This is a genomic window from Flavobacterium cupreum (genome assembly GCF_003996965.1).
Classification (GTDB): domain Bacteria; phylum Bacteroidota; class Bacteroidia; order Flavobacteriales; family Flavobacteriaceae; genus Flavobacterium; species Flavobacterium cupreum.
In genome coordinates this window covers 1-57,671 of sequence record NZ_QWDM01000013.1, presented here as the reverse complement: position 1 = coordinate 57,671, position 57,671 = coordinate 1, and the positions used below count along the sequence as shown (strand labels likewise).

The window sequence follows — 57,671 nt, the reverse complement described above, 5'->3', positions numbered from 1 at the left end:
AAGATTGTTTTAAGCTACACTCAGGCAAAGAAATTAGCAGCAGATCAAAAAGCCACTTCTACGGTTTTGTACGGATCGATGTATGAAGATATCTGGTATGTTGCCAAAGGAAACAGCTGGGTAGCTCAGTTTATGAAGGATTCGCAGGCCAATTATTTATGGGCAGATCTGAAAGGAACCGGAAGCGAAGGACTGTCATTTGAAAAAGTATTGGTCAAAGCCAAGACGGCTAATTTCTGGATCGCGGCAGGATCCTTTAAAACGCTCGACGAGTTTGGGAAAATAAATCCGCATTATACACAGTTTGATGCTTTCAAAAATAAAAACGTTTATACTTTTGAAAGTCAGTTTGGGGCAACGGGAGGAATAATTTATTATGAGCTGGCACCAAGCCGCCCCGATTTAGTTTTAAAAGATTATATCAAAATTTTTCATCCTGATCTGTTACCGGGCTATGAATTAACTTTTGCATCCAAATTAAAATAATCAGCTTGATTCCTAAAAAACGCAATATAATCCTGTTTTTTATACTGGCTTTGGCACTGCTGTTCATGTTTTTTCTTGACATTAGTCTAGGGTCCGTTACCATTCCCTTCAAAGAAGTATATACCAGCCTGACGGGTGGAACAGCCAGTAAATCAACCTGGGAATACATCATCATTAACTATCGCCTGCCGAAAGCCATTACGGCTGTTTTGGTAGGTGTAGGATTGTCTGTTAGCGGTTTGCTGATGCAGACTTTATTTCGGAATCCACTGGCTGGCCCGGACGTTTTGGGTTTGAGTTCAGGAGCTATTTTAGCGGTAGCTGTAGTGATTCTGGGTGCCGGTTTTCTACCGCCATTTCTAAACACAATTTTAGTATCTGCATACGGAATTGTACTGGCCTCAACGTTAGGAAGTATCTCCGTTTTGCTGTTGGTGTTAGTAGTAGCACAAAAACTGAGAAACACAATGGCAATTTTAATCGTCGGACTTATGTTTGGCAGTTTTACCAGTGCTATTGTCGGGGTTCTGACTTCTTTTAGTTCCGCAGAGCAGTTGCAGAAATTTACTTTTTGGTCATTAGGCAGTCTTGGAAATCTTTCCTGGACCTCAATTTGCATTTTGGCAGTTTGTGTGGGTCTGGGTCTTCTTCTAAGTGCGGGCAGCATCAAACCGCTGAATGCGCTGCTTTTGGGGGAAAATTATGCTAAAAGCATGGGACTGAATTATAAGAGAGCCAGATTAATCATCATATTTGCCACCAGTATTCTGGCGGGAAGCATCACGGCTTTTGCCGGTCCGATTGCTTTTATTGGTTTGGCAGTGCCCCATATTGCAAAACTTACTTTTCAGACCAGTAATCATGTCGTTTTATATTGGAGCACGTTTTTTTATGGCGGAATTATCATGCTGTTTTGCGATATTGCTTCACAGTTACCGAGCCTCGAAACAACATTGCCTATCAATGCGATTACGTCGCTGATTGGGGCTCCTGTTGTGGTCTATTTATTACTGAAAAAAAGAAATTTCCAATAACAAAAGAATATCAGCACCTTAAAAAATAATGAAAACAATTCTATCTACTTCAGATTTAAGTATTGGCTACAAGTCCGGGAAAGCAACTGTGACTATTGCCCAAAAGCTAAATTTAAATCTCAGGGCAGGAAAACTCATTTCGCTGATAGGAGCAAACGGAATAGGGAAATCGACTTTATTAAGAACCATAACAGGGATTCAGCAGCCTTTAGCGGGAACCGTTTTTCTGAATGGTAAAAATATAAATACCTACAAACCTTTGGCTTTAGCACAAAACTTAAGCCTGGTGCTGACTGAAAAACTTCCGCCCAGTAATTTGACTGTTTTCGAATTAGTGGCCTTGGGTCGCCAGCCCTACACGAACTGGATTGGTACTTTAACGCCCGAAGATATTACAAAGGTAAATGAGGCTTTGGCACTGACGCAAATCAGCGATCTGGCGCTTAAAAAACATTTTGAGATCAGCGACGGACAATTGCAAAAAGTTTTAATCGCAAGAGCGCTGTCGCAGGATACACCGTTGATCATCCTCGATGAACCGACGACCCATCTTGATTTGCTGCATAAAGTCTCCCTTTTCAAATTATTGAAAAAGCTCACCCAGGAAACTCAAAAGTGTATTGTTTTTTCGACTCACGATATTGATCTGGCGATACAATTGAGCGATGAAATGATTATCATGACGCCTGATGTAATTGTTCAGGATGAACCTTGTAATTTAATTTCAAACGGAAGTTTTGCTACTTTGTTCAAAGACGAACATATCGTTTTTGATGCAGAGAAAGGAAAGTTTATTATTACTTAGATTTTTTTTCAGGAGCTAATCCTGCTGTCCACTATATCTTTTGTGGTGAACCCCACCACAAAAGGATGCCGTTCCCATCAGGGCTAGATAGGGGCTCAGTTTTTGTAAGAACAGTACTAGTTTAAAAGTACCTAATATTATTAAATCTCATTACCATTCAATAATTGATACCGGACTACACCTTTAATCCAATTTGTCTTTTAGCTTCACCCACCACAAAAGCAACAGAATTCGCAATATTAAAACTTCGGATTAATTTTGACATCGGAATCGTTAAATGATTTTCAAAACGGGCCAGAACTTCTTGGCTTAAACCCACACTTTCTTTTCCGAAAACCAGCCAGTCTCCATCCTGAAATTCATTATGCAGGTACGATTTCTCGGCATGCGAACTCATCAGAAAAACACGTGACGGATCCGGAATTTGCCTGATCCATTCTTCAAGATTGGCATACTCGGTAACATCAAGGTGTACCCAGTAATCCAAACCGGAACGTTTCAGGTTTTTATCATTAATTACAAATCCAAAAGGGTGAATTAAGTGCAGGCGACTTTCTGTACCGACACACAATCTTCCGATGTTTCCGGTATTATTCGGAATTTCAGGTTCTACAAGAACTACGTTCAGCATTGGTTTTTGAGTTATGAGTTATGAGTTATGAGTTATGAGTTTTGAGTTATGATTTATGGGGTATGACTTATTAGTTGTGAGTTATTGGTTATAAGTTCAGAATTCTAAAAATTATCTAATTATCTAATCGGGTAATTATCAAACTATCTAATTATCTAATTATCAAATTGTCTAATTATCAAATTATCAAATTATCAAATTATCAAATTGCCTCATGATCTAATTTAAAAAAATCCTCAACTTCCAGAACATCTCCGGCTTTTAAGTTTTGCAAATATACATTTCCTATGCGAACGCGAACCAATCGTAAAGTCGGAAAACCAACGGCAGCGGTCATTTTTCGCACCTGACGGAATTTACCTTCATTTACCGTTATGGAAGCCCATGAAGTTGGCCCATGGCGTTCGTCCCTTATTTTTTTTGCTCTTGGTCCAAAGTCCGGAATTTCCGTCACGATAAAAGCTTTGCAGGGTCTTGTGATGTATTTACCGCCATCAAAACCGATTTCGACACCTTGTTGCAGTTGTTCGATAGCTTCAGCGGTGATTACACCATCGACCTGCACGTAATATTCCTTATCGACTTTTTTGCTTCTGATCTGTTCACTTACTTTTCCGTCGGTGGTCAGTAAGAGCAAGCCCTCAGAATCTTCATCTAAACGGCCGATAGCCATTGTGCCTTCCGGGAAATTATACAATTCGCCAAGAAGCTTTTTCTTTCTTTTTAATTCATAAATAAACTGGCTGAGATAGCCATAAGGTTTAAAAAGAATGAAGTGTTGGTGCATGTCTTATTTTTCTGCAAAGATAGTTTTGTTTGATTATAATTGAAAGAAGAACGTTTTATTATGCAAAAGCTATGTTAAAGCATTTAGTTTTTTGTCATAGAATTCGTAATATTAGGATACGAATTTTAAAAAATAAAAATATGGAAACTAATGATTTAGGCTCTAAAAAAATAAACGGAGTACAAAAAACCAGCGATGAACTGAAAGGTAAAAATGTCTCCCACGATGATAAACCGGACGATACAAAACTGCAGAAAGAAGTAGTAACTGACGCAGACGGCAACAAAGAAGTGGTAGAGAGAGCAAGAAATGAAAATGAAAAGATAAATAAAGTTCCGGATCAGACTGATAGCGAAAATTCAAACCGTGGCGTTTCTACAGAAGAAGAGGCGAAAAAAACGGTTGAAAACAAAGACAGGAATTCTGATGTAACGCCAAATCGTTATCCTAATTCTGATCCCGACAATCATAAAGACAGAGGCAATATGAAATTGGATGAATAGTAAATGTTTTAATGACTTTGGCCTTTTTTTTCTTAAATAACATTTGATTGGCAAACAGCGTTAATGTTATTTTAAAGTCCTGTTTTAAACGGGTCATCCCTGCGGATCTTCGTAAATTGTAGTATTAATTAAAATACAAGATTATGGCACTTTTAGAAAACAAAGTGGCTTTTGTATCGGGAGCAGGTTCAGGAATTGGGCGTGCTGTTGCAGAAGCCTATGCTCGGGAAGGAGCAAAAGTTATTATTTCAGACATAAATACAGAACACGGTCAGGAAACCGTAAAAATTATAAAGGATAGTGGTGGAGAAGCATTTTTCATCAAAGGAGATTCTTCAAGTGCAAGTGACAATAAGAGGCTGGTAGAGGAAACGGTTGCAAAATACGGGCGATTGGACATTGCGTGTAATAATGCGGGAATGGGCGGTCCGGCCAAACCAACAGGAGAATACGAGCCGGAGTCCTGGGATCGCGTTATTGCGCTCAACCTTAGTGGTGTTTTTTACGCCTGTCGTTATCAATTAGAACAAATTGAAAAAAACGGCGGTGGAAGCATTGTTAATATTGCATCCATCCACGGTCAGGTCGCCGCTCCGAATAGTGTGGCTTACACCGCATCAAAACATGGAGTTGTCGGACTGACCAAAAATATTGCCGCAGAGTATGCTCAGAAAAATATTCGCTGCAATGCCGTTGGCCCGGGTTATATTGAAACGGCATTGTTAAAAGATAATTTAGATAGTAGTGCAATGACAGCAATTGCAGCAAAAGCACCCATGAATCGTTTGGGAACTGCCGAGGAAATTGCAGAACTGGTTTTGTTTTTAAGTTCCGAAAAATCTTCATTTACCACAGGAAGTTATATCATTGCCGACGGAGGTTATACCGCGGTTTAGTTGTATTTCCAACTATAGAATTAAAAGACCTTCTACTTTCAGAGGGTCTTTTTTTGTTTATTTTCATATAATAAAAATAATTATCTAAAGTTATTTCTTATAAATTACTATCTTGTAGGTAAATTTTTCGAATAATGTATAATGCTGTCAAAGCCTGTAATTGCTGACAATAATGGAATAGATGAGTTAATAATTTCCTTTTTGTTGCCAGATGTTTACCGGTTTGGGTACAATATGTTTAAGATTTTACAATATTCCGTTAATATTAAAGACTATAAATTTGATTTCTAAAAACCCCTATTTTCAAACGTATGAAAAACATTTACTCTTTACGTAACGTAATCGCTTTTTTTAGCTTTTTTTGTTGCTTTTCGATGAGTCTTGTGGCACAGACCATGCCAACAGCTCAAAGTTTGCCTTACACGCAGGATTTTTCTTTTGCTGCAACAGTAGTAGCCTATCCGGCAGGTTTTCAGGGCTGGACTGTGTCGACATCAAATCCATCAGGGACAAGTCAATTTGCTACAGCTGCTACTATGGTTGCCGACAGACCTTTGGTTGCGAGCAGCAATGCTTCTACCAGTAGTGGTAATTTTCATAATTACGATGGAAAGATCGGATTCCTGAATACAGGTTCTCTTGATCTGGCTATCGGATTGGCTTTCTCAACAATTGGTCAGACAGCGATTCAGATTAAATATGATGCGATGACCATTCGTAATCCGTATGATATACCGCCAGCGACCAATAATACCCGTATAAATGAAATGGTTTTGCAATATCGTATTGGAACAACTGCCGCTTTCGTTTCTTTATTGCCAACGGCTTATGTTAACAATGATGTAAAACAAATCACAGCGGTTACTACGCCGCAGAATGTAAAAACAATCAAAGTAACATTACCCGCAGAATGCGAAAACCAGCCTGTTGTGCAAATCAGATGGATTTCCAAACAAAATTCAGGCGGAGGCTCACGTCCTTCTTTTGCGATTGATAACATAGATATAAGAAGTGATAACACAGCTCCGGTAAATGTGGCAGGTTATCCACAGGCCAGTACGATATTGTCGGACAGTTTTGATTTCTCTAATAAAGTAGATGAGGCTGCCAAAACATATTATGTATTAGTGCCATCAGGAAGTGCAGAACCAACTGCTGCCCAGATAAAATCCGGTCTTGACGCCACTGGAACTGCTGCGTTACAATCCGGATTTCTGGACATTACAGATCCTTCCCAGATATATGTGAAAACTTTTAGTGGTTTGACTCTTAATACTTCGTACTCTGTTTTTTCTATTTCGGAGGATAATTACGGGAACATTCAGTCCACGGTAAATAAAGTAGATGTGACCACCTCAAGTGTTGTAATCCCGTCTTTATCCACGACAACAACTGCACTGGATCTGGGATTTTCTGAGGCAAATTATGATTCGGAAACGTTATCTTATCAGATTCAGGGAAGCAATCTTACGAATGATGTTGTAGTTACTGCGGGAGCTAATTTTTCAATTTCCAAAGACAATACCAACTTTCAATCTTCGCTAACTTATAACCTGTCTGATTTTGCGGGTAATGCAACACCAACCGTTTATGTAAAGTTCACTCCAAATGCAACAGGCATTTTTTCAGGTCAGATTACACATGAATCAACCGGTGCAGCAACTAAAACGGTTACGCTGTCAGGAAGAGGAATTAATCCGTATGTACAGGGCTTTAACGATCCCAGTGTTTTTACAAACAGTGGCTGGACTCAGTATAATGTATCGGGTCCCATTAATAAATGGTCGACTACTACCGTTGCAAGAAATGTGAATTCCGGAACCGGTGCGGTTCTTATGAATGGTTTTTCAGATACCGGAGCAAGCAAGGATTGGTTAATATCACCAAGATTACGTCTGGATAATTTTAATCAGTTTCCTTTATTGTCTTTCTACACCCGTAAGTTTTATGCGGGGCCGGGTTTGAAATTATTGGTTTCTGTTGATTATGACGGGAAAAGCAGTCCTGAAACGGCAACATGGACAGAAATAAATGGTAATTTTCCAACAGCAACAGGAACTTATGTACCCTCACAGTATATCAATTTGGGGGCTTATAAAACAAGTCATACATATCTCGCCTGGGTTTATGAAACTACCGCCGGAGGAACCAATAATGCTTCAGAATGGTCTTTTGATGATTATGCTGTTACTAATGAAACCGGGTATGTTGATTCAAATCCTGTTTTGGATTTTGGAGACGTTAGCCCTAACGCGATATCGGCCGGTAAACCGTTTGATTTTAAAGCAGATGGCTACGGGGATATTACCATTACGGCTCCTGCTGATTATCAGGTTTCGTCAGACAATATTTTATTTCAATCCGCTATTGTTGTAAGTGCTGCAGACGCCGTCGCAGGTAAAACGCTCTATGCAAGATTTACACCGTCAGTAAAAGCGCTTACTATTTCAGGTATATTAACAGTAACCGGGACGGGGCTAAACAAGCAAATAGGAGCTTTAACCGGTTCATCTTTACCAAAAGCAGATACTTTTGATGTTGTAACCTATAATCTGGAGTTTTTCGGTACCGACGTAAAAGATAAAAGCGGAACTGAATTCGGGCCAACTGATGATGCCTTACAAATAGACAATGTTGCCAAAGTAATGAATAAGCTCAATGCCGATGTATATGTCGTACAGGAAGTTTCCGATGATCCTTCTATAGATGCGCTGATCCAGAAAATAAATATAAACGGAAAAACATTCGACAAAACAATTTCCACTTCCTGGTCTTATTCTTTTAATGATCCGGAAGCTAATTTTCCACCTCAGAAACTGGTAGTGCTGTATAACACACAAACTACTACTGTAAAAAGTACGGAAGTGTTGTTTAAGGATTTATATGATGCTGTTCGTAACGGAACGACAATTTTACCGGGCTATCCCGGAACAGAAACTCCGCAGGTTAATGACGATAGTTTTTTCTCTTCAGGACGCTTGCCTTATTTGGTTAAGATTGAAACTAATATTGGAGGGATCAAAAAAGAAATTAACCTGATTGATATTCACGCGCGTGCCAACAGTGGGAGCGATATGCTTAAATACAACCAGCGTAAATACGATGCCGAATATTTAAAAGACGCTTTAGATGCCAATTATCCAAATTCGAATTTTATGATTTTGGGCGATTTTAACGATGATGTAAAAATATCAGTTGTGGGACCAACTATTCCTTCTTCTTATCAGAAAATAGTAGAAGATACAGACCGTTACAATGCATTGACCTTAGGAATCAGCCAGGCAGGAGCCTATAGTTTTTTAAGTTCCGGAGGATTTTTGGATCATATTGTGATTTCGAATGAACTGACAGACCAGTACATTCCGAACTCAATTGCAGTATACGATCCACGCGCGGATATTTCAGGTTATACCACTAACACTTCAGATCACGGACCCGTAATCGCCCGTTTCGAATTCAAAGCCGATAATTTATCTACAACAGATTTTGAAAATAAAAACGGATATTTTGTTCAGGCCTATCCGAATCCGGCATCAGATGTTGTAAACGTTACAGTGAAAACAGCGCATGATAAAAACCTGAAATTAAGAATTTACGATATATCAGGCCGTTTAGTAATGAGTCCGATTGAAATAAAAGGAACTCAGGAAAAAAGTAATTCAGTGATTCCTGTCGGTAACCTTAAAAGCGGAGTTTATCTTTATACTTTGACTGAAAATAATAAGGTGATTTACACCAGTAAAATTATTAAGAAATAAAGCTTTTTTTATTTTTAAAACAACAAAGGCAGCTCAATCGAGCTGCCTTTGTTTATTATTTTAGACTTTTAATCATGCTCCAGTAAACGTTTTACATGATTTAAATCTGTAGAGGAATTGAGCTGAATTTCATAAAAATAATCCAATTGCCACTGCTGTGTTTTCTGAGCCTGTTTGCTTTTGGTTTCATCCCAGGGCGGATAAACCCTTGTGGCTCGTATCCCTTCTTTGGCGTCAGTAGAAAATATCCCTTTCGCCAATAAAACTGATTTTGGGAAAATAAACTGCCCGAACAATTCTTGTTTTCTGACGCTTATTATAATGTAATCAATAGCATCTGAAGCATCAAAAGGTTCAATAGTCTTTGAGGATTGATTGCGTTTCCATAAGGTCACAAACTGACCTGTTTTTGTGGGTGTAATTTTGGCTTCCCGATAGCAAATATTCTTACCGTTCAATTGAAAACGATATGCGCTGTATTCCGCACTTTCTGCTTCAGGATGAGGTTGGCTACATTTCAGATCTAACAGATCATAAACCAATTCCCTGGCCAGAAGTAGGTCCGGCGGAATGTAATTTGGATTATTCAAATTGTTTTTAATGCTCATTCTTAGGAAGTTATTTTTGTTGCTGTTTTTTTGAAAATTACAACAAAAAATAGTCTAAAACGAAACATTCAATCCAAAATTCAATCCCCATTGAAACTGATTGAAAGACTGGTTGTTTAACGGATTTAAATAATAATTCATAGCCGGTTCCACAAAAACATTTGTTTTTTTATAAATGCGGTATTGCACCGTACTGCTTAATACAGAACCGTAAACAAAGTCATTGGCTTCAATATTTTGCCCAATGCTGTTACCATCCAAAGCGACATTGTTTGAAATCAATTTGCCCACAAAACCGCCTGTATTTAAGCTGATACTCGTTTTGTTTTTACTGAAAACAGCATAGGAAACCTCTAAGGGCATTTCGATATATTTTAAACTCTGATCTAAATTACCCGTCTGAAGATTGTTACTTTTCAGTACCTCCTTACTGCTGTTCGAAACAAATACATAATCACTGTTGGACGCAATTTGCGGAGTAGCCGAACTTTGAATGTAATAATCACTATAGCTTGCGAGAGAATTATTTTTTTCACTCACATTCATATACGAGACATTAGCAATACTCTGACCCAGTTCGTTGATTTTAAAACCGGAACCCACTGCCCATTTTTTATTGATTTTGTACTTTGTTTTTACACCATAGGAATTGCTTTGTTTCGAGTCATTGACATGGCCTAACGTTTTCTCATTTTTATAATTTTCAGAATTGGCAACGCCGGCAAAAACTTCAACAGCCCATTTTTCGGCATTTGATTTCGCTTTTACTTCTTTTTCTGTTTCTTTTTTAATTTCGCTGGTAACAATACCTTTTTCTAAATTCTGAAGTTCCGCTAACTGAACAGAATCCTGTTTGGTTAATACATCGCCAAATTTTGAAGTGCTTTTCTGATGCTCCGCAAAAGTTTTTTCAGTTACAGCCAATTCGTTTTTGGATTCTTTTCCGCTTTTAGCCATTTTACTTTCCGAATCATTTGAAAAGGGTTGGGAAGAATGTAAAGCGAAGCCGTTATTGCTGTTTGGACTGTTTTTAGAATACTGTTTATCTTCAAAAAGAGCATTTGAAAGCTGATTTTTTGAGGTCGCGTTAAATGGATTCTGCTTTCCCTGATTAAAGGTCTTTTCGGTAAGAATCTGATTTGCTTTTCGTTTCTCCAGATCCGCTGCTTGCGTTTTTGAGGCAGCATTAAACAGATTTTGCTTTCCATTGTTTAGTGTTTTCGCTGCTAAACTTTGATTTGTATTTCGGCTGTCGGCAGCTAACGGTTGATTTTTTGAATCAGAATTAAATAAATTTTCCTTTCCGGGATTAAATGACTTTTCAGCTGCAATTTGATTCGCATTTCTTTTATTGCTTACTATTTGATTTTTAGAAGCAGAATGTAAGGTGTTTTCTTTTTCACGAGTAAAAGTATTTTCGGCTACAGCCTGAGTTCCGTTTCTTTTTCCCGTAATTCCCACTTCCTCATTCGAAAGGTTGCGATTGGTCTTGTTATCTGCACCAGCATGCACAATAGCTGTTTCCTCGATTTCTACTTTTTCCTGATCGGAAAGTGATTTTTTCACAGGTTCTTCTAAATTTTTAACATTCAACGGTTTTTCGCCGAGTGTATTTTTATCAGCAGAAACTGTTTTATCGGGATTGGATTCTGCCGCGTTTTCGTCAAGAGCGACGCTGTTATTTTCTACGGCATTCGTATTTGCATCTTTAATTTCAGACCCTGAATTAAAATGCAATACAGAAGGGAGCATGAGACCTAATAATAAGCATGCAGCAGCCGACCACCAAAGAATAGCTCTTTTCTTCTTTTTAGGTTTGTTTAGTTTTTCTTCAATCTGTCCCCATAATTCGGGTGGCGGAACACTGGAAAAGTTTTCCATTGATGAAAAAATATCTTCTATTTTTTGCTTCTTCATGCTGTCTTAAAATTTTTTATGCTCAAAATTCTTTTTTGCAAAATTCGCTTGGCCCTGTTTAAATTTGATTTTGAGGTACCTTCTGAGATTTTCAATACTTCGGCTATTTCTTTATGTTTCATTTTTTCGAAAACATACAAGTTAAAAACGGTCCTGTACTGATCGGGTAAATCCCGGATATATTCGAGTAACTTTTCCTGTTCAATCGGAATAATGTCGAGTTCTTCCTCTTCGCTATAATCGGTATCGGGATCAAAAACATCTAAAAAGAAATTTTCCTTTTTCTTTTTGTTTAAAGTCTCGATAAGTTTATTGATAAAAATGCGTTTTAACCAGCCTTCAAAACTTCCTTCAAACTTGTATTGACTTATTTTTTGAAAAACAATTACAAATGCTTCCTGAAAGACATCTTTGGCGTCGTCTTCATTTTTCATATATTTCAAGCAGATTCCGTACAAAACAGGAGAAAACAACTGATAAATTTTCAGTTGTCCTTCTCTTTCATTTTGCATGCATTGCTTAATATATTTTTCTAAATCGTCTTTCAAAGATGTGGTTAAATTTGTTTTGGCAAAATTAGTTTTTTTTCACTCAGAAAACTATCTTTTAGAGATAGTCTGAGTAGTATTCGTAAGCGTGTTTAGGATTGCTATGTTTTGATTGTCAGTATTTTGCGTGGATAACTTTGGTTTTTAAAAATAATGACGTCATTTTCTAAATTACCTGATTCCGGATTGTCACCAGGGATCAAAACCGGAATCGATAATAAAGTGTGTTGTTTTCGTATTATTTCAGGAGTGTGATTTTATCCTGAATGGATTTTTTGAATGCTTTTATAGCTGCATTCTGATCTGCGGTATCCGTATTGTCAATGTAAATTTTGGTGGTAACCGCACCCTGACGCAATTCAAAATAAACGCCACCGTGACCTGCCGTATCAGGCGTACCGTAGGTTTTTGTTTGTCCTTTCAGGGCAGCAATCTCAGCTGGTACATTTTTTAAGAATAAAGTATACTCACTTCTCTTACCTGTTGCAGTATATTTATATTGGTTAAAATCATAACTTCCGGCCACTACATTTTGAAATTTCAGAATGTTATAATCATTCAATTGGAAAAACTTCTGACAATCGGCACCGGTACATTGATTTGCAAAACTTCCAATTACGATTTTATCTGAACTCTCATTAGTTCTGTTAAAAAGAACAGTTTTAGCAGTTTTAGGAATCAGAATAAAATCAGAAGGGTAGGTTGGCGTTTGTGTTATCGACTCACCGGCCAGCGGTGCTTTTTCGTAAAAGTTGATAATGATTTCACAGTTGTTTTCAACGATAGACGTCATTTTGATATCGTATCCGCTTGTAGGTTTCGCTCCTGAGAAAATACCCACTAAATAGTATTTTGTAAAATCGATAGCCGGATCAGTAGGGTTTGGACAGGTGTTTTCGTGTTTTGTGAAATAACTTTCAAGTCTTTCCTGCGTGTTAACGATATACGCAACTGGATTGGGAGGTAGTGTTTTTACACTGTAATTACATAAAAATGGAATTCCTGTAAAAGGGGCGTCTACATTTGATCCGCAATCAACATTCAGATCATCATTGCTTAATGAGCAAGCGCTAATTCCAAAAGCTATAAATAAGCCAAGTATTAATTTTTTCATGATTTTTTTTAATAGGTTATATTTAGAAGATGTAATTTTAGAAAATGGTTGCGTGAGAAAAAACATTTTTATTTTAGAATGTTTATTTAATTCAGAATCACCGGTTATTCGTGAAATTTCAATTTTAAAAATTAGGCACTACGTATTATTGCGTACTTTTACTTAAAATAAACTTGCTTATGTTTGACTTTCTTCCGGTTTTGTTTGCTTTTGTTATCGCCTTGTTCTTAGGAATATACTTAGGCAGATTATTGTTTGCGGCCCGTTCGGAATCCGAAAAAGTAAGTTTGAATGAACGATTAAATGCTACATTCAATCAGCTGCAATTGCAAAAAGAACAGTTCGAGAAAGAAAGAATTGCTTTTGAAAAACTGCTTTATTCAAATAATTCCGAAAAAGAAAATATCCGGACCGAAAAAGACAGTTTAGCCATTCAGCTTTCCAAAAAAGAAGTTGATTTTGAAAATTTATGGGAACGCCATAAAGAACAAAAAAACGAAATAACCGAGTTACAGGAAAAATTCACCAAAGAATTTGAGAACCTGGCCAATAAAATCCTCGAAGAAAAGACTGCTAAATTTACCGAACAAAATACGGTAAACATGAAGAATATCCTTTTGCCTTTACAGGATAAAATTCATGGATTTGAACAAAAAGTCGAGCAAACCCATAAGGAGAGTATTGATTATCACGCAGCCTTACGCCAGCAGATTGTGGGTTTAAGTGAAATGAATGCCCAAATGAGCAAAGAAACCCTCAATTTAACCAAAGCATTGAAAGGCGACAGTAAAATGCAGGGCAACTGGGGAGAACTGGTTTTAGAACGTGTGCTTGAAAAATCGGGTCTGGAAAAAGGACGCGAATACGAAGTACAGCAAAGTTTTACAAACAGTGAAGGCGCAAGGGTTTTCCCCGATGTGGTTATTAATCTGCCCGACGGTAAGAAAATGATTGTCGATTCTAAAGTTTCTCTGGTAGCCTACGAAAAGTGGATCAACGAAGAATCGGAACTCCTGAAAATTGAATTCCTGAAAGAACATGTAAATTCCATTAAAAGACACGTAGAACAACTCGGAAATAAAAATTATCACGATTTGTATCAAATAGAAAGCCCGGACTTTGTGCTGCTTTTTATTCCTATAGAACCTGCTTTTGCCATTGCTTTAAACGAAGATTCTGCCTTGTACAATAAAGCCTTTGACCGAAATATCGTAATCGTGACGCCAAGTACGCTGCTTGCTACTTTACGAACGATTGACAGTATGTGGGCCAACCAGAAGCAACAGGAAAATGCTTTCGAAATTGCCAGGCAGGCCGGTGCCTTATACGATAAATTTGAAGGTTTTGTAATGGACCTGGTTCGGATTGGGAATAAAATTAAAGATACCAAAAACGAGTACGACAGCGCCATGAACAAATTAGTTGATGGAAAAGGAAATTTGATTTCAAGTGTAGAGAAGTTAAAAAAAATGGGGGCCAAAGCCAAAAAAGCACTGCCCGAAAATATTATCGCCAGGGCAAGTGCTGACGAAAATGAACAACTAAACTAAAAATAAATACTAAAAAAATAATACCACATGACTGCCGATTTCAAACCCGTTTCTTCTTCCAAAGTAAGTATTTCCGAACTAATGCTGCCCTCACACACCAATTTTAGCGGAAAAATACATGGAGGATATATTTTGCTTTTACTGGATCAGATTGCTTTTGCCTGCGCTTCAAAGTTTTCCGGAAATTATTGTGTCACCGCATCTGTTGATACCGTAAACTTTCTGAAACCAATTGAAGTGGGTGAATTGGTTACCATGAAAGCTTCTGTAAACTACGTCGGAAGAAGTTCTATGATTGTAGGGATTCGTGTGGAGTCGGAGAATATTCAGACCGGAGCGGTAAAACATTGTAACTCGTCTTATTTCACGATGGTGGCCAAAGACAAAGAAGGAAAAAGCGTTCCTGTACCGGGATTGATTTTATCCAGTCTGGACGAAGTACGCCGCTTCAGAAAATGCATCAAGCAAATTGAAACTAAAAAAGAAATCGAAGAACACGCTAAAATTACCAGCGTAAATTCGATTGAAGATTTGGCAAGTCTGGATAAGTATAACGTACTTCTGGAAATAGGATAGACTTAAGTACTATTATAATAATTTAAATATAGAAAAAATGATAAAGTTCGGATACACCATTTTATATGTTGAAAATGTGGAAACAGCAGTTGCATTTTATGAAAATGCTTTTGGATTTTCAAGAAAATTTGTCACGCCGGAGAATGATTACGGCGAATTGAGTACAGGTGAAACAACCCTTTCTTTTGCATCAAAAAAACTGGCAGCTCAAAATTTAAAGGAAGGTTTTATCGAAAGCAATCTGGAAGCGCAGCCCTTTGCAATTGAAATAGGTTTTATCACCGATGATGTTCCCGAAATGGTACAAAAAGCAACTACTTTCGGAGCTGTACTGGTCAAAGAACCCACTCAGAAACCATGGGGGCAGATTGTGGCCTATGTAAGGGATTTGGATGGGTTTTTAATTGAGATTTGTACGGAAGTGGAGGGTTGATAAGTTATGAGTTATGGGTTATGGGTTATGGGTTGTGGGTTGAGAGTTATGAGTTAGATGTGAGATTGAAAAGGGAAAAAGATAATTTTACCACTTCTTACCTTTCACAAAAAACATTTTACAAAAGAATTTTTTTCACAAAGATTTAGGATAAATCAAGAACTATGTGGCGTATAATTTCGTAACTTTAAGTATAGGGTTTAGGTTACTAAGTTTTCACGGAGTATTGCCATTTGATTTTTTTCCGACTTGCTTAAGTTCAGTTTTTTTCTCCTCTTAAATTAAAAAGAATCGAATGACATAATTGTTTAATTATTGACGATTATGAAAAAAACTACTTTATTTATTTTTCTTTTTACCGCATTTTCACTTCTTGCTCAGGATAAATTTAAAACCAGTTCGGCAATTGTAAATTTTCAGGCTTCTGTTCCTTTTTTTGAGGAAGTAAAAGCGGTAAATAAGCTCGGGACTATTGTTCTGGAACCTCAGACAAGTACGCTTATCTGTACTGTTGTTATCAAAGATTTTCGTTTCAAAATGGATTTGATGCAGGAGCATTTTAATGACAACTATATTGAAAGCCATCGTTACCCGAAAGCTGTTTTTAAAGGTAAAATCGAAAAGTTTGATGTAAAAGATATCACCGAAACAGAAAAAGAATATGATGTCACGGGAAAAATGTACCTTCATGGAAAATCGAAGATAATTGCCGTAAAAGCCTTAATCAAAAAAGTGCCTGACGGGATACAGATTATATCCAATTTTCCGCTTTCGGTTTCGGACTTTAATATCGAAATTCCCTATGTAGTGGCTAATAAAATTTCAAAAACCGTACACACAGACCTGAGCGGTATTATGAAATGATACTCTTATTTTAAACAACTCGAAAGGGCTGTTTCCATGTCCGGATATTGAAATTCAAAACCTGTTTTTTGTATTTTTTCTGAAGAAACGCGCTGGCCCTTTAAAACGGCTGCGCTCATTTCGCCTAATACAATTTTAAGAATGAATTCAGGCGCTTTGGGAAGCCACAGGTTATAGCCATACAAATTAGCGAGTATTTTAGAAAATCGCGCATTGGTAGTATTGTCTGTAACTGTTGCGTTATAGGGCCCATTCATGTGTATGTCCATAATAGCTTTTAAATAAATCTGAGACAAGTCTTCAATATGAATCCAGGGCAGGTATTGTTTGCCAGTTCCTAAAATTGATCCGAAACCGGCTTTGAAGCCGGGAGCGACTTTTTTCAGGAAACCTTCGTCTTTTCCAAGGACGATTCCGGTTCTGATTTTTACGGTTCTAATTCCAAGGGCTGCGATTGTATCTGCTGCGTTTTCCCATTGCTGGCACGTTAACCCCAGAAAATCGTTCGCGGGTGGTGTTTCTTCCGTACAAATCCGCTCACTCGTATCGGCACCATAAATGCCAACCGCAGAAGCGGAGACAAATGCATTTAATGCTTTATTGTGTTTTTTAAGAATAGAATGAATCAGTTCAATGGGTTGCGTGCGGCTTTCTAAAATTACCTTCTTGCGTTTTTTAGTCCAACGTTTTTCTACAATTCCTTCACCGGCAAGATGAATGACATAATCCGCATTCAGGATCGCATTCTCATCAATATAATTCTGTGTTAAGTCCCACTTATAATACGTTACGGAATTGGTGTTTTTTCTGTCGGCTCGACTTAAAATTGACACCGAAAAATCACTGGCAATGAGAATATCTGTTAAGTATTTGCCAATAAATCCTGTTCCCCCGGTAATTAGTACATTTTTAGGCATCTGCTTTATCATTTATTTAACAAAGTGTTTTGTTTAACGATTAATAAAGGTACTTAAACATTCCTTACCTTTAAGGCAAATTCTAAATTTTAATATGATGGCAACTAAAAAAAAGGAAATTACTAAGGATGAGATCATTTCAGTCTATATGAATGAAGTTTTGGAAGCAGGAAAAAAACCTGCCTCGGTATTTCATTTTACCAAAGGGAAGGATTTTTCAGAAGCTGAATTTTATAACTTTTTCGGAACGCTTGAAGGTTTAGAAAAAGAAATATTCAGATTGTTTTTCGTTAATACAATTGATTTACTGCATAAAAACACGGAGTATCTGGAATACGATATGAAGAACAAAATGCTGAGTTTTTACTTCACGTTCTTCGAGATCCTGACGGCAAATCGAAGTTATGTTTTGCAGGCTTTAAAATCAGGTTCAAATCCAATTCGAAATTTGACACAATTGGGCACACTGCGGGATGGTTTTAAAGAATATGTTGCCGAAATCCTGACTGATGATTACAGGCTCGAACAGGAACGTTTTCAGAAATTTCAGGAAAAAACAATTCAGGAAACAGCCTGGGTGCAATTAATGCTAACCCTGAAATTCTGGATGGATGATGCTTCACCAGCCTTTGAAAAAACAGATATTTTTATCGAAAAATCAGTCAATGCGTCATTCGAACTCATGAATGTAGCGCCAATGAACCATCTTTTGGATTTAGGGAAATTCCTATTCAAAGAAAAAATTTACAGCAGATAATGAAAACAATCGATTATATACCCACCTCAAAAATAGAAAGAGCTACTAAACTGGTTCAGACAGGAGCAAAGGTAGGCGTGAACTATATTAAGCATTATGCCGAAAAAATGGTGAACTCTGATTTGACCCGTGATAAATTAAACGAAAATAACGCAGAAGATATTTACGATGGCTTAAAAAGCCTGAAAGGAAGTGCGCTTAAAGTAGCCCAAATGCTCAGTATGGATAAAAATTTTCTTCCGCAGGCTTATGTGGAGAAGTTTTCATTGTCCCAGTTTTCCGTTCCACCGCTTTCTGCGCCTTTGGTCCTCAAGACCTTTAAAACCAATTTCGGAAAAACACCTTATGAAATTTTCGATGAATTCAATGCTAATTCCGTAAATGCGGCAAGTATTGGCCAGGTGCATCTGGCGGTTAAAGACGGAAAAAAACTCGCCGTTAAAATTCAGTATCCCGGTGTGGCCAACAGTATCTCCTCTGATTTGGCTTTGGTGAAACCGATAGCAATCAGAATGTTTAACCTGCAGGGAAAAGATTCTGATAAATATTTTAAAGAAGTAGAAGATAAACTTATAGAAGAAACCAACTATTTGCTGGAGCTAAAACAAAGCGAGCAGGTGGTTGCAGCCTGCAGTAAAATTGAAAACATCCTTTTTCCGAATTATTATCCGGAGTTTTCGTCAGAGAAAATTATCACCATGGACTGGATGACGGGAATTCACCTTTCTGAATTTACAGCAAAAAATACAAATCAGGAAGTTGGCGATAAAATTGGTCAGGCACTTTGGGATTTTTATATGTACCAGATTCATGTTCTGAGAAAAGTGCATGCAGATCCGCATCCAGGTAATTTCCTGGTTGATGACCAGAACCAGTTAATTGCTCTTGATTTTGGCTGTATGAAACAAATTCCGGAAGACTTTTATGTGCCGTATTTTGAATTGATCAACAAAAATATCATTACAGATCAGGCGCTTTTTAATCAGAAATTATTTGAACTGGAGATTCTTCGTCCGGATGATTCACCAGCAGAAATTGAATATTTTACCGAAATGTTTCATGACCTGTTATCCCTTTTTACGAAACCATTTCAGGGGGAGACATTCGATTTTGCAGATGAAACCTTTTTTGAAAGTATCGCCAAATTGGGAGAACGTTTCTCCAACGATACCAATCTCAAGAAAATGAATGGAAATCGTGGCTCCAAACACTTTATTTATATGAACCGTACTTTCTTTGGTTTGTACAATTTAATGTTCGATTTGAAAGCAAAAATCAGCGTAAATAATTATTTGAAATACTAAGCGGGAAAATTAGAAAAAAATTTAAATTCCAAATTCCAATTGTAATGAAACAAAATAATTGGAATTTGGAATTTAAAAATTTGGAATTTACTTAACTATTCCTGCCTTATAAGTCGCAATGGCCCTGTCTCTGGCAAAAGCATGGTCTATCATGGGCTCGTTATAACCGAGGTCAAATTCGGGAATCCATTTGCGGATGTAAGTTCCTTTTTCGTCAAATTTCTTTTGTTGAATTTCAGGATTGAAAACCCTGAAGTAAGGCGCAGCATCACAACCCGTTCCGGCAGCCCATTGCCAGTTCCCCACGTTGGAAGCCAATTCAAAATCTAATAATTTTTCAGCAAAATAGGCTTCACCCCACTGCCAGTTGATGAGTAAATGTTTGCATAAAAAGCTCGCCACTACCATACGTACCCGATTGTGCATATAACCGGTTTCGTTGAGCTGCCGCATGCCGGCATCAACAATAGGATATCCTGTTGTTCCGGAGCACCAGCGCTTAAAATCGTTTTCGTTATTGCGCCATTGAATGCCGTCGTAAGCCGGTTTGAAATTATGGTTGACCACATTCGGAAAACTAAAAAGGATCTGGATAAAAAACTCCCTCCAGATCAGTTCGCTTAAAAAAGTCTGGTTCTTTTTATTCGCCCAATTGACTAATTTTCGAATACTGACCGTTCCAAAACGCAAATGCGGTGACAGATAAGAAGTGCTGTCTAAAGCCGGAAAATCCCTGGTTTCCTTATAATTTGCAATTTGTGTTAAGTTATGTGGAAGCACTTTTATGGAACTTCTTTCAAAACCTATTTCAGCTAATTCAGGAAATTTAAAGTCATTTTTAGCAAAGCGCGTAAACAAAGGTTTTGTATCATATTCCGCAGCTTGTCCCAAAAGATGGTACTTCTCCAGCCATTTGTTTTTATAAGGCGTATAAATCGTATAAGGCAGCCCGTCTGATTTCGTGATTTCTTTCTCTTCAAAAATAACATGGTCCTTATACGATAAAGATTCCACACTATTTTGTTGTAATAATTGCGTAATTTCTAAATCACGTCTGATCGCGTAGGGCTCGTAATCTTTGTTGAATATAACTTTTTGAATGTCAAATGCTGCTAACAGCGATTTCCAGACTTCGGCAGTTTTTCCTTTTTTAATTAAAACAGACGACCCGATTGCTTTAAGCTGTTCGTTTACTTTCTGAAGGGAATCATAAATAAAACTAACCCTTGCGTCGTTTTTCGGAAGGTTTTCAAGAATGTCTTCGTCAAAAATAAATAACGGAATTACAGGAAAATCAGATTGTAAGGCATGAAACAATCCAACATTATCTTCTAATCGCAAATCACGCCGGAACCAGAAAAAAGTAACTTTTTGTTTCATTTTATTTTCGAATTGAACAATTCTTCAATTTTATTATGGCGGTAAGAGAAGATGGTTTTTAATTTGTTTTCGACAATCAATTTATTCATGAGTCGTCCTAAATAGCCAAAGGGCAGGGCATAATGTACCACATCGGTCATTTTTGTTCCGGTTTCGGTGGCTTCAAAAAAGTGTTTGTGATGCCAGAATTTATAAGGGCCAAATTGCTGTACGTCTATAAAATATTGATTTTCTTCTGAAACTGTAATTTCTGTTACCCAGGATACTTTAATCCCTAATAATGGTTTTAACGTATAGGAAATAATTTGTCCGGGATACATGCGTTTGTTGTCGAAATCCTGAATTTCGAAACTCATATTGTCTAAGGTAATGGTTTGCAGATTCTTTGGACTGGAGAAGAAATCCCAGCAGTCTTCTACACTGGAATTAATATATTGAACAGTTTCTATTTTGTATAATTTCATAATCGGTCAGGGCTACATTTTATAATATTTGAAGGGAACGAATAACATTCCGAAGCATTCTCCGTGTTCTTTCCCTAAATGTTTATGATGTATTTTATGTGCTTTTCGTAACCCGATGAGGTATTTGTTTTTGGTATTTTTGAACCATTTAAAGCGCTGGTGGATTAAAACATCATGAATTAAGAAATAACAGATTCCGTATAAAGTGATGCCACAGGCTATAAAAAACAAATAATTAAATCCGCCCTGAACACCTAAATAAAAAAGGATGATACTTGGTGTGGCAAAAATGACAAAGAAAATGTCATTGCGTTCAAAAGTATGGTCGTATTTTGGCTGGTGATGATCGGCGTGAAAATACCACATTAATCCGTGCATAATGTATTTGTGCGTAAGCCAGGTCACACATTCCATGAAGAGAAAAACGCCTAAAAAGATTAAGAAGGAAATCATTTTTTATATTTTGAATTGTTAAAGATTGCGGAAAAACCTAGACTAATTTCAATTTGTAAGTTACAAAAGATTGCGCCAAAAGCCCCGCCTTGGTATAATTTGAAACCCTGATTCTGGAATTTCCGATTTCATAATAAGGTGTTTTCTTAAGTTTTGTCAGTAGTTTTTTGTAGTAAACAAAAGCAGTGTAAACGCCAAATTTTGCTTCCATAGGGAGTTTTACAATTCCCTGATAAGCAACTCTGAAATCCTCTTCAATCTCACTGATGATTTCGTTTTTAGCGTTTTCATCAAAAGATTTAAGGTCGATTCCGGGAAAATAATTTCGGTTTAAAACTAAATTATCATCTTTTAAATCTCTCAGGAAATTTACTTTCTGGAAAGCGGATCCCAGTCGCATGGCTTCATCTTTAAGCTGCTCGTATTTTTGCTCTTTTCCTTCCACAAAAACTTTAAGGCACATTAATCCAACAACATCTGCTGATCCGTAAATGTAATCTTCGTATTCGCTTTGTGTGTTGTAAGTTGATTTTATAAGGTCCAGTTTCATGCTTTTCAAAAAAGCCTGAATCAGGTCGTCTGTAATATGATATTGCTTTACCGTGTGCTGAAAGGAATTTAAAATAGGATTTAAGCTAATGCCCATTTCCATTGCTTTGTAATATTCTTTTTCAAAATCATTGATCAGGTATTCCTTGTCATATTCATGAAAGGAATCGACAATTTCATCAGCAAAACGGACAAATCCGTAGATGCTGTATATGGCTTCTCTGATACTTGGTGCCAGCATGTGTACCGCAAGCGAAAAAGAAGTGCTGTAGCTTTTGGTGACGAGTTTGCTGCATTTGAAAGAAGTAGTGTCAAATAGTGATTTCATCTTTTATGATCTAATAGATTTACGAATTAACTCGGCAACTAATTTTCCTGAAATTAAAGCAGGAGGAACACCTGGTCCGGGAACGGTTAATTGTCCCGTAAAATATAAATTCCTGACTTTTTTACTCTTCAATTTAGGTCTTAAAAAAGCGGTTTGCAGCAGGGTATTTGCCATTCCGTAGGCATTCCCTTTATAGGCATTGTAATCTTCCACAAAATCGTTTTTACAAAAAGACCTCTTAAATATAATGTTATTTTTTATTTTTTGTTGTGTAAGCTGCTCAAAACGTGAGATTATTTTTTCAAAATATTCTTCTCTAAGTGTCTGATTGTCTTCTATTCCCGGAGCCAGGGGGATTAAAAAAAAAGCACTTTCCATTCCTTCCGGTGCTGCAGTTTCATCTGTTTTGGAAGGGAAATTAGCATAAAACAAAGGAGCTTCCGGCCATTTTGGATGATCGTAAATGTCGATGGCATGCTGATTGAAATCAACGTCAAAAAACAAAGCGTGGTGTGAGATGTTTTCTATTTTTTTATCAAAACCCACAAAGAAAAGGAGGGAAGACGGTGCAAAAACCCTGCGTTTCCAATATTCCTCAGAATACGCACGATGCACTTCGTCCAGTAAAGTTTCGGTATGATGATAATCGGCCCCGCTTAAAACAATATCTGCTTTTATGAAATTACCGTTTATCAAGATCCCGGTCGCCGTATTGTTTTCTACGACTATTTTTTCTATTGGGGAATTGGTTTGTATGGTTACGCCCAATTCGGTTGCTAATTTTTCAATGGCCCGGACAACATCAAACATTCCCGTTTTGGGATGCCAGGTTCCTAATCCAAAATCAGCATAATTCATGAAATTATAAAAGGAAGGGGTCTTAGTCGGTTTTGCTCCAAGAAATAAGACTGGAAATTCAAGAATCTGGATAAGCCGTTCGTTTTTAAAACTCTTTCGGACATCACGGCTGACCGTGCTGAAAAACTGATTTAGTTTTAAAGCGGTCTGGGGTGTAATTAGTTCTAACGGAGAAACCCCCGGACGATACACGAGATCTTTAATGGCGATGTCATAATTGCTTTTTGCTTCGTTGATAAAAGCGTCCAGCTTTTTGCCGCTTCCGGTTTCGATGTTTTCAAAAGTGCTTTTTATTTCTTCCAGATTGTCGCAAATACTGATAAAATCATTAATTCCGAAGTAAACTCTGTAGGCAGGATTCAGTTTTATAAGCTCGTAGTAGTCCGATGTCTTTTTGTTGAAGTCATTAAAGAAGCGCTCAAAAACATCCGGCATCCAGTACCAGCTTGGTCCCATATCGAAAGTAAAACCGTCTTTTTTGAATTGTCTGGCCCTTCCTCCAATCGTTTCGTTTTTTTCATAGATAGTGACGCTGTTTCCTTGTTGCGCAAGGTAACAGGAAGCCGCTAAGGCAGAAAAGCCCGATCCTATAATGATGATAGTTTTTTTCATTTGTTTAACAAATGTACAAAAACTTTAAACAAAAAAATTATATTCTTTCTATTGTTTCTGTCATCGAATTGAAAATGCGTATTCTTTCCGGCAAATTTTTCTGGTCAATGTGTTCGACCATCTTGCCCATAAGCCAGATTTCGTTATTCTTTAGCAGTAACTTTTGTCCCATGGACCTGACATATTGATTGATAACCCCACGATCCGGCTGAACGGTCATGAAAGATATAAAAGTGATATTGTCAAAATGTCTGGTGAGATCCTGAAGATTTTCGATGGGCATACTTTCTCCCAGGTATATGGTTTTGTAGCCTTTCGATAAAATTTCATATTGTAGGTAAAGTAACCCGATTTGGTGAATTTCATTGAGTGGTAATGAAAGTACGAAAACACGATCCGTTTTGGTTGGTTTTTGTATTTGAAGGCTTTCGGTATAAATCAGTATTTTTTGCTGAATCAAATGACTCATGAAATGTTCATTTGCAGGGGTAATGGTTTCGGATTGCCATAATAATCCTAATTCTTTCAATAACGGAAGGAAATTTTCTTTGAAAACCTCTTTAAACGTTTTTTCAGAAATCAGCCAGTCAAAAGTGTTGAAAAATATTTCCTGGTCAAAATTCATCATGGCCATCTTGAATGAAGTGATGGCATAGTTCTGAGAATTCTTTTTGGAAATGATTTCACGAACCAATTGTGGAATCTTTTCTTCAGGATAAGTTGCAATTTTCGAAATCTTATAACCGTATTCGTGTAATAGTGTGATGTTTAAAAGCTTCTGTAGGTTTTGTAGATTATAAAGTCTGATGTTGGTATCCGTGCGCATAGGTTCAAGAATATTATATCTTTTTTCCCAGATACGGATCGTGTGTGCCTTTATTCCAGATAAATTTTCGAGGTCTTTTATGCTGAAAACAGTCTTTATGTTGTTTATCATTATGCTACAATTTGGTAAACAAAAATAGAATAAAATCTGAGATTACCTTTCATACTTGGTTAAAATGACAGAATATGAGGAATTATGTAGTCTCATACTGATTTAATTGGTCCAGATGGAGAATGGTCCTGGAACCGTCTTCGCTTCTGTTGTACATTATTTTGAATTTAGCATCATAAATAATTTCATCAAACGTATACGAGGTTCTTGCGGCAACTGTATTGCTGAACATATCATCAAAGGTGGTGATGAAAACCAGGATTTCACCATGGGTTTTCCTGAAATCCTCTTCTGTAAAATTATACAAAGGACTGTTTTCCGTAATCGGATGTACTAAAGTCCAGCTTAATGAAAGTGCATTTATTTGGTCGAGTTCCAGTTCTAAATTATAGAACTTGTTAGTCATAATGCCATTTTCTTCAATACTCATTCCGAGTGTTATTTTTGCTTTGGCTTCTGTTAAATTGGTATTTTTAAATGGGACAAGGCGTATCATCAATGCTTTGTTGTCGCCATAAGGTGAAATAAGGGCATTGTGTGAAAACTTTAAAAAAGCTGTTGGCTTGCTGAATCTTCCAAAAAATAAACCTGTTGCAATGGCAAAGCTTAACAGGCCAATTAATGCTTCGGCCGCAGATAAAGCGCTTGTCAGAAATCCGGTAGGACTGATGTGTCCGTAACCTACTGTTGTAAACGTTTGGGCGCTAAAAAAATAAGCTTGTCCAAATTGGGTTACAAAGTTTCCGGAAGCGGCTATTCCGTCGAGGTGCTGTATTCCGATGGCGTAATAAATAATTGCAAATATAAAATTGATGATGATGTAAAAGGAAAACAGAATAAGCATGAATTTCCAGTTGGGCATTTCGATCATGGTGTGGTACCAACTAATGCGACGCAGTAGATGCATGCCTCTTTTCTCGATATTGGCAGTCCCGTTTTTGTTTACAAATCTTCCTCCGTAACTATTTGCATTAGTCCCAAATCCGGAATTTACATCTGTTTTTGCCTTGTGGTTTATATTTTTAAGAAGCACCATTAAAATTTAGTTTATGGTCACAAATGTAATGATATTTTAATATGAAAACAGGACGGATTGTAAACAGAAAAGCAATCCGGAAAAATGAATTTTCGCAGATTGCTTTGTATTTAGAGCTTTGTTTTTTGGTTTTATTTGCAAAAAGTAGCTTTGTTTTTTATGGCGCTTTTGCTGCCTAATTCAATTGCTTTAGTGAAGTCACTGCAGGATTTTTTCTTGTCTCCAATTTTATTATAAGCCAGGCCCCGCAAGTTGTAGGCGATATAATCTTTAGGGTTCATCATAAGGCAGTACGAACAGTCTTCAATAGAGGCGTCGTAATTCATTAGTTTGTAGTTCACATTGGCTCTTCCTGTAAAAGCATCAGAATTCATGGTATCTAATTCAATTGCTTTAGTAAAATCAGCCAAAGCCCCTGTTAAATCGTTGAGTTTGTACTTTGCAACTCCTCTGTTTTGGTAGGCCTCAACAAATTTAGAATTCATGCTTATTGCTTTGGTGTAGTCGGCAATAGCACCTTTAGTGTTTCCTGCTTCTGCCTTTTTCATGGCTTTGTCAAAATAACCGGTCGCAGATTGTGCAATACCGGAGCACGTAATCATAAGAAATGATAGTAATAATAAATGTTTCATAGACTAATTTGGGATTAGTAGGTTAATTAATTCTGTGACGAATTTAAGAAAGATTTATTTGTAAGAGAATTTCTTTTGTAAAAAATAATGATTAGTAAATAAAAAAAATATTGTTACAAGTATTAGATTTTTTAGCGGCTGTCAATTAATATGGGATTTGCTTTTTAAGGCATACAGCTTGTTTCTGAGATTTTTTAGCAGTAAAGGATCTTTTGTTCCCGTTACAGGAATGGTTTTGCCTATCGTCATTTTAAGTATATATCCTTGTTTGTTAAAAAGTTCCGATATTAGTTTTGAAGTTTGTAACATCGGGTGAATTGTTTTTAACATACTAAAGAAAAGCCCGTTATTTCCATGAAAATATACAGGTAAAATAGGAACGTTTGCTTTGCAGATGATTTTCCCGACCACAGGATGCCACTCCTGATCTGTGATTTCATTTGTCTTAAAATTATAGGAGGAAACTTCCCCGGCAGGAAATATGGCAACCGGAATACCATCTGCAAGGGCTTTGAGTGTCATTTTTAATCCTGTAATACTCGCAGAATTTTGTACATTTTCAAATGGATTTACAGCGATAATGCATTTTTCAAGATTTGGGATTTCCTTTAGTAAAAAGTTTCCCATATACATGGTATCAGGACGTATTTTAGCAAGTGTGCTTAACAAAGCCAGTGATTCAATGCCTCCGTAAGGATGATTGGCAATTACTATAAAGGCTCCTTCACGGGGTATGTTTAATAATTCAGCAGCATCAAACTGGACTTTTACACCAATTTTTATTAAAGCATAATCAGCAAAAGCTGCACCTTCTATAGCGCCCGCCTCTTTTACCATATTATTTAAATTGTTAATTTTCATTGCCTTCATTAAATAAGAGGATAAACCGGGGATCGGAATTTTTGAAAGGCCGGAAACTTCAGAAAATTTTTCTTTGGATATCAATGTCATAGTGTTGGAGCTATTAAATGGGTTCTAAAAAATAAATAAAAAAACCTAAAAGTACTTGTAACGAACAAAGGTTGTTGTTTTTAGGAAATTTTGTTTATTCAACATTATGACTTGAAACAAGAATTCTGAGTTTTGAATAAGAGTTTAGATCATCATCTCGCTATTCTTTAATAATGGCCAAATATAGTCTGATTTTATCTGGGAACATTGATTATGCGAATAAAAACAAATGGAAAGGGTAAGAATGACTTTTATTTAAAAGGAACGATACGTTATCTCTAATTCTGCCGGGCAAAAAAAAGCCTGCAAAAAATTGATTTTGCAGGCTTTTAATTTTCTTGTGACCACGGTGGGATTTGAACCCACACGCCCTTACGAGCACCACCCCCTCAAGATGGCAAGTCTACCGTTTCTCCACGTGGCCGTAAATAAAAAAAAGGTCAAGTAATATAAATTACTCGACCTTTGTGACCCGACTGGGGCTCGAACCCAGGACCCCATCATTAAAAGTGATGTGCTCTACCGACTGAGCTATCGAGTCATTGCTATCAAGGAATTTAATTTGTTCATCACAAAATTTGTGACCCGACTGGGGCTCGAACCCAGGACCCCATCATTAAAAGTGATGTGCTCTACCGACTGAGCTATCGAGTCATTTAATTCCTTGAATGCGGGTGCAAATATAAGGAGTTATTTTCGAAGTTTCCAAGCATTTTTATTATAAATTTGTCTTTTTTTACGAAAAGTTCACAACGTCTTAGTTTATAAGGTTTTATTAATATGAAAAAAATTGTGTTATTAGGTTATATGGGTTGCGGAAAGTCAACAATCGCCCAAAATTTGTCTAAAATTACAAATATTCCGTTTCTAGATTTGGATAAATGCATCGAAAAAAAAGCAAATTTATCGATAAATGAGATTTTCGAACAGCATGGTGAGATCTATTTTAGAAAATTAGAGCATGAAATTTTCGTAGAATTGCTTCAGTCTTCCGAAAAAAGCATAATTGGTTTGGGCGGAGGAACGCCATGTTATGCCAATAACCATGAATTACTGAAAAGAGAAGATGTTAGTTCGATCTATTTAAAAGCTTCCATAGATACTTTATATAACAGACTAATTCATAACAAGAGCAAGCGCCCTTTAATCGCTAATATGAATGAAGAAGAAATGAGAGAGTTTATCGCGAAACATTTATTCGACAGAAGCTTTTATTACAACCAGGCACAACATAAAGTTTCGGTTGATAATAAATCGGTCGCTGAAACGGTTCAGGATATTATGGGAATATTAGCTTAAAAAAGCGTAGTCACCACCATTTTCGTCAAAAACAACCTGAACGTGCTCCAGCAATGATGTTGAAAGGGAGATTCCTTTAAAATCGGCTTTTACAGGGTATTTTTTATGGTTTCGGTCTACAAGTACTGCAGTTTTGAATTTCTTTAGCGGAACGTCTAAGAAATGACGAACTGCATATATTAAAGTAGTGCCCGAGTTTAAGACGTCGTCTACAAGTACTAATCCTTTATTTGAGTATTCGCTGGCGGCTAAAGAAGTCTGTATAGGCAGCTGCGGATTTTGTTTATTTACCGTGACTTCGCAAAGCGAAACCTTAAGAGTGGAGATGTTCCCCAGAGCTACGGCTATTTTTTGGGCAAAAACAGATCCATTCGAGGCAATTCCGGCAATCACAACTTCATCTTCATCAACAAAAGTCTCGTAAATTTGATATGCGATACGTTTTATTTTATGTTCGATTTCCTGATTCGTTAAGATGATGTTCTTGTTCATGATTATTTTTTTTGCTAAAATACAAATTTAGGGTTTTAAATTCCACTATATGAAATTTGAAATTCCAATCCTGTCAAATTCCAAATTCCAATGTCGAGAAAGGAAATTCATATTTAAATATTGGAATTTGGAATTTTAAATATTGGAATTTACTCGGTTTCTTCTTCGTCAATAATATCATTCCCATATTCGTCAATGTCCCTTCTGTCTTTTTTGGTAGGTCTTCCTGTTCCGGTCTTGCGATAATGTTCTTTGGATAGTTTTAGTAATTCTAAATGCGCGTAAGCTTCTGCCGGCGTTTCGTTTTTTCGATATATATCAACAAGTTTTGCCCCGACACGACTTTCCGGAATGTCAAGGACGGTGATGATTTGCGTAATCTGGTCTTTTCTAAAGGTAATCTTATCACTGGGAAATACCTCTTTTGAAGGTTTTGCAACCTGCCCGTTTACTGTGACATGGTTCTTTTTACAGGCCTCGGTAACCATATTTCTGGTTTTGTAATAACGCACACACCACAGGTATTTATCTATTCTCATAATTTTTCTAAAATAGAAGTTAAAATCTTTACAAAAATAAATCAATATTGTATCTTGCGCACCTAAAAAATTAAGAATAATGAACAAATTTAAATATTATTTTATTTTATTACTTGCGGGTATTGCTATAGTTTCGTGTAATAAAAGTGATGACGAGGCGGAAATAGTTCCTTTAAGAGATTATAAGGAACAATACAAAGCTGACAGTGATTCCATTATGAAATATTTAAAGAGTAATTATATTGAAAGCGTGTCTGCAAATTTTGATATTAAAATATCTAAAATTCCGGCAGGAGGCACTCAGGTTTCGATTTTTGATCAAACCCAATATCCTATACAATCGAGAGATGTTTATAGTAATGATGTTACTTATAAAGTGTATTATCTGGTATTAAGACAAGGTACAGGGCAGGCTCCTACTAATTATGATAAAATTTCGGCTTCCTATTCAGGAAATACCTTAAATGGGAAAGTTTTTGATACTTCTTACGGAGTAGCGAGAGATTTTAACCTGGAGCCGTATTTGACTACTTCTGTAATAGAAGGCTGGTCAGAAATTTTTCCTAAATTCAAAACGGGAACAGCTACACCGGCAAGCGATGGCAGTGGTACGATCACATATGATAATTACGGAGCAGGTGTTATGTTTTTACCTTCGGGATTAGCTTATTATGGTTCCGGACAGACCGATATCCCGGCTTATTCTTGTCTGGTATTTAGTTTTAAATTATTGGGTCTTCAGCGATTAGATCATGATTTTGATGGTGTTTATGATTTTGAAGAAGATCTTCCGAATAAGGATGGTATTAAAGATGGCTATCTGTATGATCTTAGAAACACAACAAAGTATCCAAATCCACCAGCTAATTTATTTGATGATACAGATGGTGACGGCCTGGCTGATTTTATTGATGTTGACGATGATGGGGATGGATTCACCACTTTACTGGAGATTACCAAACCAAAAGATAAGGTGGGGATTGTTATCGAAAATGGTGTTCCGGTTAACTACGGAATAAGTAAATATTATCCTTTTAACCCTGTTGCGGATAATCCAAATACGCCAAATACAGATGAATTTGAGCCTAAAGGTATTCCTGCTTTTGCAGCAACCGGCGAACCGGATTATACTTCTCCAAACCGATTGAGGCTCCATGTTGATAAAGCACATCATACGCCTAAGCCGTAATGAATTTTTAAATAAATGATACAAAAACCCCGAAAGTGATTTCGGGGTTTTTTGTATTCCTGAGTTTTTTGTTTTTATAATAGAATGCTCAGGGAAAATTGGGTTTCGAGCATACTCTTAAAACTTTGCGACTTGGCGATTTTGTGTGATTATTATGTCGTTTTATCTTGTAAAGAGGTTTATACTGTAGCAGGGAACAAGCTAATCAAAATACATATATTTGGCTAAAGCCGACGTTTTCGTGATACAAAATTCCTCCAGCTAAAGCTGGAGGCTATTGAGATGATTAAAAATTAAGGTTTCCAGTCAATGAACGGTTCTGGTTTTCATAAGCCTTCGACTTCGCTCAGGGTGACAATTGGGGTTTGAGCATACTCTTAAAACTTTGCGACTTAGCGACTTGGCGTGATTATTATAGCGTTTTATCTTTTAATAGAGGTTTATACTGTAGCAGGGAACAAGCTAATCAAAATACATATATTTGGCTAAAGCCGACGTTTTCGTGATACAAAATTCCTCCAGCTAAAGCTGGAGGCTATTGTGATGCTTTAAAAATTACGGTTTCCAGTCAATGAACGGTTCTGGTTTTCATAAGCCTTCGACTTCGCTTAGGGTGACAATTGGGTTTCGAGCATACTCTTAAAACTTTGCGACTTTGCGACTTGGCATGATTATTATAGCGTTTTATCTTTTAAAGAGGTTTATACTGTAGTGGGGAAAAAGCTAATTAAAATAAATGCATTTGGCTAAAGCCGACGTTTTCGTCATACAAAATTCCTCCAGCTAAAGCTGGAGGCTATTGTGATCCTTTAAAAATTACGGTTTCCAGCCAATGTGCGGCTCTGGTTTTCATAAGCTTTCAATTTCGCTCAGGGTGACAATTGGGGTTTAACCGTTGTTGGTTATTTCTTTGTATAAAAAAACCTCGAAATCACTTTCGAGGTTTTGTATGTAAGTAAGGAAAATTTAAATTATTTTCTTTTGATAACTCTTTCTACAGCTTCAACAATCGCCTGATTGTTTAGTTTGTATTTGTCCATTAGTTGCTCAGGAGTTCCGGATTCACCAAAACTATCATTTACAGCAACAAATTCTTGCGGAGCCGGAGTATTTAAAGCCAGTACTCTTGAGATGCTTTCTCCAAGACCTCCAAGAATATTATGCTCTTCTGCAGTTACCACACATTTTGTTTTGGCCAGAGACTTTAGAATCGCTTCTTCGTCAAGTGGTTTAATCGTATGGATGTTGATTACTTCAGCAGAAATTCCTTTCGCTTCCAAGGCTTCGGCAGCGATAAGCGCTTCCCAGACTAAATGTCCCGTTGCTACAATAGTAACATCAGTACCTTCGTTTAATAGAATTGCTTTTCCGATTACGAAAGGCTCATCGGCAGGAGTAAAGTTAGCTACTACCGGACGTCCGAAACGCAAATAAGCCGGACCATGGTGATCTGCCAGGGCAAGAGTGGCCGCTTTGGTCTGGTTGTAATCGCAAGTATTGATTACAGTCATTCCGGGTAACATTTTCATTAAACCAATATCTTCCAGGATTTGGTGTGTTGCTCCGTCTTCACCAAGAGTTAAACCAGCGTGGGAAGCACAGATTTTTACGTTTTTATCCGAGTAAGCAACAGACTGACGAATCTGATCGTAAACCCTTCCTGTAGAGAAGTTAGCGAAAGTTCCTGTAAACGGAATTTTTCCTCCAATCGTTAAACCAGCCGCAATACCAATCATATTGGCTTCAGCGATACCAATCTGGAAAAAACGTTCCGGATGGTTTTTCTTGAAATCATCAAATTTTAATGAACCAATTAAATCGGCACATAAAGCAACAACATTTTCATTTTTCTGACCTAATTCAGTCATTCCTGCTCCAAAGCCTGAACGGGTATCTTTACTTCCTGTATTTGTATATTTTTTCATTTTTGTTTTTTTTGCTGTACGCGATAGGCTGTAGGCAATAGGCATAAAGCTTACTGCTTAAAGCTTATAGCTTTTTTAATAATCGATTTGATCTGCAGAATAGTTTTGAGTCAGTGCATTTGCCAATTGCTCATCGTTTGGTGCTTTTCCGTGCCAAGCGTGCGTATGCATCATAAAGTCAACTCCATTACCCATTTCAGTATACAATAAAATACAAACCGGTTTTCCTTTTCCTGTTCTTGATTTTGCATCATTAAGTCCTGCAAGGATAGCATCGATATTGTTTCCTTCCTTAATTTCAAGAACGTCCCAGTCAAAAGCTTCAAATTTAGCACGGATACTTCCCATTGGTAAAACCTGGTCTGTTGTTCCGTCAATTTGTTTTCCGTTAAGGTCAATAGTTGAAATGATATTATCTACTTTTTTAGCAGAAGCATACATGATCGCTTCCCAGTTTTGGCCTTCCTGTAATTCACCATCACCGTGAAGGCTGTAAACGATATGATTGTCTCCGTTTAATTTTTTAGCCTGAGCTGCCCCAAGAGCGACAGACAAACCTTGTCCTAATGAACCGGAAGCTATACGAACACCAGGTAATCCTTCGTGAGTTGTAGGATGCCCTTGTAAGCGGGAATTTAATAATCTAAATGTAGCTAATTCTGAAACAGGGAAATAACCGCTTCGGGCTAAAACGCTATAAAAAACTGGAGAAATATGTCCGTTTGAAAGGAAGAAAATATCTTCTCCGATTCCGTCCATATCAAAACCTTCTTTACGGTCCATGATGTTTTGGTATAAAGTAACCAAAAATTCTGTACAACCTAGTGATCCACCCGGGTGGCCTGAGTTTACAGCATGTACCATACGAAGGATATCTCTTCTTACTTGGATAGTTAAATCGCTTAATTGTTGTGTGTTAGGCTTCATTTTATGTGTAAAAGTTAAACTGACGCAAAAGTAATTGTTATTTTGCGGGGAGACAAATGATTTTTTGCTTTAGTTTGTCAGAATTGTTAAATTTTGTTTCTTTTTTTATTGATCTTAAAAAAAGAATAAAGTATTGTTGTGCTCAGGAAAAGATTTGCCACAGATTAAAAGATTAAATTGATTTTAAAAATCGGACTTAATCTTTTAATCTGTGGCAAAAAAAGTTTGTAAGTAGTGCGGTGTCTAATTTTAGTTCGTATCGCTTTCGCTGTAATAATTATTTTCTTCATCTTCAGATCCAATGTTTTCCTGTTGATCATCGAGTTCAGAACCAGGAACATCAAGATCTTCACCGGTTTTGTCCTCTGTGTCAATGTCAAATGAATTTTCATTCCATTCTCCTTCTTTCTCATCAATGGTTTTACCGTTGGTAATATGATCCGGATCGATATCTTTTAGTTTTTCTTCATTATTATAGATGTCTTCTGATGCCGGATAATCCAGTTGTTCCAGGTTTTTTTCGATTTGATCTTCTTTTATTGCGTCTTTTTCTTCTGAATTTATCATGATTTCTATATTTTTAAATTTCACTTTTCTGTTTACTAAATTAAACAATCAGGTATCTCATTCTGTTACACTTTTAGTACTTAGATCTTGTACCTTTTACATTATTTGATGTTATTATTCTGGGCGTTCCCCAAGGGTCGGGCTATCCGCTATATCTTTTGTTCCGGAAAAAATTATTGTTAATTAACACCAGACCTGTGTCACAAAAGGATGCCGCTGCTATCCCTAACGCAGATGGAGTCGGGTTGTTCCCATCTGAGACAATTATCCTCATTTTCTAATTAACAAATTATCTAATTAGAAAGCCAGGCTTAAAGCCAATCAAACTCATTATCCAATTTTCTAATTGACAAATTTTCTAATTAAAAAGATTGAAAGACAATAAAAGTCATTATCTAATTTTCTAATTGACAAATTATCTAATTAAAAAGCCAGGTTTGCAGCCCATCAAACTCATTATCCAATTTTCTAATGGACTAATTCTCTAATTAATTATATTTTCCTCAAATTAAACTATCTTTGCCGACTGAAAAAAGAAACAGATGAAGTTTGATTTATTACAAAAAGATCCGCAATCAAAAGCGAGAGCGGGGAGTATTACTACAGATCACGGCGTAATTGAAACGCCTATTTTTATGCCTGTCGGAACGGTAGCTTCTGTAAAAGGAGTGCATCAGCGTGAACTGAAAGAGGATATCAATCCGGACATTATTCTGGGGAACACCTATCACTTATATCTACGCCCGCAGACCGAAATTTTGGAAAAAGCGGGAGGACTGCATAAATTCATGAACTGGGACCGTAATATTTTGACAGATTCTGGTGGATATCAGGTGTATTCACTTTCGAATAACAGAAAAATTAAGGAAGAAGGGGTGAAGTTTAAATCACATATCGATGGCTCCTACCACTTCTTTACGCCTGAAAATGTAATGGAAATTCAGCGTACTATCGGAGCCGATATTATTATGGCTTTTGATGAGTGTACTCCTTATCCATGCGATTACAGATACGCGCAGCGTTCGATGCACATGACACACCGTTGGCTGGATCGTTGTATCAGTCATTTAGATAAAGTACCTTATAAATACGGATACGAACAGACTTTTTTCCCGATTGTTCAGGGAAGTACCTATAAAGATTTACGTCGTCAGTCGGCAGAATATATTGCAAATTCCGGTCAGCAGGGAAATGCGATCGGAGGTTTGTCAGTAGGGGAGCCTGCCGAAGAAATGTACGCAATGACCGAAGTAGTCTGCGAAATTTTACCGGAAGATAAACCCCGTTACCTGATGGGAGTTGGAACTCCTATTAATATTTTGGAAAACATCGCTTTAGGAATAGATATGTTCGATTGCGTAATGCCAACACGTAATGCCCGAAACGGTATGCTGTTTACGTCAAACGGAACAATCAATATTAAAAATAAAAAGTGGGAAGCTGATTTTTCGCCAATCGATGAAATGGGGCATACTTTTGTAGATACAGAATATACAAAGGCTTACCTGCGTCACTTATTTGCCGCTAATGAATATTTAGGAAAACAAATTGCAACCATTCACAATCTTGGTTTTTATATGTGGTTGGTTCGTGAGGCCAGAAAACATATCTTAGCAGGAGATTTCAGGCCATGGAAAGAAATGATGGTTAAAAACATGAGTCAACGACTATAAAAAAGTTTCAGGTTATTTTTGTTTCAGGTTTCAGGTTCTCCTCAACAGAGCCTGAAACCTGAAACATGAAACAAGAAAAACAAAAAATCTATGTTAACAATAATAGATAAGTATATATTAAAAAGATATTTAGCCACTTTTTCGGTGATGATCATGTTATTTATTCCGATCGGAATTGTAATCGACGTTTCTGAAAAGGTGAATAAGATGTTGGAGAACAAGATTCCTTTTATGGATATCGCGATCTACTATTATAACTTTACCATTTATTTTGCGAACTCCCTATTTCCGATATTTTTGTTTTTATCGGTAATCTGGTTTACTTCAAAACTCGCCAATAACACAGAGATTATTGCGATTCTGAGTTCCGGGATTTCATTCACACGATTTTTGAGACCTTATATTATCGGGGCCAGTATCATTTCAGTTTTTGTGTTATTAATGGGATTTTTTATCGTTCCTGCGGCCAGTGAAGGGTTTAATAATTTTAGGTATACGTATCTGAAAGGAAACGGAAAACAGCTGATGCGGGGTGAAAACACCAATGTGTACAGACAGATTAATGACAACGATTTTATCTTTGTGAATAGTTTTAATGAAGAATCCAAAACAGCTTTTAATTTCTCCTTAGAACATTTTGAAAAGGATGTGCTGAAATATAAAATTACCGCAAGCCGTATCAAATGGGATCCGAAGAAAAAAATCTATGTCCTTTACGATTATACCAAAAGAACAGTCAATGACTTAAATGACGTAATTGAAAAGGTTCCTGAAAAAAATATGGCCTTTAAATTTGAGTTAGAAGATTTAACTCCTGTGGTTTATATTGCTGAAACTTTAAGTTTAGGGAAACTTTATAAATTTATTGAAAAAGAAAGAAAAAGAGGTTCCGGGAATATTAATACCTATTTGGTGGTACTGTACAAAAAATACAGTGTTCCGGTTTCTGCTTTTATCCTGACTATTATTGCCGTTGCCGTTTCTGCAATGAAACGTCGTGGCGGTATGGGGACAAATCTGGCGATCGGAATCGCAATTGCCTTTTCTTTTGTGTTTTTTGATAAAATATTTGGTACTCTTGCCGAAAAATCTACTTTCTCACCTTTATTAGCGGTATGGTTCCCGAATATTGTTTTTGGAATTCTGGCCGTTTACCTCTTACGCAATGCGAAACGATAATTTAAAAAGTTATTTAAACCTTCATTTAATTGTTTTTATCTGGGGTTTTACAGCCATTTTGGGCGCTTTAATTACCATCGATGCTGAAAATCTGGTGTGGTACAGAATGTTTCTTGCCGGAATTTTTCTGGGGATTTTTATTGTTTATAAAAAACAATCTTTTAAGGTTCCCGTGAAAGAATTTTTCAAGCTTATTTTTGTCGGACTTCTGATTGCTTTACACTGGATTTTCTTTTTTAAAGCCATTCATATTTCCAATGTTTCGATCACACTGTCCATCTTTTCGCTGGGAGCATTTTTTGCTTCTTTGCTGGAGCCCATATTTTACGGACGAAAAATCCTGTGGTACGAGGTTTTCTTCGGACTTATCATCATCGGAGGCTTAGGATTGATCCTGCAAGTGGAAATTAAATACCTGCAAGGCGTTTATTTTGCATTGGCGTCTATTATTCTGGGCGTATTGTTTACACTGATGAATGGAAAATTAATAGCAGACCACGAGCCATCGGTAATTACTTTTTATGAGTTTGGGGCCGGGGTTTTCTTTATTTCTGTTTATTTTTTATTTCAGGGAAAATTTAAGGCAGATTTCTTTTCAATGTCTTTGAATAACTGGGGTTTGCTGTTGGTGCTGGCGTCAGTTTGTACGGCCTATGCTTTTACGGCTTCTGTAAAAGTAATGCAGCGTTTAACACCTTATACAGTGATGCTAACCACTAATTTAGAGCCTGTTTACGGGATTATACTGGCGTATTTCATTCTGGGAGGAAAAGAAAAAATGAGTACGGAATTTTACATCGGTGCGGTAATAATTGTCATCACAGTTATTCTAAACGGCGTTTTTAAACATTATCAAAATAAGAAAAAAGTGTAATATTTACCTTATTTTTAAATTGCATTTTTATATATTAAACAACATTTAATTCTGCCAATGATATAATATTTTTATATTTGCGGTTCGATTTACAAACAAAATTCAAAAATCCATGGAATATTTAGATTTTGAGCTTCCAATAAAAGAACTTGAAGAACAGTTACAAAAGTGTGTTATAATTGGAAAAGAATCTGACGTTGATGTTACGCCAACTTGTAAGGAAATCAACAAGAAATTAGAACAAACTAAGAAAGATATATACAAAAACCTAACGGCCTGGCAACGGGTACAATTGTCCAGACATCCGAACAGGCCTTATACTTTAGACTATATCAGGGCTATTTGTGGTGACACTTTTTTAGAACTTCATGGAGACAGAGGTTTTAAAGACGATAAAGCCATGGTTGGTGGTTTAGGAAAAGTAAACGGGCAATCTTTTATGATTGTAGGTCAGCAAAAAGGATATAATACGAAAACACGTCAATACCGTAATTTCGGTATGGCCAATCCTGAAGGATACCGTAAAGCGTTGCGTTTGATGAAAATGGCAGAGAAATTCGGTATTCCGGTTTTAACTTTAGTCGATACCCCGGGTGCTTATCCTGGTCTTGAAGCTGAAGAAAGAGGACAGGGAGAAGCTATTGCCAGAAATATTTTCGAAATGGTTCGTTTAAAAGTGCCAATCATTACCATTATTGTGGGTGAAGGTGCTTCAGGAGGAGCTTTAGGAATAGGTGTAGGAGATAAAGTATACATGTTGGAAAACACCTGGTACTCAGTAATTTCACCGGAATCCTGTTCTTCTATTTTATGGAAAAGCTGGGAATACAAAGAACGTGCAGCTGATGCTTTAAAACTGACATCATCTGACATGAAAAGACAAAAACTAGTAGATGATGTAATTCCGGAACCACTAGGTGGGGCGCACTATGATCGCGAAACTACTTTTAAAACGGTAGCGGAATATATTACCAAAGGTTATAACGAATTGAAAGACTTATCAACAGCTGATTTAATTGCCCAGAGAATGGACAAATATAGTAAAATGGGCGAGTATAAAGAGTAAATTCTTACAAATTATTTAAAAGTCCGAAGCCTTACCGTTTCGGATTTTTTTTTGGTTATGAACAAAAAAAACATATTTATAAACAATTAATAGTTATAACTCGATAGCATTATTTTTTTAAATTTTGCTACTTTCGCTATATGGAAAATTTCAAAAACATAAATCCTGTAAAGGTAGATAAAACCACAATTATTAATTTAGAAAGAGGGAAATTACCTCCTCAAGTGCTTGATTTAGAAGAAGCTGTACTTGGGGCAATGATGATTGATAAAAAAGGGGTAGATGATGTAATTGATATTTTGCAGGCCGATGCTTTTTATAAAGATGCGCACAAATTTATTTTTGAAGCAATCGTCCAGCTTTTTACCGAAACGCAGCCAATTGACTTGTTAACCGTTTCGACCCAGCTTAAAAAAAATGGAAAATTAGAACTGGCTGGTGGTGATTTTTATTTAATTCAGCTTACACAAAAAATAGCGTCATCTGCACATATCGAATTTCACTCCCGTATTATTCTTCAAAAGTTTATTCAGAGAAGTTTGATCCGTATTTCAACTGAAATTATCGAAGACTCCTATGATGAAACAACAGACGTATTTGATTTGCTGGATAAAGCCGAATCAAAACTATATGAAGTAACACAGGGAAATATCAAACGTAGTTCCGAAACGGCTCAGAGTTTAGTACTTCAGGCCAAAAAACGTATTGAAGAAATTGCAAAACAAGAAGGTCTGAGTGGTGTTGAAACCGGTTTTACGAATTTAGATAAGCTGACTTCCGGATGGCAGCCGAGTGATTTAATTATTATTGCAGCGAGACCGGCGATGGGAAAAACCGCCTTTGTACTTTCGATGGCCAGAAATATGGCGATTGATTTTGGGCATCCGGTGGCATTGTTCTCTTTGGAGATGGCCTCCGTTCAGTTAATCACAAGGTTAATTTCATCAGAAACAGGTTTGTCGTCAGAGAAATTACGTACGGGTAAATTAGAACCCCATGAATGGGAGATGCTGAGTACCAAAGTTAAAAACTTAGAAAAAGCGCCTTTGTTTATTGATGATACACCTTCGCTTTCTATTTTTGATTTAAGAGCAAAATGCCGTCGTCTGGTTTCCCAGCACGGGATTAAAATCATCATTGTCGATTATTTGCAATTGATGACTGCCGGAGGAAACAGTAAAGGAGGAGGAAATCGTGAGCAGGAGATTTCTACAATTTCCCGAAATTTAAAGGCTCTGGCAAAAGAGCTAAACGTTCCGGTAATTGCACTTTCACAGTTATCGCGTGCCGTTGAAACACGTGGTTCCAGTAAACGTCCGTTACTATCGGATCTTCGTGAATCCGGGGCGATTGAGCAGGATGCTGATATTGTTTCGTTTTTATACCGACCGGAATACTACAAAATTGACGAATGGGATGATGATGAAGCTTCACCAACCACAGGCCAGGCAGAGATAATGATCGCCAAACACCGTAATGGTGGTATCGAAAATGTCCGGTTGAAATTTATTGGACATCTTGGAAAATTCGATAACCTGGATGATTTTTCAGGTAATTATGACGATTTGCCTTCGAAGATGAATCATGACGAGAATCCGTTTATAACCAAAAATCTCCCTTCGGCAAATGAAGCCTTTGGAAGTAACCTAAACGATGATGATGACGATAGTGATGTTCCGTTTTAAGAAAATGTAAAGCCTTATTTTAAGGCTTTTTTTTTATGTCTTATTGTGAATTTTCTTAATATAATTCTGTAGTTTAGCAATGCAGTTACTGAAATAATTGCATGTTAACTTGTAACCAAAAACAAAATTATATTATGTTAGAAAATGAGAATTTAGGAAGTGTTGAAATTCCTTTGACTGAAGGTAAAGTATGGGCTGAAAAATACAGGAGATCACCTGGTCTTGAAGAAGATGGTAAAAACAAAGTAGACGCCTATCTAATTCCATTAGAAACTTTGAAACAAGTACTGGACCAGGATATCGATGCGGTACGTGCTTACAAAGGAATTAACAATGCAGGACAACAGGTTTTAATGTTTGTGGGTACAAAATTAGATGCTGAAACTGGTATCTACAAAGATGTATTCAAAACAGGAGTTGCAGCCAAAGGTGGTGAAGCTGACGGTGGTGGTGTTGTTTATAATATGACCCAGCCTTGTCCTCCAAATGGTGATCCTTCAAGTCCTATGAATCCTTAAAAATGTATCAATTAATTGCAAATACAGGTTATTTTTTTTTAATACTTAACCTTATTTTATACCTTATAGGCTTTTCCAAATTTGGAAAAGCCTATAAGATTTTTACGGGTTATCTTGCTTTATTAGTTGCTGTACAGCTTGTTTGCGTCATTTTGCTTTACTGTAAAAAAGTAAATCTTTTTATGTCTCATTTTTACTTTGTCGGGCAGTTAATAATACTGGCAATATTCTATTTTTTACTGGTGAAAGATGTTTTGAAAAAGAAAATAATCCTAGCCGGAACTTCCGCCGGATTAGTGGTTTTAGCAGTTCAATACCTTTTTGATCCAAGTATGTTTTTTAAGTTTAACTTATTAGAAATCACTATCACCTCTTTATTGGTGGTGTTTTTTGCGCTTTTGCATTTGTACGATATGCTTACAGACAAAAAAGTGTACTATTATATCACAATTGGAATCATCATTTATTTACTGGCAAGTACAATTTTGTTTTTAGTGGGCAACCTAACAATCGGATTAAGCGAAAATCTGAAGTTTTTAAGCTGGACATTAAATGCTGTTTTAGTTTTGGTAAATCAGTTATTTGTTTTGTACGAATGGAAAAAAAGCTTTTATAAAAAGACGATTTCTTAATTTTAATGGGTTGGTATGTCTAATTGGTTCCGTTGTCAAAATGAAATAAATAGGTCAATATGAGTATGAATTCAATTCCTGAGAAAGAGATTGTTGCTATAATATTATACACATCGCTTTTTTTTATGGTTACGGCTATCGCCCTGGTCATATTTTTCTATTTTTCAAGAAAAAAAATCATTCAGAAAGAACTGGAAAAGAAAGATTTGGTATTACAATATCAAAAAGAACAGTTACATGCCATTATTGTAACCCAGGAAGAAGAACGAAAACGTATTGCTCAGGATTTACATGATGACATCAGTTCTAAACTGAATATTGTGTCCTTAAACAGTCACTTATTAACGGCTCCTAACCTTACTGAGAAAGAAACTTTTGAAATTACAGAGAATATCATCAATCTTACAACAAAGGCTTTAGAGAATTCCAGAAAAATTGCACATAACTTATTACCACCCGTTTTTGAGAAATTTGGACTTAATGCTGCTGTTGAAGAGCTGTGTGAAGAGTTCGAAAGTTCAAAAGCGGTAAAGGTATATTATAAAAATGAAATTGATTTTGATGACAAGGATATCGATCGCCATCTGCATGTTTTCAGAATCCTGCAGGAATTAATGAACAATTCCATGAGACACGGGAAAGCCAACGAAATCTGGATTGCCTTCAGGAATGATAATCAGATTAAAACCTGTAATTATGAAGATAACGGAGTAGGTTTTGATATGGAAGAATTGGAAAATCAAAAAGGCCTCGGTCTGAAAAATATTGACAGCCGTGTATCTTTTCTGGACGGAACAATCCAAATAAATTCACAATCAGGCAATGGTATTGCTGTAATGTTTACTTTTTAAAGTAGAATTTAAGACAAAAGTCAAATTTTTACTAATAAACAAAGGTATTTTTCTTTTTTTTCAAAGCATATTTTGTAATTTCGGCAGAACTAAACGACCAAAACCAAATAAAAATGAGCGGTGCTATTAAAATTGCTTTAGTTGATGACGAAATTTTATTTCGGAAAGGAATTTCTTTTTTACTGCAAAGAGAAGAAAATATCGAAATTATTTTTGAAGCTTCCAACGGAGAAGAACTCATTTCCCGCTTGGATGACAATGAAATAAAACCGGATATTATTATCATGGATTTGAAAATGCCTGTTCTCAATGGAGTTGAAGCCACAAAAATTATCCGGAAAATTTATCCGGACATAAAAATAATAGCTTTAACAAGTTACGATACAAAATCGTTCGTTGCCAATATGATTCAGGTTGGAGCTGTTGCTTATCTCATAAAAAATACCACTCCAAAAGATTTAATTCACACCATTAATGAGGTATCCCGAAAAGGGTTTTACTACAGTCAGACTGTTTTAAAAACAATCCAGGACACCATCATTTCCTCAAAAAATAATAAGTGTAACTTAGAAACCGGGTTTCTGTCACCACGTGAAATAGAAATTCTTCAGCTTATTTGCCAGCAAAAAACTACCTCTGAAATTGCGGATCAGCTTTTTTTAAGTCCAAGGACTGTCGAAGGACACCGTAATAATTTATTGCTAAAAACGGAGTCCAGGAATATTGCCGGATTAGTAGTTTATGCAATTCAGAATGAAATAGCCGTTTTGACAATTTAAGTTTAGCTTGCTAAAAATTGAATGGATAAAACATAATACACGATTATTGTCAGGACAAGTACGCAAATACCTATTTTTTGTAATATTTTTAATCCCTTTGGTTCATTGGACTTCATGGTTAGATTTTTCATTGATTTATATAAAATTGGTTATTTGTTACAAATTTAGTAAGAAAGTAACGTCAGATTACAGGTGTTTTTACGTGTTTTTGCATTTTTTTTAGTCCTTTTCTGATTTTATTAATCCGGCTTCAATAAAACAACTGTGCAATTGTGTTTTTTAATCCTTCCTTTATATCTTTACTAAAATAATTTTCTGATGCATAAAGGATTCATTTATATTTTCATATTTCTACTGTCATTAACTGCCAAAGCCTCATTTATATTAGTGCCAATGGATGAAACTACACAACAGAATCATCTCAAAGCCTATGGAATTACCTATTGGTGCTTAAGTAAAGATTATAAAGCCAGCTGGCTGCTCAATTACAGAGGAGGTTCCTTTTTATTGCCGGATGCAGAGGAGATTAGAAAGGAATGTAAAATCAGGGGCGTTAGTTTTGAAATAATTTCGGATAGCGAGGAAGCCTCCATTTTAAGTGATATTTCCAGTCCTTCCCAAAATATGGAATCCGTGGTTCTTGAAAAAGCACCCAAAATTGCCGTTTATACACCAAAAGGAAAACAACCCTGGGATGATGCCGTAACGCTGGTTTTAACTTATGCCGAAATACCTTTTACACCCATTTATGATGAAGAAGTTCTAAGTGATCAATTACTGCTTTACGACTGGCTGCATTTGCATCATGAAGATTTTACGGGTCAGTACGGTAAATTTTATGCTGCTTATAAAAATACACCCTGGTATATTGACCAAAAAAAGGATTCCGAAGCACTGGCTGCGAAGTTAGGGTATGCCAAAGTAGCGCAGGAGAAGGGGGCAGTTGCCAAAAAAATCAGGGATTTTGTTGTAGGAGGAGGATTTATGTTTGCCATGTGTTCCGCAACAGATAGTTTTGATATTGCACTCGCTGCTGATGGAGTGGATATTTGTGAAGCCATGTTTGACGGTGATGCAAGTGAATCCAATTATCAGTCCAAATTAAATTATTCAAATTCATTTGCGTTTAAAAACTTTACCCTGGAAAGAAAACCGGAAGTATATGAGTTTTCAGATATTGATATGACTTCCAAACGAAAAATTCAGATGGAGAAAGACTATTTTTCCCTAATGGAATTTTCTGCAAAATGGGATCCTATTCCAAGTATGTTATGCCAAAATCACACCCAACTGGTAAAAGGGTTCATGGGACAGACAACCTCTTTCGATTCGGCATTAATAAAATCCAATGTCTTGGTTATGGGAGTTTGTGAACTTAATGGCGAGTCCAGGTACATTCATGGAGAAAAAGGAAAAGGAATGTTTACCTTTTTCGGAGGCCATGATCCGGAAGATTTTCAGCATCAGGTAGGAGATCCTCCAACCGTTTTGGATTTACATCCAAATTCTCCGGGTTACAGGTTAATATTAAATAATGTTTTGTTCCCTGCTGCAAGAAAGAAAAAACTTAAAACATAATTTATTTAACTGAAAATTCAAACCAGATCGGAATGTGATCCGATATTTGGCGTGCTTCTTTTAAGGAGGCAAATTTTTTATAGAATGGATTTATTCCCGAATTGACCAACGATAAAGAACTTGCTCTGTAAAAGATATTGTCAAATTCTGAGGCTAAACAATTTTCACCGATACATTTTTGTTTTAAAGTCGTTTTTTGATTTTGAAAAACAGGAGCATAACCCATTTTTTTCAACGGATTAAAAACAGTATGCGATTGAGGGCAATTGTAGTCCCCGATAAAAATTAAATTTAGATTCGGATATTCCTGCGGGAGATATTTAAAATACTTTATTTCTGTTTCGGGCTGCTTGCTTTTTGTAATTGCATGGAAAGTCACCAGCGTAAATGTTTTTTTATCCACTTCAAAACTGGCAAAATAAGGTTCGCGATCAATTTCGAGGCTATATTTTTTTTCCAGCCAGGCATTTCCCTTTATGCGTGCTTTATTGGTTTTCCATATAAAGGCATATCGCTCTTTTTTATAGCTGCTGCCGCTGGTCGGATCACTTACACGATAATCCCATTTAGCACCTTTTTTGTTCAAAATTCCAACAAGGTTTCCAACTGCCTGAGCACCGCCATAACCTGCTACGACTTCCTGAATGGTAATAATGTCATATTCGAGGAGAATGCCGGCGATGAAATTCAACTGGGCTTCATTTTTTGATTTCCCAAAGTTTTCTATGTTCCAGGACAAGACCTTTACCTGAGAAAAAGACTGAAAAGTGAAGAATAGGATAAAAAGACTTAGGATATTTTTCATGCAATATTTAAAGGATCAAATATAAGCATTTCAAAATTTTTGACTTCCATTTTAAGAATCAATGGTTTTTAAAGCCCGTGTTTTTAGTGTTTTTTATATCTGTTTTTTAAGGCAGTAGTTATAATGATTATTTGCAAAACCAGTAATGTCGGGATAAAAATAATATTCCAGTCGACTTCGATCCATCCTGTTTTTTCAGATATGAAAGCAAAGCTGATGGAAAGAAAAAGACAGAGTAACATCGCTTTGATTACAATTTTATTTTTAGACGTGTTAATTCTGGAGATGATTTTCCGGCTTTTATTGTTCTCTAAATTAATTATGGATTTTGGTTTCATCAGTGTTTTAATAGATTCTACACAAATTTAAAGCTATAAAAGCAGATTTCCTTACGGGAAACCGTAACGGAATTAAAACTAAATCAATCCAAAGTCCTTGGCAATAGCAATTAAATGAACATTGTTATTGGCTTTAAAATATATTTTGAGTTTATTGATTCTTTTCTCAATACTGCTTGTACCATTCGGCATTATTGAAGTAGCCTTAAATTCGTTTGAAATATTTTCCAGCGTATACCCTTTAGCCAGAAGATTTAAGATGGAGATGTCATAGGATTCAATTTCAATTAAGGCTTTGTCATTAAAACTGAAGGATAAATCCGAAGACAGTATTTTCTCCTCATTTTTAAAAGTACGTTCCACGGCAGTTTTCAATTCATCAATACTATTTCGTCCTTTAGAAACATAGGCATTAATTTTTAAGTCATTAAAGAGAGATTTAATGCGATAGGATTTGTCTTCTATTGAAAATATAATTTTTTTTATGGAGGGTTGTGCTTCATTTACGGCCACTATAAGTTCTTCTCCCGAAGAAAGTGTTGTTTTTCTGTGATCAGATTTGAATGACAGATCGCTTATTATTAGATCGTAAGGGCTTTTTTCGGTCATTCCCTTTTTTATTTTTAATAATGCATCATCACAATATTTTACGTGATCGATTACAGGAATATTCAGATCTTCAAGAACCTGAACAATTCCGATGCTTATGCTGTCTAAATCTTCTGCAACTAAAACCTTTTTGAACATACTACTGTTTTTTTTATATAGAAAAAGTAAAACTTAATTTAAATCCACTTGGGGAATAAGTGCCAAAATTAATAGTTCCATTGATAGTTTTTATACGGCTTTCCACATTTTGTAGTCCATTTTTTAAAATAAATGTATTTTTTGTAATCCCAACCCCATTATCACTGTAATTTACGGATAAAATTTTATTATTTATTTTAAAAGTAATACTCGCCAGAGTAGCCTCACTATGTGCTTTCATATTGGCAAACAGCTCCTGAATCACTCTGTAAAGAATTATTTTCTTGTTCTTATCCACATCGTTCCAGGCAATTGTATCCAGACCATTTAGCAAGATGTTTACATTCGGCGTTTTAAAACCGGATATCATTTCTTTTAGCACCACAACATAATTTTCGTCTGTTAAAATAGGACTGTTCTCTTTTGAGATATTTCTGGTACGGGAATATACAACTTCTAAATTGTTTAATAATTGCTCTTTATTTTCCGTTTTTTCGAGATCTTCAATTTTTGCAAATGAAATAGTGTCATAAATAGTATTGGAAAGTTCTTTTTTTAGTTTCTCCGAAATTCGTATTTCACTGTTGTAAATAGCTTCATTCTTTTCTCTTTTTCCTTTGATGCGGAAATGAAAAAACAAGAATGATATTAATACGAGGATGCAGAAAATAATTATATAAGAGATTATATTTCGGTTTTTCTGGCGTTCTAATTGCAATTCGTTTTCTGCCTGTAATGTTTTTAGCTGCAAGTTCTCTGCCTTGTCCAGTTTTGAATTATATTTAATCTGGGCAAATTGATTTTTTGCTTTCAGCCTGACTTCTTTGATGCTGTCAGTAAGATGGATGTATTCGAGAACATATTTTTTCAAATCGCTACCGGTGCTGCATTTTACCAATACGCTTAAAAAACTGATGCTCTTTGTTGGGAATTTATCTTTTCTGGAGATTTCATAAGCTAGTTTAGCATGTTGCGTGGCAAGTATGGGATTGTTTTTTAAGTAATAAAGCGAAATAAATCTGTGATTGAACATCACTCCTTCCTGATCCTTTATCTGAAGATTAATTTTTAAGCTTTCATTAAAACATTGTAAGGCTTTCGGGTTATTCGTTCTATAATAGCAATATCCGAGATTATTCAACTCTATGGCATGATTTCTTTTGCTGAAATCTAAATTATTTTTGTCAACATAGTTTTTTTGAACCAGGGGCAAATATATTTTTATAGCTTCATCATATTTTTCCTGGTCCGTGTAAACACCTGCTATATTGCTGAGTGTCTGATTCTTTTTTAAAATAGAAAGAGTGTGTTTCAATGCCATTTTATGATACAAAACGGCATTTTTTAAATCATAAGTATTGTGATAATTTTTAGCCATAACGGTATATACATACCATTTATATCGCGGTCTTGTTGTTTTGTTTAAATAGGGCATGGTCTTAGTCAGCAGATATTCACTTTTGATATAGTCACCTTCAAGCTGCAGCATTTCGGCCATACAGGCTAAAGAATAAACGTATTCATCCGGTTTTTTTGTCGGTTCAGTGAGAGAGAGGGCTTTATTGAAATAATAAAAAGCACTGTCTCTTTTATTAGTATCAAAGAAAACATCTCCCGAATCGATAAATTTTGTAATCTCAGTGGTGTAATCTTTTTCTTTGTATGGAATACGATTTTCTCTTTTGCAGGAATGAACAGAAGAAATTACCAATAGAAATATCGCTATTTTGACTAAAAAGTACCTGCTCGATATTTTTTTTAGAAAAGAATTTGTATTTTTTTTCATTACACTAAAGGAAATTTAATAAAGACTTTAAAACCTTTTTCCGGATTTGATTCAATAGCAATACTTCCCTTTACGGCAGAGATTCGGTTTTCTACGTTATGGAGTCCATTCTTCACTACAATTTTTTTGAGGTCAATACCCTGACCATTATCAGTATAATCAATTGATATATTGTTGTTGTTTTCCTGGAAAGTAATAACAACTAAAGTTGCTTTACTGTGTTTTTTCATGTTTACCAGTAGTTCCTGTACAGTTCTGTAAATGGTTATTTTCTGTGTTTTTTCGATTTCATTCCACACAATGGTATCCAAACCATTGAGTAATACGTTAATATTTGAGGTATAGAATCCCGAAATCATTTGTTTCAGTGCAATTAAATAATCCTTGTCGGTGCTTATTGGGTATTTTTCCTTTGAGATATCACCGCTTCGGGAATAAATAGTATCCAGATTATCCAATAACTGTTTTTTGTTTTCAGGTTTTGAAAGGTCTGTGTTTTCTGCAAAAACCATGGCGTGGTAAACGTCATTGGCAAGTTCATCATGTAATTTTTTCGAGATGCTTGTCTCACTATGATAAGTTGCTTTTAATTTTTCGCGTTTAGATTTGGAATTTAGATAAAAATAGAGAATGATTATAAAGACTAAGGCCAGTATAATTATGATGTAAGAGATAATATTTCGGGTTTCCTGTCTTGCTAACTGCAGTTCATTTTTAATTTTTTGAGATTTTAATTTTAAGTTTTCCTCTTTTTCTTTTTTCGAATCATATTTAATTCTTGCAAATAGATTTTTTGCCTTTTGTTTTATTTCAAAAACACTGTCTGTCAACGCCACATAAGTCATTGAATTTCTTTTTAATTCGCTGTCAGGACTATTTTTTATAAGCAGGGCCAGAGTCCTTAATCTATTGTCAATACAATTTGTAATTGTATATTTTTCGTAACTCAGATTAGCATATTTTAGTGACAAAGCCGGATTGACTTTTTGATAATATTCGGCAAGATAATAATACGTTTTACCCAATTCAGAATCATTTTTCAACTTAGATTTTATAGCTAAACTTTTGGTGTAGTAGGAGAGTGCGTCCTTATCTTCCAGTTTAAAATAACAAAAACCAATTTTATCAAGTATTTTAGAGTAGTATTCAGGATGGTGTTGAATGATCCTGTTTAGGCTTAAAGAGAGTAATATGTCTAAAGCCTCATTGTATTTTCTCTGTTTGATGAGGACAGACGCAATATTACTTTTTGCCTTTAGTTTTCTGGTCTCATCCGTTTTTAGATGCAATGTCTTATTAAAAGAATAAAAGGCACAATCGTAATTGTAAAGATTGATGTAATTATTGCCGGAAATGGTATGAATATTCCACTTATAAATTGAGTTTTTTGTACTGCTTAAGAATGGTAAAGCTTCTTTCACTGTGTTCTCGCTCCCGATAAAGTCATCCTGATTTTGTTGTATTTCTGCCATATTCCATATGCAGTAAACATAGTCGTCAGTGTTATTTCCCGGGTTGCAGTTTATTTTTGCTTTATTGTAATAGTAAAAAGCACTGTCAAATTGTTTCGCAGTATTAAAATGATCAGCAGTTGTGATAAGTTTTCGGACTTCGGTTTTGCTTTTTGTTTCTTTTGGAATGAAGATACCTTTCTTTTGACACGAAGAAAAGACGAGGAGAATAAAAAATATGTAAAGGTAAACTAGTATTTTTTGTGGTATCATTGCGCCAAAAATAGAAAATTCTATAAATTGGCAACACGTATAAATACGGTATTTTGAATATTCTTTAAAATTAAAACGATCAGATTCTCATATACAGGCACATACGAATAAACCCTCGAAGACGAGGGTTTGCATTTGTGTTTTTTTTGTAAAATTTATCTTTAAAACTATACAGCTCTCATACCGGTAGCAATTCCAATTCGGTTCCAGGCGTTGATGGTAATGATCATCATAATGATTTCTGCAAGTGATTTTTCATCAAAATATTTTGCTGCATTCTCATAGGTTTCTTCCGAAACATGATGGCTTATTAAGGTCACTTCTTCTGTCAGGGCTAAAATTGCTTTTTCTTCTTCTGTATAAACATCAGATTCGCGCCATGCACTTAGCAGATAAACGCGTTGCTCAGATACACCTAATTTTCGGGCATCTGCAGTGTGCATGTTAATACAGTATGCACATCCATTGACTTGCGATGCCCTGATTTTGATGAGTTCCTTGTGTACAGGATTTAAGGATGTTGTAGCAATGTATTTTTCTAAACTTAACATGGCCTGATAAGCTTCAGGGGCTATTTTCGGGATAACAATTCTTGGTTTCATTTTACTTGTTTTTTAAAGTTTGATACAAAGTTCATTTATATCTGCTTTTTAAAACTTGAACTACTTCAAGAAACTCGGTTAGACTTTCCCCGCTCTGATTTTACTCATAAACTCCGCCGAAAAGTCTAAATAGGAGGCAAGCATGTATTGAGGAACGCGTTGTACAAATTCAGGGAAAAGGTTATTGATATGATGGTATCTTTCTTCTGCAGACATGGTAAACAAAAACTTGATTCGCATTTGAGCTGCCCCGAAAGATTTCTGTGAAACAACCCTAAAGTAACGCTCCAGCTTTGGAATCTCAATAAAAATGGATTCAAGAGTTGGTTTTTCAATAGCAATAACTTCACAGTTTTCTACAGCCTGAATGTAGAAGTGAGAAGGGGTGTGGTTGTGATAGCTTAAATAGTCTGTAATCCACCAGTTTTCTATGCCAAATTGAAGGGTCTGCTCCGTTCCTTTTGAATTAATGATATACTGCCTCATACAGCCCTTAACGATAAAATAGAGCGTGTTGCACGTTTGTCCTTCCTGCAATACATGTTCTTTCTTTTTTACTTTAGAAAGTTGTAAGCATGATTCTAACGTATCGATCTCCGAAGGTTCTAAGCTGATGAATTTTTCGATATGTTGAAGAAGAGCGTCGTGCATTTGATTTTGTGATTTACTACAAATGTACTTTTAAAATACAATTTGTAAAAGAGATACATATAGAGACTGTATTTATAGCTTTCTATAATGTTTAATTATTTGAATTGAGTTTGTAAAAACGTTTATTATACTTTAAATAATAATCCTGATTTTAATTATAAAAATTAACTGTAAAGATGCTATTTACTTTAATTTCAGAAGAAACAGCTGCGTTCCAGTTTGCATTTTTTATAAATGCAGTAAGTTGGTTAACCAGATAATTATAAAATTTTTGATTTTCAGAATTTTTAAATTCTAGGTCGATTTCAATATTACAAATTGTGTTATCTCTCTGAATTGTAAATTTTGTCCTAGCCATGAAATTCTTTTTGTCAGTACTATAAATAAAACCAATTGGATACTTAAAGGTTGAGAAAAAATCTTGCTGTATCTGAAGTTTTTGATCTAGAAAATCTTTGGTTTTTGGATATACTATACAATAGTGGTCGACTCCGGCAGGATATTGAAAAGGATTATCTATTCTGCTCATTACATACATACTGTCAGCTGTTTTTTCAATGTCTTTTGTAAAGTTGCGACCGTACTTTAGATTTAATAATTCATTAGAGGCCTTATAGTAGCAGTTGGTTATTGCGGGATAACTTTCTACATCATCTCCTATATAGTATAATGCAAATTCTGTTTCAGGAGATTCGCAAAATTCAATTCCTCTTTTTTTAAGTAATGTATTTAAATAAGGATGGTGTCTTTTAGAATCGCTGTCAAGATATCCTTCGGGTTCAATATAATAAAAGATTTCTTGAAATTTAAAATCCATTTTTGCTCTTTCAATTTCAGATTTACAATTGACATCTCGCTTGTCAATTACACCAATTATGCTATTGATAGTATTTTTGTCAAGATTATTTACTTGCGCGATGGTAGACAAGCTGTGTATTGTAAATAATAGAATTAGCAAATTTTTCATCACGAAGCTATCTTTAACTGATTAATTTAAATGGTGATTCTGTATAAACAAAAACCCAGTCGTTTGACTGGGTTTTCTATGATAAGTAAGTAATCTAAATTGAGTTTATAAAACGTTTATTTTACTTTATTAAGTATTGCTTTGAAAGCTTCAGGGTGGTTCATAGCTAAATCTGCAAGAACTTTACGGTTCAATTCGATTCCGTTAGCTTTAACTTTACCCATGAATTGAGAATAAGACATTCCTTCTAATCTGGCTCCGGCGTTGATACGTTGAATCCATAAAGCACGGAAATTTCTTTTGTTTTGTTTTCTATCGCGGTAAGCGTAGCACATTGCTTTCTCTACTGCATTCTTAGCAACTGTCCAAACGTTTTTACGTCTACCAAAGAAACCTTTGGCTTGCTTCATTATTTTTTTTCTTCTTGCTCTTTTAGCAACTGAATTTACCGATCTTGGCATAATTTTAATGTGTTTTTGTAGCAGGCGTCCTGAATTAAATCAAAGGAACTTAATGGCCATACTCCAAGGTTATATTTAAATGATTTTTAACCTAAAGAATTATTAGATAATTCTTAATTGTTGTTTGATGCTTTTCATATCTGTAGAGTGAACTAGCGCTGAGTGTGTCAAAGCTAATTTACGTTTTTTAGATTTTTTAGTCAAGATGTGACTTTTAAAAGCATGCTTTCTTTTAATCTTTCCAGAACCAGTAACTTTGAAACGTTTCTTGGCGCTAGATTTTGTTTTCATTTTAGGCATTTTTCCTAGTGTTTTAATTTATTCTTACTTACTTATATCTTCAAAAGCTTTAAGCTCTAGGCTTTATGCTTTAGGCAAAAGTTCAAATCAACTACTTGCTTAAAGCTTATTGCATATTGCTTACAGCAAATACTTATTTTTTCTTCTTCGGAGCAATGAACATAATCATTCTCTTTCCTTCTAAAACAGGCATAGCTTCTACTTTACCATGCTCTTCTAAATCCGTTGCCAAACGTAGTAATAAAATCTGACCCTGATCTTTATAGATGATCGAACGTCCTTTAAAGAAAACGAATGCTTTTAGTTTAGCACCTTCTTTCAGGAACTTTTCAGCATTCTTTCTTTTAAATTCGTAATCATGCTCATCCGTTTGAGGACCAAATCTGATTTCTTTTACTACAACTTGTGTAGACTTAGCTTTTAATACCTTATCACGTTTCTTTTGTTCGTAAACAAATTTCTTGTAATCCATGATTTTACAAACCGGCGGCTCAGCATTTGGTGAAATTTCAACCAAATCCAATTCAAATTGATCCGCTAAACGTAAAGCCTCTGCAAGTTTAAATACACCTGGTTCGATGTTTTCACCTACTAGTCTCACTTCTTGCACACCACGAATAAGGTTATTTATTCTGTGTGCGTCTTTTTTTTCTACTCGAGGTTGGTAACCTCTGTTGCTTCTTATTGCTATGACTTTATAATTTAAGTTAAACTGTAAAAACTTTTAATGTCTTTTTTATTTCTTCGTTTACAATAGCGACAAATTCATCAATTGTAACTGTAATATTCCCTTTTCCTTCCTGACCATGACGACGAATTGAAATTGTTCCGTTTTTCTCTTCTTCCTCACCTACAATAAGCATAAACGGTATCTTCTGCATCTCTGCATCTCTGATTTTCTTACCAATTGTCTCGCTTCTGTTGTCAATTAGGGCGCGAATTTCGTGATTTTCTAGCAAATCTAAAACTTTTTTAGCATATATTTCATATTTCTCGCTCAAAGACAAGATAATAGCCTGTTCAGGCATTAGCCAAAGTGGGAAATTTCCTGCAGTGTGTTCCAGTAAAATTGCGATAAAACGTTCCATAGATCCAAATGGGGCTCTGTGAATCATTACAGGTCTGTGTAATTCGTTATCAGCACCTTTATAAGTCAGTTCAAAACGCTCAGGAAGGTTGTAATCCACCTGAATTGTACCTAATTGCCATTGTCTGCCTAAGGCATCTTTGACCATAAAGTCAAGCTTCGGACCGTAAAATGCCGCTTCACCATATTCTACAACGGTATTCAGTCCTTTATCGGCAGCAGCATTGATAATTGCATTTTCAGCTTTCTCCCAATTCTCGTCTGTACCAATATATTTGTCTCTGTTTTCTTTATCTCTCAATGAAATTTGAGCGGTAAAGTTTTCAAAACCTAATGATCCGAATACGTATAGTACTAAGTCAATTACTTTTTTGAACTCTTCGTCTAATTGTTCCGGAGTACAAAAAATATGCGCATCATCCTGAGTAAAACCTCTAACACGGGTTAAACCATGTAATTCTCCGGATTGCTCATATCGGTATACAGTACCAAATTCAGCATAACGCTTAGGTAAATCTTTATACGACCATGGTCTTACATTGTAAATCTCACAGTGGTGAGGGCAGTTCATAGGTTTCAATAAAAACTCTTCCCCTTCAGCCGGAGTATTGATTGGCTGAAAACTATCAGCACCGTATTTTGCATAGTGACCAGAAGTTACATATAGTTCTTTTTGTCCAATATGTGGAGTAACGACTTGTTCGTATCCTGCTTTTTTCTGGGCTTTCTTTAAAAATTGTTCCAGGCGATCTCTAAGAGCGGCGCCTTTAGGTAACCATAAAGGTAAACCCTGTCCCACTTTCTGAGAGAAAGCAAACAATTCCAGTTCTTTTCCAAGTTTACGGTGGTCACGACGTTTTGCTTCTTCAAGAAGTTCAAGATATTCAGTTAAGTCTTTTTGTTTAGGGAAAGAAGTTCCGTAAACACGAGTCAGCTGTTTGTTTTTCTCATCACCTCTCCAGTAAGCACCGGCCACACTCATAATCTTAAAAGCCTTGATGATACCGGTATTCGGAATATGTCCGCCTCTGCATAAATCAGTAAAAGTAGCATGATCGCAAAATGTAATAGTACCGTCTTCAAGATTCGAAATCAGTTCGGTTTTGTAAACGTTATCCTTATACATTGCTAAAGCATCAGCTTTGCTAACCGGACGCATTTTAAATTCATGTTTCTCTCTTGAAATTTCAAGAACACGATCCTCAATCTTTTTAAAATCAGCTTCAACAATCTTCTGATCTTCAAAATCAACATCATAATAAAAACCGTTTGAAATTGCAGGCCCAAGAGTTAATTTAATTCCGGGATACAATTCCTCGAGCGCTTGCGCCATAACGTGTGAAGTCGAATGCCAGAAAGCTTTTTTTCCTTCTGCATCATTCCAGGTATATAATATAAGACTACCGTCGGTCGTCAATGGGGTTTCGGTTTCAATTGTTGTACCATTAAAAGACGCAGAAATCACGTTTCTGGCAAATCCTTCGCTAATGCTTTTTGCAACCTCCATCGGAGTTACGCCTGAAGCAAACTCCCTAATTGACCCGTCGGGTAAAGTAATCTTAATCATTGTTTATAATTTTGTGAATGCAAATATAACGCATTACAAAAATACATACAATACATATCTACATGTTTATATTATAATATGTAAGAAGAATATGGTTTGTCATAATGTAACCCGTCTTGTCCTAATGTAAGTAGGGTTAAAGCTCTCCTAATATATAAGGAATGATTTCGTTCTACACCCGACAGTTTTCCAAACCTGCCGGGTTTATTTTTTATAGGTCTAAGATAATTATCCTGTCCGGCTAAGCACAGCCGAAGCCTTTGGAATTTGGAATTTAAAAATTTGGAATTTAATATGAAGCTATGTCCCGCTGTCCGTTCCAATCTTTTGCTTTTTGAGAACAAAAAGCAAAAGGATTTCCACTTCCATCGGGGCTAGGGCAGTAGTTTTCGGAAGAAATTTACGTTCTATATAAGTACAAAGAAAAAACTTTGCGCCCTTGCGCCTTTGCGTGAACTGAATTTAAACAAGAAACCCAAAAGCAAAATGATTTCGTTTCTGCAACCCGACAGGTTTTCAAAACCTGTCGGATTTGTTTGGGTACCTTTATAAGGAAAGAAAAAAACTTGGCGCCTTTGAGCCAAGAGATATTATATCTCTGAAGTCCCATTGCAAGAAAAACAGGAAAAGCGACCTAAAGCCAAAGAAAGGCCAAAACTTAAAGGCTGTATAAAGGAATAAAAAACACCCTTTAAGATATAAAGTCCCTAAAAATGGCACCTGGTTAAAAGCTTAAAATAAGAAAAGCGCAATGACACCCTGAAATTTCCCACAAAACCAAAAAAAGCTGCATTTGTAAAAAGTGTGTTATCAGCGAGTTAAGAAAAAGTTTTGAAAAAGGTTGAAATTATATAATAAAAAGGCTTGCAGATGTAAATAAACTCCCTACTTTTGCACCCGCAACAGCGACTAACGTTCTCGGAAATACTGACAGGCATTTGAATAAAGCTGAAAATTTATTTTCAAAAAAAGATTCGAAAAAGCTTGTGAGATTTGAAAACGGATGTTACATTTGCACCCCGCAAAACATGGGAAGTTCATTGAGAGATTGGTAGGAATAAACAGAGAAAAGAAACGAAAAAAAAGTTTCAAAAATTCTTTAAAAAGTTCTTGCTAATTAAAAAAGAAGTTGTAGTTTTGCACCCGCTTTGAGAAACAAGCGAAAGAAAAAGAAA

General features: G+C 36.0%; 57 protein-coding genes and 3 tRNA genes (1 of these 60 running past the window's edge). 24 read left to right on the top strand and 36 right to left on the bottom strand.

Translation table 11 applies throughout. The features are described 5' to 3' along the window. The 3 genes in view from D0817_RS18300 to D0817_RS18290 are tightly spaced (at most 28 nt apart) and all read left to right on the top strand, a layout consistent with a single transcriptional unit that may run on beyond the window. A protein-coding gene (locus tag D0817_RS18300) for an ABC transporter substrate-binding protein (RefSeq protein WP_127339811.1) crosses the window boundary here: on the top strand, positions 1 to 486 show its 3' end. Its footprint begins 657 nt before the window's first position; the window shows 486 of its 1,143 coding nt (coding positions 658–1,143); the start codon falls outside the window, past its left edge; its stop codon occupies positions 484 to 486. Positions 487 to 491: 5 nt separating this feature from the next. Continuing rightward, positions 492 to 1,520, top strand: coding sequence for an iron chelate uptake ABC transporter family permease subunit (locus D0817_RS18295; protein WP_438590674.1), 1,029 nt, complete (start codon positions 492 to 494; stop codon positions 1,518 to 1,520). A gap of 28 nt (positions 1,521 to 1,548) precedes the next feature. Then, a complete protein-coding gene (locus D0817_RS18290; protein WP_127339810.1) occupies positions 1,549 to 2,325 on the top strand; it encodes an ABC transporter ATP-binding protein in 777 nt (258 codons plus the stop codon). A 175-nt stretch (positions 2,326 to 2,500) separates the two neighbouring features. Here the strand turns inward: D0817_RS18290 and D0817_RS18285 are convergent, their stop codons facing one another. Then, positions 2,501 to 2,956, bottom strand: coding sequence for a tRNA (cytidine(34)-2'-O)-methyltransferase (locus D0817_RS18285; RefSeq protein WP_127339809.1), 456 nt, complete (start codon positions 2,954 to 2,956; stop codon positions 2,501 to 2,503). 202 nt (positions 2,957 to 3,158) lie between these two features. Beyond that, positions 3,159 to 3,743: a pseudouridine synthase gene (locus D0817_RS18280; RefSeq protein WP_127339808.1), complete on the bottom strand. Its 585-nt coding sequence runs from the start codon at positions 3,741 to 3,743 to the stop codon at positions 3,159 to 3,161. Positions 3,744 to 3,883: 140 nt separating this feature from the next. Between D0817_RS18280 and D0817_RS18275 the strand changes: the two genes are divergently transcribed. The 3 genes from D0817_RS18275 to D0817_RS18265 all read left to right on the top strand — a co-directional run bounded on the left by D0817_RS18275 (position 3,884) and on the right by D0817_RS18265 (position 8,900). Further along, a complete protein-coding gene (locus D0817_RS18275) occupies positions 3,884 to 4,246 on the top strand; it encodes a hypothetical protein (RefSeq protein ID WP_127339807.1) in 363 nt (120 codons plus the stop codon). Between the two features lie 143 nt (positions 4,247 to 4,389). Then, positions 4,390 to 5,142: an SDR family NAD(P)-dependent oxidoreductase gene (locus D0817_RS18270; RefSeq protein WP_127339806.1), complete on the top strand. Its 753-nt coding sequence runs from the start codon at positions 4,390 to 4,392 to the stop codon at positions 5,140 to 5,142. 311 nt (positions 5,143 to 5,453) lie between these two features. After that, positions 5,454 to 8,900 carry a T9SS type A sorting domain-containing protein gene (locus tag D0817_RS18265; protein WP_127339805.1) on the top strand — a complete coding sequence of 1,149 codons (3,447 nt, stop codon included), beginning with the start codon at positions 5,454 to 5,456 and terminating at the stop codon, positions 8,898 to 8,900. Positions 8,901 to 8,968: 68 nt separating this feature from the next. On the opposite strand, the gene D0817_RS18260 is transcribed toward D0817_RS18265, so the two are convergent. From D0817_RS18260 to D0817_RS18245, 4 genes are all read right to left on the bottom strand, one after another. Next, positions 8,969 to 9,508: a MepB family protein gene (locus tag D0817_RS18260; RefSeq protein WP_127339804.1), complete on the bottom strand. Its 540-nt coding sequence runs from the start codon at positions 9,506 to 9,508 to the stop codon at positions 8,969 to 8,971. 54 nt (positions 9,509 to 9,562) lie between these two features. Then, positions 9,563 to 11,425: a hypothetical protein gene (locus D0817_RS18255; RefSeq protein ID WP_127339803.1), complete on the bottom strand. Its 1,863-nt coding sequence runs from the start codon at positions 11,423 to 11,425 to the stop codon at positions 9,563 to 9,565. Further along, positions 11,422 to 11,973: an RNA polymerase sigma factor gene (locus D0817_RS18250; protein ID WP_127339802.1), complete on the bottom strand. Its 552-nt coding sequence runs from the start codon at positions 11,971 to 11,973 to the stop codon at positions 11,422 to 11,424. Before D0817_RS18250 ends, D0817_RS18255 begins: the two co-directional genes overlap by 4 nt. Before the next feature lie 238 nt (positions 11,974 to 12,211). Further along, positions 12,212 to 13,087, bottom strand: a complete 876-nt coding sequence (locus D0817_RS18245; protein ID WP_127339801.1) for a protease complex subunit PrcB family protein — start codon at positions 13,085 to 13,087, stop codon at positions 12,212 to 12,214. A gap of 179 nt (positions 13,088 to 13,266) precedes the next feature. Between D0817_RS18245 and D0817_RS18240 the strand changes: the two genes are divergently transcribed. The 4 genes from D0817_RS18240 (at position 13,267) to D0817_RS18225 (ending at position 16,510) form a co-directional block, all read left to right on the top strand. Continuing rightward, complete coding sequence (locus D0817_RS18240) at positions 13,267 to 14,637, top strand: DNA recombination protein RmuC (protein ID WP_127339800.1); 1,371 nt, start codon at positions 13,267 to 13,269, stop codon at positions 14,635 to 14,637. 27 nt (positions 14,638 to 14,664) lie between these two features. After that, positions 14,665 to 15,213 carry an acyl-CoA thioesterase gene (locus D0817_RS18235; protein WP_127339799.1) on the top strand — a complete coding sequence of 183 codons (549 nt, stop codon included), beginning with the start codon at positions 14,665 to 14,667 and terminating at the stop codon, positions 15,211 to 15,213. Positions 15,214 to 15,250: 37 nt separating this feature from the next. Then, a complete protein-coding gene (locus D0817_RS18230; RefSeq protein WP_127339798.1) occupies positions 15,251 to 15,646 on the top strand; it encodes a VOC family protein in 396 nt (131 codons plus the stop codon). A gap of 324 nt (positions 15,647 to 15,970) precedes the next feature. Continuing rightward, positions 15,971 to 16,510: a YceI family protein gene (locus D0817_RS18225; protein ID WP_127339797.1), complete on the top strand. Its 540-nt coding sequence runs from the start codon at positions 15,971 to 15,973 to the stop codon at positions 16,508 to 16,510. A 5-nt stretch (positions 16,511 to 16,515) separates the two neighbouring features. On the opposite strand, the gene D0817_RS18220 is transcribed toward D0817_RS18225, so the two are convergent. After that, entirely contained in the window at positions 16,516 to 17,439 is a 924-nt protein-coding gene (locus D0817_RS18220) for a TIGR01777 family oxidoreductase (protein WP_238160907.1), read from the bottom strand. A gap of 85 nt (positions 17,440 to 17,524) precedes the next feature. Between D0817_RS18220 and D0817_RS18215 the strand changes: the two genes are divergently transcribed. Together D0817_RS18215 and D0817_RS18210 are read left to right on the top strand one after the other, a co-directional pair. Beyond that, positions 17,525 to 18,184, top strand: coding sequence for a TetR family transcriptional regulator C-terminal domain-containing protein (locus D0817_RS18215; RefSeq protein WP_127339796.1), 660 nt, complete (start codon positions 17,525 to 17,527; stop codon positions 18,182 to 18,184). Further along, positions 18,184 to 19,488 (top strand): ABC1 kinase family protein, encoded by a 1,305-nt coding sequence (locus D0817_RS18210; protein ID WP_127339795.1) that lies wholly within the window; start codon positions 18,184 to 18,186, stop codon positions 19,486 to 19,488. The genes D0817_RS18215 and D0817_RS18210 overlap by 1 nt, the downstream gene beginning before the upstream one ends. A gap of 87 nt (positions 19,489 to 19,575) precedes the next feature. On the opposite strand, the gene D0817_RS18205 is transcribed toward D0817_RS18210, so the two are convergent. From D0817_RS18205 to D0817_RS18150, 12 genes are all read right to left on the bottom strand, one after another. Next, a complete protein-coding gene (locus D0817_RS18205) occupies positions 19,576 to 20,868 on the bottom strand; it encodes a cryptochrome/photolyase family protein (RefSeq protein ID WP_127339794.1) in 1,293 nt (430 codons plus the stop codon). Further along, the gene (locus D0817_RS18200; RefSeq protein ID WP_127339793.1) at positions 20,865 to 21,332 is read right to left on the bottom strand and encodes an SRPBCC family protein; all 468 of its coding nucleotides are present in this window, start codon (positions 21,330 to 21,332) and stop codon (positions 20,865 to 20,867) included. Before D0817_RS18200 ends, D0817_RS18205 begins: the two co-directional genes overlap by 4 nt. Positions 21,333 to 21,344: 12 nt before the next feature. Then, entirely contained in the window at positions 21,345 to 21,785 is a 441-nt protein-coding gene (locus tag D0817_RS18195; protein WP_127339792.1) for a sterol desaturase family protein, read from the bottom strand. A 37-nt stretch (positions 21,786 to 21,822) separates the two neighbouring features. Beyond that, a complete protein-coding gene (locus tag D0817_RS18190; protein WP_127339791.1) occupies positions 21,823 to 22,662 on the bottom strand; it encodes a phytoene/squalene synthase family protein in 840 nt (279 codons plus the stop codon). Between the two features lie 3 nt (positions 22,663 to 22,665). Continuing rightward, positions 22,666 to 24,132: a bifunctional phytoene desaturase/3,4-desaturase gene (gene crtID / locus D0817_RS18185; protein ID WP_127339790.1), complete on the bottom strand. Its 1,467-nt coding sequence runs from the start codon at positions 24,130 to 24,132 to the stop codon at positions 22,666 to 22,668. A 37-nt stretch (positions 24,133 to 24,169) separates the two neighbouring features. Continuing rightward, entirely contained in the window at positions 24,170 to 25,069 is a 900-nt protein-coding gene (locus D0817_RS18180) for a MerR family transcriptional regulator (protein ID WP_127339789.1), read from the bottom strand. A gap of 82 nt (positions 25,070 to 25,151) precedes the next feature. Continuing rightward, positions 25,152 to 26,105, bottom strand: a complete 954-nt coding sequence (locus D0817_RS18175) for an ion channel (protein WP_127339788.1) — start codon at positions 26,103 to 26,105, stop codon at positions 25,152 to 25,154. Between the two features lie 131 nt (positions 26,106 to 26,236). After that, positions 26,237 to 26,737 (bottom strand): tetratricopeptide repeat protein, encoded by a 501-nt coding sequence (locus D0817_RS18170; RefSeq protein WP_238160906.1) that lies wholly within the window; start codon positions 26,735 to 26,737, stop codon positions 26,237 to 26,239. Positions 26,738 to 26,878: 141 nt separating this feature from the next. Then, on the bottom strand, positions 26,879 to 27,688 hold the full coding sequence (locus tag D0817_RS18165) for a lysophospholipid acyltransferase family protein (protein WP_127339787.1): 810 nt from the start codon (positions 27,686 to 27,688) through the stop codon (positions 26,879 to 26,881). Between the two features lie 341 nt (positions 27,689 to 28,029). Continuing rightward, positions 28,030 to 28,112, bottom strand: a tRNA-Leu gene (locus tag D0817_RS18160). Between the two features lie 44 nt (positions 28,113 to 28,156). After that, a tRNA-Lys gene (locus tag D0817_RS18155) sits at positions 28,157 to 28,229 on the bottom strand. 40 nt (positions 28,230 to 28,269) lie between these two features. Beyond that, positions 28,270 to 28,342 (bottom strand) — tRNA-Lys (locus D0817_RS18150). Positions 28,343 to 28,468: 126 nt separating this feature from the next. Between D0817_RS18150 and D0817_RS18145 the strand changes: the two genes are divergently transcribed. Then, the gene (locus tag D0817_RS18145; protein ID WP_127339786.1) at positions 28,469 to 28,987 is read left to right on the top strand and encodes a shikimate kinase; all 519 of its coding nucleotides are present in this window, start codon (positions 28,469 to 28,471) and stop codon (positions 28,985 to 28,987) included. On the opposite strand, the gene D0817_RS18140 is transcribed toward D0817_RS18145, so the two are convergent. Together D0817_RS18140 and D0817_RS18135 are read right to left on the bottom strand one after the other, a co-directional pair. Continuing rightward, the gene (locus D0817_RS18140; RefSeq protein ID WP_127339785.1) at positions 28,979 to 29,479 is read right to left on the bottom strand and encodes a phosphoribosyltransferase domain-containing protein; all 501 of its coding nucleotides are present in this window, start codon (positions 29,477 to 29,479) and stop codon (positions 28,979 to 28,981) included. The two genes, D0817_RS18145 and D0817_RS18140, sit on opposite strands and share 9 nt — an antisense overlap. Positions 29,480 to 29,628: 149 nt before the next feature. Next, positions 29,629 to 30,018 carry an RNA-binding S4 domain-containing protein gene (locus D0817_RS18135; RefSeq protein WP_127339784.1) on the bottom strand — a complete coding sequence of 130 codons (390 nt, stop codon included), beginning with the start codon at positions 30,016 to 30,018 and terminating at the stop codon, positions 29,629 to 29,631. A gap of 79 nt (positions 30,019 to 30,097) precedes the next feature. On the opposite strand from D0817_RS18135, the gene bamM reads away from it, so the two are divergent. Continuing rightward, the gene (bamM, locus tag D0817_RS18130) at positions 30,098 to 31,207 is read left to right on the top strand and encodes a BamM family beta-barrel-assembly machinery protein (RefSeq protein ID WP_127339783.1); all 1,110 of its coding nucleotides are present in this window, start codon (positions 30,098 to 30,100) and stop codon (positions 31,205 to 31,207) included. A 971-nt stretch (positions 31,208 to 32,178) separates the two neighbouring features. Here the strand turns inward: bamM and D0817_RS18125 are convergent. From D0817_RS18125 to D0817_RS18115, 3 genes are all read right to left on the bottom strand, one after another. Next, positions 32,179 to 33,132 carry a transketolase family protein gene (locus D0817_RS18125; RefSeq protein WP_127339782.1) on the bottom strand — a complete coding sequence of 318 codons (954 nt, stop codon included), beginning with the start codon at positions 33,130 to 33,132 and terminating at the stop codon, positions 32,179 to 32,181. A 75-nt stretch (positions 33,133 to 33,207) separates the two neighbouring features. Then, a complete protein-coding gene (locus tag D0817_RS18120) occupies positions 33,208 to 34,059 on the bottom strand; it encodes a transketolase (protein ID WP_127339781.1) in 852 nt (283 codons plus the stop codon). Between the two features lie 249 nt (positions 34,060 to 34,308). Beyond that, positions 34,309 to 34,626, bottom strand: coding sequence for a hypothetical protein (locus D0817_RS18115; RefSeq protein WP_127339780.1), 318 nt, complete (start codon positions 34,624 to 34,626; stop codon positions 34,309 to 34,311). Between the two features lie 542 nt (positions 34,627 to 35,168). On the opposite strand from D0817_RS18115, the gene tgt reads away from it, so the two are divergent. From tgt to D0817_RS18065, 10 genes are all read left to right on the top strand, one after another. Further along, the gene (gene tgt / locus D0817_RS18110; RefSeq protein WP_007807692.1) at positions 35,169 to 36,299 is read left to right on the top strand and encodes a tRNA guanosine(34) transglycosylase Tgt; all 1,131 of its coding nucleotides are present in this window, start codon (positions 35,169 to 35,171) and stop codon (positions 36,297 to 36,299) included. 90 nt (positions 36,300 to 36,389) lie between these two features. After that, entirely contained in the window at positions 36,390 to 37,478 is a 1,089-nt protein-coding gene (locus D0817_RS18105; RefSeq protein WP_127339779.1) for an LptF/LptG family permease, read from the top strand. Beyond that, positions 37,465 to 38,352 carry a DMT family transporter gene (locus D0817_RS18100; protein ID WP_127339778.1) on the top strand — a complete coding sequence of 296 codons (888 nt, stop codon included), beginning with the start codon at positions 37,465 to 37,467 and terminating at the stop codon, positions 38,350 to 38,352. Before D0817_RS18105 ends, D0817_RS18100 begins: the two co-directional genes overlap by 14 nt. Positions 38,353 to 38,464: 112 nt before the next feature. After that, positions 38,465 to 39,418 carry an acetyl-CoA carboxylase carboxyltransferase subunit alpha gene (locus tag D0817_RS18095; RefSeq protein WP_127339777.1) on the top strand — a complete coding sequence of 318 codons (954 nt, stop codon included), beginning with the start codon at positions 38,465 to 38,467 and terminating at the stop codon, positions 39,416 to 39,418. 140 nt (positions 39,419 to 39,558) lie between these two features. Next, positions 39,559 to 41,103 (top strand): replicative DNA helicase, encoded by a 1,545-nt coding sequence (gene dnaB, locus D0817_RS18090; RefSeq protein ID WP_127339776.1) that lies wholly within the window; start codon positions 39,559 to 39,561, stop codon positions 41,101 to 41,103. A 134-nt stretch (positions 41,104 to 41,237) separates the two neighbouring features. Next, positions 41,238 to 41,621 (top strand): hypothetical protein, encoded by a 384-nt coding sequence (locus D0817_RS18085; protein WP_127339775.1) that lies wholly within the window; start codon positions 41,238 to 41,240, stop codon positions 41,619 to 41,621. Between the two features lie 182 nt (positions 41,622 to 41,803). Next, positions 41,804 to 42,253: a hypothetical protein gene (locus D0817_RS18080; RefSeq protein ID WP_127339774.1), complete on the top strand. Its 450-nt coding sequence runs from the start codon at positions 41,804 to 41,806 to the stop codon at positions 42,251 to 42,253. A 59-nt stretch (positions 42,254 to 42,312) separates the two neighbouring features. Beyond that, positions 42,313 to 43,104, top strand: a complete 792-nt coding sequence (locus D0817_RS18075) for a sensor histidine kinase (protein ID WP_127339773.1) — start codon at positions 42,313 to 42,315, stop codon at positions 43,102 to 43,104. Positions 43,105 to 43,217: 113 nt separating this feature from the next. Further along, positions 43,218 to 43,883, top strand: coding sequence for a response regulator transcription factor (locus tag D0817_RS18070; protein ID WP_127339772.1), 666 nt, complete (start codon positions 43,218 to 43,220; stop codon positions 43,881 to 43,883). A gap of 318 nt (positions 43,884 to 44,201) precedes the next feature. Next, entirely contained in the window at positions 44,202 to 45,461 is a 1,260-nt protein-coding gene (locus D0817_RS18065; protein ID WP_127339771.1) for an asparagine synthetase B, read from the top strand. Position 45,462: 1 nt separating this feature from the next. On the opposite strand, the gene D0817_RS18060 is transcribed toward D0817_RS18065, so the two are convergent. The 12 genes from D0817_RS18060 to thrS form a co-directional block, all read right to left on the bottom strand. Further along, entirely contained in the window at positions 45,463 to 46,266 is an 804-nt protein-coding gene (locus D0817_RS18060; RefSeq protein WP_127339770.1) for an endonuclease/exonuclease/phosphatase family protein, read from the bottom strand. An 83-nt stretch (positions 46,267 to 46,349) separates the two neighbouring features. Continuing rightward, a complete protein-coding gene (locus D0817_RS18055; protein WP_127339769.1) occupies positions 46,350 to 46,604 on the bottom strand; it encodes a hypothetical protein in 255 nt (84 codons plus the stop codon). A 78-nt stretch (positions 46,605 to 46,682) separates the two neighbouring features. Further along, positions 46,683 to 47,351, bottom strand: coding sequence for a DUF5932 domain-containing protein (locus D0817_RS18050; RefSeq protein WP_127339768.1), 669 nt, complete (start codon positions 47,349 to 47,351; stop codon positions 46,683 to 46,685). A gap of 13 nt (positions 47,352 to 47,364) precedes the next feature. Further along, positions 47,365 to 49,137: a tetratricopeptide repeat-containing sensor histidine kinase gene (locus tag D0817_RS18045; RefSeq protein WP_127339767.1), complete on the bottom strand. Its 1,773-nt coding sequence runs from the start codon at positions 49,135 to 49,137 to the stop codon at positions 47,365 to 47,367. After that, positions 49,137 to 50,609, bottom strand: a complete 1,473-nt coding sequence (locus tag D0817_RS18040; RefSeq protein ID WP_238160905.1) for a tetratricopeptide repeat-containing sensor histidine kinase — start codon at positions 50,607 to 50,609, stop codon at positions 49,137 to 49,139. The genes D0817_RS18045 and D0817_RS18040 overlap by 1 nt, the downstream gene beginning before the upstream one ends. A gap of 419 nt (positions 50,610 to 51,028) precedes the next feature. After that, positions 51,029 to 51,463: a carboxymuconolactone decarboxylase family protein gene (locus D0817_RS18035; protein ID WP_127339765.1), complete on the bottom strand. Its 435-nt coding sequence runs from the start codon at positions 51,461 to 51,463 to the stop codon at positions 51,029 to 51,031. Between the two features lie 78 nt (positions 51,464 to 51,541). Then, complete coding sequence (locus tag D0817_RS18030) at positions 51,542 to 52,114, bottom strand: Crp/Fnr family transcriptional regulator (RefSeq protein ID WP_127339764.1); 573 nt, start codon at positions 52,112 to 52,114, stop codon at positions 51,542 to 51,544. 151 nt (positions 52,115 to 52,265) lie between these two features. Further along, on the bottom strand, positions 52,266 to 53,081 hold the full coding sequence (locus D0817_RS18025; protein ID WP_127339763.1) for a hypothetical protein: 816 nt from the start codon (positions 53,079 to 53,081) through the stop codon (positions 52,266 to 52,268). A gap of 116 nt (positions 53,082 to 53,197) precedes the next feature. Continuing rightward, complete coding sequence (gene rplT, locus D0817_RS18020; RefSeq protein ID WP_007810721.1) at positions 53,198 to 53,542, bottom strand: 50S ribosomal protein L20; 345 nt, start codon at positions 53,540 to 53,542, stop codon at positions 53,198 to 53,200. A 102-nt stretch (positions 53,543 to 53,644) separates the two neighbouring features. Then, positions 53,645 to 53,842: a 50S ribosomal protein L35 gene (gene rpmI / locus D0817_RS18015; RefSeq protein ID WP_007810722.1), complete on the bottom strand. Its 198-nt coding sequence runs from the start codon at positions 53,840 to 53,842 to the stop codon at positions 53,645 to 53,647. 133 nt (positions 53,843 to 53,975) lie between these two features. Further along, positions 53,976 to 54,527, bottom strand: a complete 552-nt coding sequence (gene infC, locus D0817_RS18010) for a translation initiation factor IF-3 (protein WP_081491471.1) — start codon at positions 54,525 to 54,527, stop codon at positions 53,976 to 53,978. A 22-nt stretch (positions 54,528 to 54,549) separates the two neighbouring features. Continuing rightward, positions 54,550 to 56,496, bottom strand: a complete 1,947-nt coding sequence (thrS, locus tag D0817_RS18005) for a threonine--tRNA ligase (RefSeq protein ID WP_127339762.1) — start codon at positions 56,494 to 56,496, stop codon at positions 54,550 to 54,552. Positions 56,497 to 57,671 lie beyond the last annotated feature (1,175 nt).

What these genes read in the sequence shown, in the direction of transcription:
- D0817_RS18145 (WP_127339786.1), top strand. Translation starts at nt 28,469, where the DNA reads ATGAAAAAAATTGTGTTATTAGGTTATATGGGTTGCGGAAAGTCAACA.
- D0817_RS18105 (WP_127339779.1), top strand. Translation starts at nt 36,390, where the DNA reads ATGTTAACAATAATAGATAAGTATATATTAAAAAGATATTTAGCCACT.
- D0817_RS18165 (WP_127339787.1), bottom strand. Translation starts at nt 27,688, where the DNA reads ATGACATTGATATCCAAAGAAAAATTTTCTGAAGTTTCCGGCCTTTCA.
- D0817_RS18140 (WP_127339785.1), bottom strand. Translation starts at nt 29,479, where the DNA reads ATGAACAAGAACATCATCTTAACGAATCAGGAAATCGAACATAAAATA.
- D0817_RS18195 (WP_127339792.1), bottom strand. Translation starts at nt 21,785, where the DNA reads ATGATTTCCTTCTTAATCTTTTTAGGCGTTTTTCTCTTCATGGAATGT.
- D0817_RS18245 (WP_127339801.1), bottom strand. Translation starts at nt 13,087, where the DNA reads ATGAAAAAATTAATACTTGGCTTATTTATAGCTTTTGGAATTAGCGCT.
- D0817_RS18285 (WP_127339809.1), bottom strand. Translation starts at nt 2,956, where the DNA reads ATGCTGAACGTAGTTCTTGTAGAACCTGAAATTCCGAATAATACCGGA.
- D0817_RS18045 (WP_127339767.1), bottom strand. Translation starts at nt 49,137, where the DNA reads ATGAAAAAAAATACAAATTCTTTTCTAAAAAAAATATCGAGCAGGTAC.
- D0817_RS18080 (WP_127339774.1), top strand. Translation starts at nt 41,804, where the DNA reads ATGTCTCATTTTTACTTTGTCGGGCAGTTAATAATACTGGCAATATTC.
- D0817_RS18280 (WP_127339808.1), bottom strand. Translation starts at nt 3,743, where the DNA reads ATGCACCAACACTTCATTCTTTTTAAACCTTATGGCTATCTCAGCCAG.
- D0817_RS18055 (WP_127339769.1), bottom strand. Translation starts at nt 46,604, where the DNA reads ATGAAACCAAAATCCATAATTAATTTAGAGAACAATAAAAGCCGGAAA.
- D0817_RS18240 (WP_127339800.1), top strand. Translation starts at nt 13,267, where the DNA reads ATGTTTGACTTTCTTCCGGTTTTGTTTGCTTTTGTTATCGCCTTGTTC.
- D0817_RS18225 (WP_127339797.1), top strand. Translation starts at nt 15,971, where the DNA reads ATGAAAAAAACTACTTTATTTATTTTTCTTTTTACCGCATTTTCACTT.
- D0817_RS18030 (WP_127339764.1), bottom strand. Translation starts at nt 52,114, where the DNA reads ATGCACGACGCTCTTCTTCAACATATCGAAAAATTCATCAGCTTAGAA.
- D0817_RS18215 (WP_127339796.1), top strand. Translation starts at nt 17,525, where the DNA reads ATGGCAACTAAAAAAAAGGAAATTACTAAGGATGAGATCATTTCAGTC.
- D0817_RS18095 (WP_127339777.1), top strand. Translation starts at nt 38,465, where the DNA reads ATGGAATATTTAGATTTTGAGCTTCCAATAAAAGAACTTGAAGAACAG.
- D0817_RS18275 (WP_127339807.1), top strand. Translation starts at nt 3,884, where the DNA reads ATGGAAACTAATGATTTAGGCTCTAAAAAAATAAACGGAGTACAAAAA.
- D0817_RS18210 (WP_127339795.1), top strand. Translation starts at nt 18,184, where the DNA reads ATGAAAACAATCGATTATATACCCACCTCAAAAATAGAAAGAGCTACT.
- D0817_RS18265 (WP_127339805.1), top strand. Translation starts at nt 5,454, where the DNA reads ATGAAAAACATTTACTCTTTACGTAACGTAATCGCTTTTTTTAGCTTT.
- D0817_RS18085 (WP_127339775.1), top strand. Translation starts at nt 41,238, where the DNA reads ATGTTAGAAAATGAGAATTTAGGAAGTGTTGAAATTCCTTTGACTGAA.
- D0817_RS18255 (WP_127339803.1), bottom strand. Translation starts at nt 11,425, where the DNA reads ATGAAGAAGCAAAAAATAGAAGATATTTTTTCATCAATGGAAAACTTT.
- D0817_RS18035 (WP_127339765.1), bottom strand. Translation starts at nt 51,463, where the DNA reads ATGAAACCAAGAATTGTTATCCCGAAAATAGCCCCTGAAGCTTATCAG.
- D0817_RS18100 (WP_127339778.1), top strand. Translation starts at nt 37,465, where the DNA reads ATGCGAAACGATAATTTAAAAAGTTATTTAAACCTTCATTTAATTGTT.
- D0817_RS18260 (WP_127339804.1), bottom strand. Translation starts at nt 9,508, where the DNA reads ATGAGCATTAAAAACAATTTGAATAATCCAAATTACATTCCGCCGGAC.
- D0817_RS18205 (WP_127339794.1), bottom strand. Translation starts at nt 20,868, where the DNA reads ATGAAACAAAAAGTTACTTTTTTCTGGTTCCGGCGTGATTTGCGATTA.
- D0817_RS18200 (WP_127339793.1), bottom strand. Translation starts at nt 21,332, where the DNA reads ATGAAATTATACAAAATAGAAACTGTTCAATATATTAATTCCAGTGTA.
- crtID (WP_127339790.1), bottom strand. Translation starts at nt 24,132, where the DNA reads ATGAAAAAAACTATCATCATTATAGGATCGGGCTTTTCTGCCTTAGCG.
- tgt (WP_007807692.1), top strand. Translation starts at nt 35,169, where the DNA reads ATGAAGTTTGATTTATTACAAAAAGATCCGCAATCAAAAGCGAGAGCG.
- D0817_RS18115 (WP_127339780.1), bottom strand. Translation starts at nt 34,626, where the DNA reads ATGATAAATTCAGAAGAAAAAGACGCAATAAAAGAAGATCAAATCGAA.
- D0817_RS18180 (WP_127339789.1), bottom strand. Translation starts at nt 25,069, where the DNA reads ATGATAAACAACATAAAGACTGTTTTCAGCATAAAAGACCTCGAAAAT.
- D0817_RS18040 (WP_238160905.1), bottom strand. Translation starts at nt 50,609, where the DNA reads ATGGCAGAAATACAACAAAATCAGGATGACTTTATCGGGAGCGAGAAC.
- D0817_RS18235 (WP_127339799.1), top strand. Translation starts at nt 14,665, where the DNA reads ATGACTGCCGATTTCAAACCCGTTTCTTCTTCCAAAGTAAGTATTTCC.
- D0817_RS18190 (WP_127339791.1), bottom strand. Translation starts at nt 22,662, where the DNA reads ATGAAATCACTATTTGACACTACTTCTTTCAAATGCAGCAAACTCGTC.
- D0817_RS18135 (WP_127339784.1), bottom strand. Translation starts at nt 30,018, where the DNA reads ATGAGAATAGATAAATACCTGTGGTGTGTGCGTTATTACAAAACCAGA.
- D0817_RS18050 (WP_127339768.1), bottom strand. Translation starts at nt 47,351, where the DNA reads ATGTTCAAAAAGGTTTTAGTTGCAGAAGATTTAGACAGCATAAGCATC.
- D0817_RS18220 (WP_238160907.1), bottom strand. Translation starts at nt 17,439, where the DNA reads ATGATAAAGCAGATGCCTAAAAATGTACTAATTACCGGGGGAACAGGA.
- thrS (WP_127339762.1), bottom strand. Translation starts at nt 56,496, where the DNA reads ATGATTAAGATTACTTTACCCGACGGGTCAATTAGGGAGTTTGCTTCA.
- rpmI (WP_007810722.1), bottom strand. Translation starts at nt 53,842, where the DNA reads ATGCCTAAAATGAAAACAAAATCTAGCGCCAAGAAACGTTTCAAAGTT.
- D0817_RS18075 (WP_127339773.1), top strand. Translation starts at nt 42,313, where the DNA reads ATGAGTATGAATTCAATTCCTGAGAAAGAGATTGTTGCTATAATATTA.
- D0817_RS18065 (WP_127339771.1), top strand. Translation starts at nt 44,202, where the DNA reads ATGCATAAAGGATTCATTTATATTTTCATATTTCTACTGTCATTAACT.
- D0817_RS18120 (WP_127339781.1), bottom strand. Translation starts at nt 34,059, where the DNA reads ATGAAGCCTAACACACAACAATTAAGCGATTTAACTATCCAAGTAAGA.
- D0817_RS18170 (WP_238160906.1), bottom strand. Translation starts at nt 26,737, where the DNA reads ATGAAACATTTATTATTACTATCATTTCTTATGATTACGTGCTCCGGT.
- D0817_RS18070 (WP_127339772.1), top strand. Translation starts at nt 43,218, where the DNA reads ATGAGCGGTGCTATTAAAATTGCTTTAGTTGATGACGAAATTTTATTT.
- bamM (WP_127339783.1), top strand. Translation starts at nt 30,098, where the DNA reads ATGAACAAATTTAAATATTATTTTATTTTATTACTTGCGGGTATTGCT.
- rplT (WP_007810721.1), bottom strand. Translation starts at nt 53,542, where the DNA reads ATGCCAAGATCGGTAAATTCAGTTGCTAAAAGAGCAAGAAGAAAAAAA.
- D0817_RS18025 (WP_127339763.1), bottom strand. Translation starts at nt 53,081, where the DNA reads ATGAAAAATTTGCTAATTCTATTATTTACAATACACAGCTTGTCTACC.
- D0817_RS18175 (WP_127339788.1), bottom strand. Translation starts at nt 26,105, where the DNA reads ATGGTGCTTCTTAAAAATATAAACCACAAGGCAAAAACAGATGTAAAT.
- D0817_RS18290 (WP_127339810.1), top strand. Translation starts at nt 1,549, where the DNA reads ATGAAAACAATTCTATCTACTTCAGATTTAAGTATTGGCTACAAGTCC.
- D0817_RS18060 (WP_127339770.1), bottom strand. Translation starts at nt 46,266, where the DNA reads ATGAAAAATATCCTAAGTCTTTTTATCCTATTCTTCACTTTTCAGTCT.
- dnaB (WP_127339776.1), top strand. Translation starts at nt 39,559, where the DNA reads ATGGAAAATTTCAAAAACATAAATCCTGTAAAGGTAGATAAAACCACA.
- D0817_RS18270 (WP_127339806.1), top strand. Translation starts at nt 4,390, where the DNA reads ATGGCACTTTTAGAAAACAAAGTGGCTTTTGTATCGGGAGCAGGTTCA.
- D0817_RS18230 (WP_127339798.1), top strand. Translation starts at nt 15,251, where the DNA reads ATGATAAAGTTCGGATACACCATTTTATATGTTGAAAATGTGGAAACA.
- D0817_RS18125 (WP_127339782.1), bottom strand. Translation starts at nt 33,132, where the DNA reads ATGAAAAAATATACAAATACAGGAAGTAAAGATACCCGTTCAGGCTTT.